The sequence below is a fragment of the Marinobacter bohaiensis genome (assembly GCF_003258515.1).
GTDB lineage: Bacteria > Pseudomonadota > Gammaproteobacteria > Pseudomonadales > Oleiphilaceae > Marinobacter_A > Marinobacter_A bohaiensis.
On sequence record NZ_QGEH01000001.1, the window covers coordinates 678,839 to 735,241 of the forward strand.

Here is a 56,403-nt window from a genome sequence, read left to right on the forward strand (position 1 = left end):
CCCGAGCCCCAACAATCCGCGTCCTCTGAGGCCGAAACCCCGCCGTTGCAATCAACGCCAGCACTCCCGTCACCCCCACCAACACCCCAAACGCCACCGAGTTCCACTGCAAATACAGCGCAAACCGAATCGCCTCAACCGCGTGGGTAAACGGGTTGATCTGGCAGATCCAGTACAGCACCGGGCTGGCGTCCTGCATCTTCCACAGCGGATACAGCGCCGAGGACAAGAAGAACATGGGGAAGATGACGAAGTTCATCACGCCGGCGAAGTTTTCCAGTTGTTTCACCCAGGTGGCGATGATGAGGCCGAGGGCGCCGAGCATGAGGGCGGTGAGCAGCAGGGCGGGGAAGACGGCGAGGTAGCCCAGGGGCGGGGGCTCGACGTCGAAAAAGTAAGCGATAAACAGGAACACGTAGACCTGTCCGATGGACACCACGCCCATGGCCAGCAGTTTGGTAACCAGCAGGAAGGGCCGGGGCAGGGGGCTCATGAGCAGCACGCGCATGCTGCCCAGTTCCCGGTCGTACACCATGGACAGGGCGCCCTGCATGGAGTTGAACAGGATGATCATGCCGCACAGGCCAGGGGCGATGTAGGTCTCGTAGGTGATGTAGGTGGCGTAGGGCGGGATGATGGACACGCCCAGTACGGCCCGGAAGCCGGCGGCGAACACGACGAGCCACAGCAGCGGGCGCACCAGGGCGCTGGCGAAGCGGGTGCGTTGCTGCCAGAAGCGCAGCCATTCGCGCACTTGAATGCCGAGGAAACAATGCCAGTACTGGGCCAGTCTCATATCAACGCGCTCTCATGGTTGGCTGGCGCCGGTGAGCGCCTGAAACGTGTCCGCCAGGGTGGGCTGGCCCTGGGCCTCGCAGATCGCGTCGCCGTGGCCGTCCGCCAGGAGCTGGCCCTGGTGCAGGATGAGGATGCGGTCGTCCCGCTCCACTTCCTCGATCAGGTGGGTGGCCCAGAGCACGGTGAGGCCGTCGTCGTCACACAGCCGGCGCACGTGGGCGTTGAGCGCCTTGCGGCTGGGGATGTCGAGGCCGGCGGTGGGCTCGTCCAGCAGCAGGATGCCGGGGCGGTGCAGCAGGGCGCGGGCGATTTCCACGCGTCGGCGGTGGCCGCCGTTGAGCTGGCGCACGGCGTCGTTGCCGCGTTCGGTCAGCTCGAAGCGGGCCAGTTCCTCGTCGCAGCGTTGGCGGGCGGTTTTACGGGAGAGGCCATGCAGCGCGGCGTGGTACATCAGGTTCTGGCGCACGGTCAGGTCCATGTCCAGCGCATTCTGCTGGAACACCACGCCGATGGCCTGCATGGCGGCGGCGGGCTGCTTGCGCAGGGAGCGGCCGCGCAGCCTGATGTCGCCGGACTGCAGGGCCAGCAGGCGGGTGATCAGGCCGAACAGGGTGGTCTTGCCCGCGCCGTTGGGCCCGAGCATGGCGTGGAAGGCGCCGGGCGTGAGGTCGAAGCTGACCTCGCGTAACACCGGCCGGCGCCCGTACTGGAAACTGACGCGATCCACTTCGATGGTCATGCTTCCGGCGCGTCTCCTTCCGCTTCGGGGGTGACCACCACGCCCCAGGGGTAGCGGCCCACCTTGATGGATTTGACGACCTTGAGGTCGGCCACGTCGATCACCGACACGTCCCCGGTGACGCCGTTGGTGGTCAGCAGCAGGGACTCGTCGGCGCTTAGGTCCATGTGCCAGACGCGCCCGCCCACCAGCAGGTAGTCGAGGATCTCGAAGGTCTGGGCGTCCACCACCGCCACGTGGTTGGCCGGGCCCAGGGCGACGAAAGCGTAGCGGCCGTCACTCGTGAGTTTGACGCCCACCGGCTGCACCTTGTCCGGATGCACGCCGCGAATCTCGAAGGTCAGGGTCTTGAGGATGTCGCGGCTGGCGACGTCCACCACGGTGACGGTGCCGCCGATCTCCGACGAGGCCCACACGCGGCTACCGTTGTCGGTGAACTCCACGTGCCGGGGGCGCTGGTCGACCATGGTGTTGTCGGCCAGCTGCATGGTCTCGGTGTCGATCCAGTGCAGCATGTTGGAGGTCTCGGTGGTGTTGATCGCCCACTTGCCATCCGGGCTGACCGCCATGCCTTCCGGTTCCACGCCCACCTCGATCTGCGCCAGCACTTCCTTGGTCTGCACGTCGACGATGGTGACGATGGCGTCGTCTTCATTGGAGATATAAAGATGGCGGTTGTTGGGATGCAGCGCAAACTGCTCCGGGTCCTCGCCGGAGGGCAGGGTGTCGATGATCTTGCGGGTGGCCAGGTCCAGCACCTGCACCGTGTCGTCGTCGCTGGCGCAGATGTACAGCAGCGTGCGGTCTTTAGACATGAGGATGCCCCGTGGGCGCTGGCCCACGTCGATGGTCTCCACCACTTCCAGGCTGGTCATGTCGATCACCGACAGGGTGTTGTCCTTCTCGTTGGAGACGTAGGCCAGGTCCGCGAGGGCGGCGGGGGCCAGCAAGGCGGCGGTCAGGCCGAGGGTGAGTTCCAGCAGGCGTCGGGTTGGGTTCATGGTGGTGTACCTCTTGTTGTTCGTGTTGGGGCGGTGTTAATCGGCGATCCGGCAGCGGCTTTCGGGCGCGTCGTAGCCGAGGGTGTCCAGTTCGGTGTTGGGGTGCAGGAAGCCTGCCTGCGGCGACAGCGACACCAGCCCGCGCGGGTGCACCAGCAGGATCGGCTGGCGCAGTTGCCCGTTCCAGCGGCGGAAGGTGAGCTTGCGACCCTTGAAGCCGCCGAGCTGGAAGTCGTCGGACAGCAGGTAGCGGCGCAGCTCGCCGGCGCTCGCCTGCTGGGTGCGGATCACGCCCTCGCCGATGGCGCGCACGGCGGCCCAGGCGGCGTAGTCGTCGCTGATCATGGAGCGGCCGGTGAGCGCCTCGAAGCGGCTCTGCAACTGGCCGGCGCCCCAGTTCTCGATGGACCGGTGCCAGGCCTCCGGGCTCATGCCCTGGGTGCCCACCACCGGGCGCGGCAGCCAGGTGTTGAAGGGCACGTACTCGCCGAAATCGCCGCGCTCGTCGGCGACCACCACCACGTCGTAGTCGTCCCCCTGGGTGAAGCGGGGCAGCTCGGCGGAGGCGGTGCGGCGCAGGTCGGCGTCGAAGGTCCAGGGCTTCTCGTCCACGATCTTCAGGCCGAAGCGTTGGGCGGCGCGCTCGAAGGCGGCGGTCCAGGCCCGGTCGGCGTCGGTGGGGCCGGGAATCACGAACACCTCGCGCCACTGGCGTTTGCTCAGCCACTGGCCCAGGGCGTCGGTGAGCATGGCGCGGCTGGGCACGGTGTGCAGCAGGTTGGCGGGGCACTCGGCGGTGCGCAGGGCGTCGTCCCGGGCGCCGGCGTTGAACACCAGGGCGTCGTCGCCGGCGGCGTCGGCCAGCGAGCGCAGCAGGTCGGCGGGCACGTTGAGCACGAACAGCCCGGTGCCGGCGGCGGCCATGTCGGCCAGGGCCTGGCGGGCCGCCTCGGGCGAGTCGGCCACCACGCTGTCCAGGGTGTAGTGCTGGTCCATGAAGCGGCCGGTGGAATTGTTGTCGGCGATGCCCAGTTCCGCGCCGCGCAGGCCGGCGTCGTCGGGGGCGTGCAGGGTGGTGGAGAGCACCGGGCCCGGGTCGGGCTGCCATTCGATGTAGCCAACCCGAACGTCCAGGGCCCAGGCCGATGCAACGGGGCCGGCCAGCAGCAAGGCCAGGATCAGCAGGGAGGTAAGCGGCCGTGTCGGGGTAGTAACGGGCATGCGGGGCTCAATCGATGTTGGGTTTGTTTCCAGAGTAGGTAAGCGCGGCGGGCCGGGAAATATTCGGAAAGTCGCAAATAGGCGGTACGAAGGTCGTAATAACGCTGCGATTTCCGCTTGGACAGACCAAAGCGCGCCGCTCTGATTACGACCAAGGAACTAGGCCAAAGCCCCCAAAGTGGCATTCGGATGGTGTGGCCGGGTTCATAGACTGGAATCAACAAGCCGGCCATCCAAACACAATTCGGGCCGGCGGCATCTGTTGATCGAGGTACGCACTATGGCTCTTTCTTTTCCTTTTACCGGCCGGGCACTCGTCGCGACGGGGCTGATCCTGGGCTCGGCGGTCGCGCTCGGCCACGGCGATGTGACGCCCCAGCCCGTGGACACCGGCCCGCTGCCCGACCTGGGCAAGGACGCCCTGGTGGAGAACCCGTTCCGCGAGGGCAACGAGTACGGCCAGCTCAATGCCGACGCGGTCCGGATCGGCAAGGCCGGCTATGCCGGTAACTGCGCGGTCTGCCACGGCATCGAGGCCATGTCCGGCGGCCTGACCCCGGACCTGCGCGAGCTGACCGAGTGGGATGACGAGTACTTCATCGGCCGGGTCATGAACGGCACCGAGCGCGGCATGCCGTCGTTCAAGTCCAACCTGGACCAGACCGCCATCTGGGCAATCAAGACCTACATCGAATCCGTGCCGCAGCCTGAGTGACGGGCATCGGCCGGGCAGCGTAAGGAGGGCGTATGGTCTGGGCGCGCATCGCGATTGCCGTGGTTGTTTGCGGGGTGGCCCTGGTCGCCCGGGCGGAATCCCCCATTGCCCAGGCGCCGGAGCGGACCTACGACAAGGTGATCGAGTCCGGCTATCTGCGGGTGGGCGTGTACGAGAATTTCCCGCCGTATTCTTACCGGCAGGACGGCGAGCCCGCCGGCGTGGACGTGGACCTGGGGCGGCGCATCGCCGAGGCGCTGGGCGTCGAGTTCCAGGTGCACTGGATCATTCCCGACGAAACCCTGGAAGACGACCTGCGCAACAACGTCTGGAAGGGCCACTACCTGGCCAAGCGCCGCATCGCCGACGTCATGCTGCGGGTGCCGTACGACACCGACTACGCCTATATGACCGAATCCACCGGGGAAATGGTCAACGAGGGCGTGGTGATGTTCGGCCCCTACCAGAAGGAGACGTGGCAGATCGCCTACGACCCGGACGACCTGGAGGGCGGCGTGCCCACGGTGGCGGTGTTCCAGTACAACCCCATCGGTGTGGAAATTGACAGCCTGCCGGACTTCTACCTCACCTCCGCCTTTGGCGGGCGCATGCGCGACCAGACCCAGCACTACCGCAACGTGGGCGCGGCCTTTGACGCCATGGTGGCCGAGGAGGTGACGGCGATCATGGGCATGCGGGGGGAAGTGGACTTCCTGCTGGCCACCGATCCCGACCACCGCTTCGCCTTGGCGGAGAACGGCTTTCCCGGCATTGCCCGGCAGCAGTGGGACATCGGCATGGCGGTGCGCCACACCCACCGGCAGCTCAAGTACGCCATCGAGGCGATCGTCGACCGCATGGTGCGCAATGGCGAGATCGCGGCGATCTACGAGCGCTACGGCCTGCGCTACAGCCAGCCGGCCTACTACGACGCCATCCTCGGCGACAGCGGAGGTTAGGCATGCGCGGCGGGATCTGTTTTCTGGCTTTGGTGATGCCCGCCCTGGCGGCGGCCTATCCCGACGATCCCTACCGGTCGCCCATGTGGGACTACAACCTGGACCGCTACCTGGGGGAAGGAGCCGAGGTGGTGCTGGACGAGCGGATCGACCTCAAGGTGCCGCCGTTCGCCGAGGACTCCGCCCAGGTGCCGCTGACGGTGGATCTGTCCGCCTTCGACCGGCCGGTGCAGACCGTCATCACCTGGGTCGATCTCAACCCCATTCCGCATCTGTTCACCGTCGAGCCGAATACGCGGGTGAGCGTGGTGTCCCTCAACTTCCGGGTGCAGCAGGCCACGACGGTGCGCGCGGCGGTGCAGGATAGCGACGGCGTCTGGCACGTCGGCAGCGCCCACGTGGATGCCGCCGGTGGGGGCTGTACGGCGCCCAGCGTGGCGTCGGCCAACCCGGACTGGGAGGCGACCTTCGGCGAGATCCGCGGCGGCGCCTTCTCGCCGGCGGACCGGTCGCGGCTGAAGGTGTCCGTCCGGCATCCGATGGATTCGGGCATGGTGGGCAATATTCCCGCCTTCCACATCGAGCGGCTGGAACTGCGGGCCGGGCGGGGCGAGGCCAACCTGCTCACCATGACCCTGTCCGAATCCGCCGCCGAGAATCCGGTGTTCGTGTTCGAACTGCCCGACGCGCCGCCGGTGTACGACGTCTGGATGCGCGACAACAACGGCAATCAGTTCGAACGCATCGTGGACAATGGAGGGGCGCGATGATCCGCCTGCTGGAGAGCCTCCTGCTGCTGTTGCTGGCTGCGCCGACGAACGCCGACTTGCGCTATCAACTGACGCCCCGGCAGATCGCACCGGACACCTGGCTGGTGGAAGGCGCCACGGAGAATTTCTCCCGCGCGAACGGCGGCGACATCGTCAACACGGCGTTTGTCGTTACGGACGCCGGGGTGGTGGTGATCGACACCGGCCCGTCGCTGCAGTACGGCGATGCCCTGCACGACGCCATTCGCGCGATCACCGACCAGCCGGTTGTCGAGGTGTGGCTGACCCATCATCACCCGGACCACACGTTCGGCAACCAGGCGTTCCCGGAAAGGGCGCTGGCGGCCTTGCCGGAGACGACGGAGATGCTGGCCGAGCAGGGCGACGCCTTCGCCGACAATATGTATCGGCTGGTGGGCGATTGGATGCGAGGCACCGAGGTGACCCTGCCCACCCGGGCGCTGGAGCCCGGTCCGCTGACCGTGGGCCATCACGACTTCCGGCTGTACCGGTTCACCGGCCACACCGGCGCCGATCTGGTGATTCTCGATGAGACCACCGGCACGCTGTTTGCCGGCGATATGGTGTTCTTCAAGCGTGCGCTGACCACACCCCAGACGCCCGGGCTCACGGTCTGGCAGGACGAGCTGGACCGGCTGGCGGCCATCCCGTTCAGGCAACTGGTACCCGGGCACGGGCCGCCCGTCTCCGACCACCGCGCGTTCGACCAGATGCACGCCTACATTGACTGGCTCGACGACCTGCTCCGCGACAGCGCCGCCCAGGGCCGAACGGCCAATGAGGTCATGACCACGCCGGTTCCCGAGCGTTTTGCCGACGTGGACGAGGCCGCCTACGAGCTGATCCGCACGACGACGCACCTGTATCCCCGCTATGAGCAGGCGGCGTTGCGTCTGTTGCCGGGGGAGTAGCTAAAGCGGTGTCCTGTGGTCCGCCCTGATTCCGCAGGACACCCGTTGAGGCGGGGGCCCGTCACGTTATACCCGGCTATCATCGTCGGGCTTTTTTGCTCAGAGCTGCCGACTACATTGGGACCGCTTACCCAAGAGGCGTTCAGCCGGGTCTTACTACCAAGTGATGAGACAACCGGCACTGCCGGTCAATTGTTGCTCTGTACCTCGCAACCAAGAATGTGGAAAGAGGCGGGAAACGATCCCGGTTCGCCGCAGAAACTGACAACAAGAGACTTGGAGAGCGCAACATGAATGCAACACGACTGGGGAAACGGTTTGCGGCCAGTGCGCTGGCCCTGGCGGTTTCCATGAGCGCCTACGCGGTTAACGACGACGATATTCTCAACGATCAGGACACCGTCGATGACGTGGTGACCTACGGTATGGGCGTCCAGGGCCAGCGCTTCAGCCCGATGAACGACCTCAACACCGACAACGTCAAATCCCTGCAGCCCGTCTGGGCTTTCTCCTTCGGCGGCGAGAAGCAGCGCGGCCAGGAATCCCAGCCGCTGGTGAAGGACGGCGTGATGTACGTGTCCGCGTCCTATTCCCGCGTCTACGCCATCGACGTCACCAACGGCGAGGAACTCTGGCAGTACGACGCGCGCCTGCCCGACGGCATCATGCCCTGCTGTGACGTTGTCAACCGGGGCGTGGCCCTGTACGGCGACAAGGTCATCTTCGGCACCCTGGACGCCAAGCTGGTGGCCCTCAACAAGGACACCGGCAAGGTCCAGTGGATCAAGAAAGTGGCCGACTACCAGGCCGGCTACGCCATCACCGCCGCGCCGATTGTGGTCAAAGGCAAGGTGATCACCGGCGTTTCCGGCGGTGAATTCGGCATCGTCGGCAAGGTGGAAGCCTACGACGCCAACACCGGCGAAATCGTCTGGACGCGCCCGACCGTGGAAGGCCACATGGGCTACGTCTACGAGGACGGCAAGAAGGTCGAGGCGGGTATCTCCGGCGGCGAAGCCGGCCAGACCTGGCCCGGCGACATGTGGAAGAACGGCGGCGCCGCCACTTGGCTGGGCGGCACCTACGATCCTGAGACCGACAGCCTGTTCTTCGGCACCGGTAACCCCGCCCCGTGGAACTCCCATCTGCGCCCCGGCGATAACCTGTTCTCTTCCTCCCGTCTGGCCATCGACCCGGACGACGGCCGCATCAAGTGGCATTTCCAGACCACCCCGCACGACGGCTGGGACTACGATGGCGTCAACGAGCTGATTTCCTTCGACCTGAACGAGAATGGCGAGACCGTCAAAGCCGCCGCCACGGCGGATCGCAACGGTTTCATGTACGTACTGAACCGGGAGAGCGGCGAGTTCATCCGTGGCTTCCCGTTCGTGGACAAGATCACCTGGGCTGAGGGGCTGGACGACAACGGCCGGCCGATCTTCACTGACGGTGGCCGCCCGGGTAACCCGGCAGACATGAGCGGCGACAAGGGCGATGTGGTGGTGGCCCAGCCGGCCTTCCTGGGCGGCAAGAACTGGATGCCCATGGCCTACAACCCGGAGACCGAGTTGTTCTACGTGCCCTCCAACGAGTGGTCCATGGACATCTGGAACGAGCCGGTGTCCTACAAGAAGGGCGCGGCCTATCTGGGCGCGGGCTTCACCATCAAGCCGGCGAACGAGGATTACATCGGCGTACTGCGGGCGATGGACCCCAAAACCGGCGAGGAAGTCTGGCGCTACGAGAACACCGCGCCGCTGTGGGGCGGGGTGATGACCACCGCCGGCAACCTGGTGTTCACCGGCACGCCGGAAGGCTACCTGAAGGCGTTCGACGCCCGGACCGGCGAGGAGCTGTACCGCTTCAACACCGGCACGGGCATCGTCGGTACGCCGATCACCTGGAAGATGGGCGGTGAGCAGTACGTTTCGATCAGCACCGGCTGGGGCGGTGCGGTGCCGCTCTGGGGCGGTGAAGTGGCCAAGGTGGTGAAAGATTTCAATCAGGGCGGAACTGTTTGGACCTTCAAGCTGCCTAACGGCAACGTCGCCAGCCGTTGAGTGTCGGCAACGACCCGGAAAGGGCCGCGCGGCGGCCCTTTTCCGTTTCTGAAATCCATTCTTGGAACAGGTCGCTCGGCGCTTGCGTAACGGTGGTTTTTCACCTACTACCAAATGACGAGACGGACGCATCGAAGGGACCATTTTTAAGCCAACAGGTGGTCGCTAGAGTGAAATCGTAAAGGCAGTTACCGCGCCCGTCGCGGTCCAATAACGCCGTCGCGGTCAATAACAAGAGAGGTCACTATCATGATTTACGCACAACCCGGCAAGGAAGGCTCCGTCGTCTCCTTCAAACCCCGCTATGAAAACTACATCGGTGGCGAATGGGTCGCCCCGGTGAAAGGTCAGTACTTCGACAACATCACCCCGATTACCGGCGATGTGATCTGTGAAATCCCGCGCTCCACCGCCGAAGACGTCGACGTCGCGCTGGACGCCGCCCACAAGGCCGCGCCGGCCTGGGGCCAGACCTCCGCCACCGAGCGCTCCAACATCCTGCTGAAGATCGCCGATCGCATCGAGCAGAACCTGGAGCTGCTGGCCGTGGCCGAGACCTGGGACAACGGCAAGGCGGTGCGCGAGACCCTGAACGCCGACATCCCGCTGGCGGTGGACCATTTCCGCTACTTCGCCGGCTGCATCCGCGCCCAGGAAGGCCATCTGGGTGAGATCGACGGCAACACCATCGCCTACCACTTCCACGAGCCGCTGGGTGTGGTGGGGCAGATCATTCCCTGGAATTTCCCGATCCTGATGGCCGCCTGGAAGCTCGCGCCGTGCCTGGCCGCCGGCAACTGCACCGTGCTCAAGCCGGCCGAGCAGACCCCGGCGTCCATCCTGCTGGTCATGGAGCTGATCGGTGACCTGCTGCCCCCGGGCGTGATCAACATCGTCAACGGTTACGGCAGCGAAGCCGGCCAGGCCCTGGCCAGCAGCAAGCGTATTGCCAAGATCGCCTTCACCGGCTCCACCCCGGTGGGCTCGCACATCATGAAGTGCGCCGCCGAGAACATCATCCCGTCCACCGTGGAGCTGGGCGGCAAGTCCCCCAACATCTACTTCTCCGACATCATGCAGGGCGAACCGGAGTTCATCGACAAGTGTGTCGAGGGCCTGGTGCTGGCGTTCTTCAACCAGGGCGAAGTCTGCACCTGCCCGTCCCGGGCGCTGGTGCAGGAGGACATCTACGACGAGTTCATGGCCAAGGTGGTCGAGCGCACCAAGACCATCAAGCGCGGCAACCCGCTGGACACCGACGTGCAGGTGGGCGCCCAGGCCAGTAAGGAACAGTTCGACAAGATCATGTCCTACCTGGAAATCGGCAAGCAGGAAGGCGCCGAAGTGCTGACCGGTGGCGGCAAGGAAGAGCTGGATATGGAGTTCAACAACGGCTTCTACATCCAGCCGACCCTGTTCAAGGGCGACAACAAGATGCGCGTCTTCCAGGAAGAGATCTTCGGCCCGGTGGTGGGTGTCACCACCTTCAAGGACGAAGCCGAAGCCCTGGCCATCGCCAACGACACCGAGTTTGGTCTCGGCGCCGGCGTCTGGACCCGCGACACAAACCGCCAGTACCGCATGGGCCGCGCCATCCAGGCCGGTCGGGTGTGGATGAACTGCTATCACGCCTATCCGGCGCACGCCGCCTTCGGCGGTTACAAGAAATCCGGTGTCGGCCGCGAGACCCACAAGCTGGCGCTCGAACACTATCAGCAGACCAAGAACATGCTGATCAGTTACGACACCAACCCGCTGGGCTTCTTCTGAGGCCCGGCAAGCCCCGAATCTGGCTGAGAAGTCAGTAGACGAGGCGAGGTGACACAGGGACGTGTCGGCCCTGACGCCCGGAAGAGTCGCCGGGCGATGTCAGGTTGCGTCTGTGTCCTCCTGCCATTTTAGCGGCCCCTCCGGGCCGCTTTTTTGTGGGTGTCGAAAAGTGCTGTCGCCGGAGGTATCCCGGAAAATGTAGCCGAAGCTTCAGCTTCGGAGCAGGGGCCAACCTGCCGGTACACCTCGGGAATTGAGGGAATCAGGGCGCCTGACGGCGCCTCCGAAGCTGAAGCGTCGGCTACGTGCCCGAGTTGACGGCTAACTGCGCGTCTCCCTGTCGTTCTTTGCGGTCCCTGCAGGCTGCTTTTCAAGGGTGCTGTAGCCGAAGGTATCCCGGAAAATGTAGCCGAAGCTTCAGCTTCGGAGCAGGCGTCAGCCTGCCGATACACCCGGGGAATTGAGGGAATCAGGGCGCCTGACGGCGCCTCCGAAGCTGAAACGTCGGCTACACGAGCGTGCCAACGCCTCGGTCCCTACGATTCCTGAAACTTCGCATACATGTGCCAGGCCCGGTTGAGGTGCTGGTGCATCATGGTTCGCGCGGCTTCGCCATCGCGGGCGAGGATGGCGTCGAGAATGGCCGCGTGCTCATCCTCGACGCGGCTCAGGTACTTGTCGGTGGCCGAGGTGTTGATCTCGATGCTCATCAGCTTGGCTCGGGGAATAACGCTCTGGCTGAGCTGCTCGTAGAGCGACTTGAAAAACGGGTTGTGGGTCGCGGAAGCGATGGCGTGGTGGAACTCGTAGTCCTCGGTGCGCGCCTGGGAATGCTCGGCGCGGGCCCGGATGAAGGCTTCGTGCCTGTCGCGCAGGATGCGCCGGTCCTCGTCATTATGACGCAACGCCGCCAGCTCGGCGGCGGCCGGTTCCAGGTTCAGGCGCAATTCGAGCACATGCAGGATGTCCTCCACGGTGGTCGGGCAGATCCGGTTGGCAGGCATGGCCTCGAGGGCGGTATTGCGCAACACGGTAGTGCCCACGCCCCGCCGCGTGGCAACCAGCCCCAGTGACTTGAGGTGGGTTATCGCCTCGCGGATGACCGTCCGGCTGACCCCGAAGGAGTCGCACAGCCCGCTTTCCGTGGGCAGCTTCTCGCCGACGGGGATCTCGCCGTTGACGATCAGCGCTTCCAACTGGTCCGCCACGTGTATCGATAGGCTGCCTGGTCGCGAGACGCTTTGTACGTTCAGCGCCCACAAGCCATTTGTCACGTCACTCTTGCCTGTCATATCGGACTCCACCAAGCCACGGTGCGATGTGCATTCAGCTCATTCCCGGGTATCGGCGAGGTCCGCCGATCGGCCCAGGCCATCAGTTCTCCCGACCTTCCAGAAGCCGGAGTAAGTCGTCGTGAAGCGCCTTGGGAATCGTAACGCCCTCCGCCAGGCTGCGCCTTCTGGCCGCATGGCGACGTTGGGACGGCAAGCGGGCACCCTGGTCGAGGACACCGGCAAACAGTGTCTCGGCCCGTTGCAGGTGGGCCTCGGTATCCGCTCCGAGAAAGGCGTGCGGGTCCAGCGCCAGAATGAATTCCCCGTGCTGCGGCTTGCCGTCGCCATTGGCATTCGCTGGCTGCGTCTGGTGCCCCAGGCGGTCGCCGATGAGCGGGCCGGCCAACAGCTCGATCATGATCGACAGGACGGTGCCCTTGTGCCCGCCGAAAGGCAGCAGCGCCCCGGCCAGGGCGGCCGTCGGATCGGTTGTGGGCTGGCCGGCCTCATCGAGTGCCCAGCCTTCGGTGAGCGGTTTCCCGGCCCGACGATGCAGTTCGATCTCGCCACGCGCGACGGCACTGGTGGCGAAATCGAACACGAACGGCAGGCCGTCCGGCCGGGGCCAGGCGAACGCGATGGGGTTGGTGCCCAGCAGCGGCGAATGCCCGCCGGCCGGTGCCACATACGCGTGACTCGGCGTCATCGCCAGCGCCGCCAGCCCCTGTTCCGCCAGGGATTCCACTTCGGGCCACAGTGCCGAGAAGTGAAAGGCGTTGTTGATGGCCAGCACCGCCACACCCTGGCTGCGGGCCTTATCGACCAGTGCCTGGCGCGCCGTCTCGAAAGCCAGCAGCGAGCAGCCGCCGGCGGCGTCGACGTTGACCACCCCGGGGGCCCGGTCGGATACCTGTGGCACCGCCCGGGGATCAACGCCTCCGTGACGGACCGTGCGCACGCAGTCCAGCAACCGGTAAAGCCCGTGCGAATGGCACTCGTCGCGTTGGGCCGCCACCATGCTCCGGGCGATCGCAGCGGCGTGTTCGTTCGAGAAGCCATGATGCTCAAGGACCTCAACGCTCAACTGCCAGGCTTCATCGAGCGACAGTCTGGTGTGTTCCGTCATGGAGATCGCTCCTGTGCCGGGACGTGTTGCCTGACTTAGCCGTTGTCGTCCGGATGACCGGCCGCAACGAACTTGCCGCCCTGGTAGACGACTGCCGGGTCGCGCGGGTCGATGTCGTTGTCCTGCGCCTCGACTTCCGCCCGCCAGGGCTCGGAGCTGTCCTGCGGGACCCAGCCGAGGAAGGCCGACTTGCTGTTGTCCCACCACAGCTCTGTATTGGCGGAGGCACCATAGATGACGGTGTAGCCGAGTTTGGGCGCCACGAAGGCTCGCTTCATCAGGCGCATGAAGTCCTCCACACTCAGCCAGGTGGCCATCATTCGCGTGTCTTTCGGCTGGGGAAAACAGGAGCCAATGCGCACGCTGAGGGTCTCCATGCCGAACTTGTCGTGATACAGGCTTGCCAGATCCTCGCCGAAGCATTTGGACAGGCCGTACAGGGAGTCCGGCCGGCGCGGCACCTCGGTATCGATGCGCGTGGTGCGCGGGTAATAGCCGATGGTGTGGTTGGAGCTGGCGAACACGATGCGCGGCTTGCCCAGGTGACGGGCCGCTTCATACAGGTTGTAGGCGCCGATGATGTTGGCCTGGAGGATGCTGTTCCAGGGCTGCTCCACCGACACACCGCCCAGGTGGATGATGCCGTCGCAGTCCCTGACCAGTTCACGGACGGCCTGGGCATCGGCGAGGTCACAGGGGACCAGTTCTTCATGGGCGGCGGCTTCGCCGAGATCGGCGATATCGGACAGGCGCACGGTCTCGGCCAGTTTGTTCAGGTGCGGGCGAATCGCGGAACCCACGCCACCGGCGGCGCCGGTCACCAATAAACGCTTGAGCATGGTTTTGTCTCCTTACTTTGCCGGCCAGCGTGGTTGGCACGCTGGCATCGCGTGATGGATGTCGGTTTCGACTCAGAAGCCGTAAAGCCTCGCCGGGTTGTCGACCAGAATCTTCTGTTGCTGCTCCGGAGTCGCCCAGTCGAGCAGCACGTCGAGCTGGTCGGCGTCGCTGGGGTAGTTGTCCCGGGAAACGCCGACGTGGGGCCAGTTGGTGCCCCAGATGATGCGCTCGGGCGCATGGGCGATGACGCGCCTCGCAATCGCTCCGACATCGGCGTATTCGGGGGCGCTGGTCAGGCTGGCTTCATAGCCGGCGCAGATCTTGAACCAGGCGTTGCCGCGATCGAGCAGCCGCAGGATGTCGTCGACCCGGGCATCGTCCGCCGGCACCGGGGGCATGAATTTGCCGATGTGGTCGATGATGTATTCGCTTTCGAGGCGCTGCAGGTTGTCGATATAGTCGTTCAGCTGGCAGCCGTTGAACTGCACCATCAGGTGCCAGCCCAGCGGGCGGATGCGCTTCTCGACGGCAAGCATGTCCGCATGGGTGACCGCACCGCCAGGCAGGTTCATGATCCGCGCCCCGCGAATGCCTCTGTCGTGCCAGGCCTGCAGGTCGCGGTCCGGTGTGTCGGGCGTCACCGCCGCCACACCGCGGGCGGTGTCGGGGCCCAGCTGTTCCAGGGCTGCAAGCAGGGCGCGGTTGTCCCGCTGGTAGGCGTTGGGCTGGGTGACCACGACACGCTCGAGCGACAGCCATTGCTGGAGCTTGCGATAGTCCTCGACCGTGGCCAGCTCGGGAATCTTCGGTCCGCCGGGTTGGGCCTCGTAGCCCGGCAGGTACAGGTGAATGTGGCAGTCGGTGGCTCCGGCCGGCGCCTTGAGTCTGGGCGCCGGACCTTCGAGCGGGCGGGTGTTGGCGGGAATCTCTGACACGCTTATGCCTCCTTCAAAGCGAACTGGCGCAGGGCATCGCGGTTGATCTCGATGCCCAGGCCGGGACCGTCCGGGATCGGCACCACGCCCTGGCTGTGTTCGATGGGCGTTTGCACGACAGCCTGACGGAAGGGGTTCTTGGTGCGATCGAATTCCATGATCGGCTCGATCGGGTTGCGCCGGGGCGGGTTGGGCGGCAGCGCCGCCATAACTTGCAGGCTGGCTGCCAGACAGACCGCCGTGCCCCACACGTGCGGTACCAGGCGCACTCCGAATAGGGCCGCCATGTCGACCACCCGGCGCATTTCCGAGAACCCGCCTACGCCACAGACATCGGGCTGGACGATATCCACCGCGCGGGTCGAGAGCGGTTCGAGCATGGCGTAGCGACCGTGCCAGTTCTCGCCACTGGCCACCGGTAAGGGCTGGCCATCGCGGACCGCACGGTAGGTGGCTATCTGCTCGGGCAGGACCGGTTCCTCGAACCAGTCGATCCGGTAGCGCTCGGCGCGTTTGCCGACCTCGAGCGCCTCCAGCAGGTCGTAACCGTGGTTGGCGTCGATCATCAGGCGCCGCTCGGGGCCGATGGCGTCGCGCGCGGCGGCGATGGCGCGCAGGTCTTCCTCGACGTCGAAGCCGATCTTGATCTTGACGCCGTGGAAGCCTTCGCGGGCGTAGCCGGCTACTTCATCGGCGACATCCTGCACCCGGTCGACGCCTTCGCGGCGGAACGAGCCCGTGGCATAGGCCCGTACGCTGTCCCGGAAGCGCCCGCCCAACAGCTCGCTGACCGGCGCACCGTAGTGCTTGCCCTTGATGTCCCACAGCGCGATATCGATCCCGCTCAGGGCGGTGACGGTCAGCCCGCGCTGGCCCTGGTCGCGCAGGCGGTTGTAGAGGTCGAGCCAGAGTTTTTCGGTTTCCAGCGGATTGCGGCCGATCAGGGCGGCGGCGTAGGTGTCGACGACGGCGGCGTTGGGTTTCGCTGGGCCCAGGCACTCGCCCCAGCCCACCGTGCCGTCGTCGCAGACCACTTCCACCAGACAGTGCTGGCGTCTTTCGAAGCGCATCGACGCGCTTTCGAAGGCCTGCTCGAGTTTGTAGTCGAGAATGTGCGTGTGTATGCGTTCAATCTTCATGTCGGTTAGCCCATGAACGAATAGAGGAAACTCACTGCTCGAGGAAGCCGGGCAGCGTCAGCGAGATCGCCGGTACGTAGGTCACCAGCATCAGCACCGCGAACAGCGCCAGGTAGAACGGCCAGATGGTGCGCACCGCCTGCTCGATCTTGATCTTGCCGATCACACTGCCAACGAACAGGCAGGAGCCGACCGGCGGTGTGCACAGGCCCAGGCCAAGGTTCATCATCATGATGATGCCGAACTGGATCGGGTCCATGCCGAACTGCGCGGCCACGGGCAGGAAGATCGGCGTGCAGATCAGGATCAGCGCCGCCATGTCCATGATCATCCCCAGCCCCAGCAGCAACAGGTTGAGCATCAGCAGGATGACGTAAGGGTTGTCGGAGATGCCCAGCAGGGTGTCCGTCAGCAGTTCCGGCACGCTGTACAGCGCCAGCAGGTAGGAAAACGCCGAGGCGCAACCCACCAGGATCATCACCAGCGACGTGGTGCGTACCGCCTGGTAGACCGCCCGCTTGAAGGATTCCCAGCGCAGCTCGCGGTAGACCAGCCCGGTCACCACGATGGCGTAGATGGCTCCGAAGGCGCCGGACTCGGTCACGGTCAGGACGCCCGACAGCACCCCGCCGACGATGATCACCGCGGTCATCAGCCCGGGAATCGCCGCCGCGAAGCTGATAATCAGCGCCGACCAACCGGGGAACGGCTCGCCCTGATAGCCCCGCTTCACCGCGACCACGTAAGCGGCCACCGCCAACGCCAGACACATCAGGATGCCCGGTACGATGCCGGCGATGAACAGCTGGGTGATCGAGATGCCGCCGCCCGCCGCCACCGCATAGAGAATCATGTTGTGGCTGGGCGGAATCACCACCCCGGCGACCGACGAGGTGACGGTTACGTTGACCGAGTAGTCGGCGTCATAGCCTTTTTCTTTCATCACCGGAATGAGCAGCGAGCCCAGCGCCGAAGTGTCGGCCACCGCCGAACCCGAGATGCCGCCGAACAGCATGGACGAGCTGACATTGACCATGCCCAGCCCTCCGCGCACGCGACCCACCGCCGCCGACGCCAGACGTACCAGACGCGTGGAAATACCGCCGTGCAGCATCAGCTCGCCGGCGAAGATGAAGAAGGGAATGGCCAGCAGCGAAAACACGGAAATGCCGGAGAGAATCCGCTGGAACCCGACGAACAGAGGCAGCCCCTCGTAGAGAAACGTCCCCACTGCGGCCATGCCGACCGCAAAGGCCACCGGCGCGCCGACCACGAGACCCAGGAAAAACAGACCGAACAGGATCATCAGTCCCATGGCGTCAAACCTCCCTCAACTTGAACAGGCGCTGGACGATGTTCACGCCCGAGAACAGCACCATCAGCGCGCCACAGATCACCAGTGGCGCCGCCCGCCAGCTTTCGGAGATACCGATCATGGGCACCGGGCGGTCCAGGTTTTCCAGGACCAGGTAGCCGCCCTGCCAGGCCATAAAAACGCCGAAGCAGGCGACGAACAGATCCGACAGGTAACGCATGATGGTGCGGGGAACGCGTGGTAACGCTTCGCGCACGAAGTCGATGCTCAGGTGGCTGTTGTTGCGGACGCCCGCCGCCGCCCCGAGGCAAGTGATGTAGACGACGATCACCAGGGAGGACTGCTCCACCCAGGTGGGCGTGTCGTTGAGCACATAGCGGCCGAACACCAGCCAGCCGAACGTCATGATCAGGAAGACCATCAGCACGCCCGCCACGATGATGCAGAGATGGGCGAGCCCATCCAGCGAGCGATCGAGCAGCGCCTTGCGCCCGGTGTCGGCCATCGGCGTTTCGGCCACCGGCTCGTTGAGTTGATCGGAGTAGGAATTCACGGTAGCTCACCCTTCCTCAACGCTCCGGTGCACTGCCGGGCCGGAGCGTTGAGGGACTGTTGTGATGATGGTGCCAGGGGTTACTGCGCCGCCTGAATGTCTTTGACGAGCGATTCAAGCTGCGGGTTCTGGGCGATGAAGTCATCGTAGATGGGCTGCATCTTGTCCTGGAAGGCGGACTTGTCGGCCACGTCGTTGATCTTCACGCCCGCATCCAGGACGGTCTGCCGACTCTTCTCGACGCGCTCCGCCCAGAGCTGCCGCTGCGTTTTAGCGGCGTTCTCGGCGGCCTGGCGAACCGCCTGCTGGTCCTCCGCGCTGAGTTCCTCCCAACTGGATTTGGCGATGCACAGGCACTCCGGCAGGATCAGGTGCTCGGTCAGCGAGTAGTACTGGGCGACTTCGTAGTGGCCGCTGGTTTCGTAGGACGGGTAGTTGTTCTCCGCGCCGTCGATGACGCCGGTCTTCAGCGACTGGTAGACCTCGCTGTAGGCCATCGGCGTGGCGTTGCCGCCCAGGTTGTCGATCATGTCCACGTACAGGTCGTTGTTCATGACCCGCACCTTGATGCCCTGGACGTCAGCCGGCGTATTGACCGCATGGTCGGTGTTGTACAGGCTGCGAGCCCCGGAGCCGAACCAGGACAGGGCGATCAGGTTCTTCTCGGCGAGGGCATCGGCAAAGCGCTGGCCGATCTCGCCGTCCATGATCCGGTACATATCGTCGACGCTGTTGAAGATGAACGGCAGGGACAGCACGTTGGTCGCCGGCACGATCGGGCCCATCGGCCCCATGTTGAAGTTGGCGAAATCCAGTGCGCCGCTGCGGGTCTGCTCGATGGCGTCGGGCTGATCGCCCAGCACCGCGTTGTGATAGACCTTGGGCTCGACGCGCCCGTCGGTTTTCTCGGCGACTTCCTCAGCGAAGCTTTCCAGGGCCTCGCTGTTCGGGTAGCCCGGCGGGTGGATGTTCCAGCCGCGCCACTGTTCAGCCTGGACCGGCAGGGTCATGGCGCTGAGGGCGCCTGCCATCGCCGTGATTTTCAGACAACCGGTGACAGAAAAGCGCTTTGTTGTAGGCATGATATGGCTCCTGTTGAGTTGTTTGTTTTGTCGTTACAGGTGTTGGGCGGTATCGATCAGTCCCTTGAGTTGTTGCCGCTCGTCCGCGGTTGGCATCACCAGCGGCGGGCGGACGTGTCCGGCGGGTTTGCCGATGAGGGCGGCGCCTTCCTTGATCAGGCTGACCGCATAGCCCTTCCGGTTTTCTCGCAGTTCGACGAAGGGAATGAAGAACCGCCGGGTTATCTCGCCGACCACCTCTCGGTTGCCGTTCCTGAGGGCCCGGTAGAACGTCAGCGCCATGTCCGGCACGACGTTGAAGACCGCCGAGGAATAGGTGGTCACGCCGATGGAGAGATAGGCTTCGGCGAGGATCTCCGCCGTGGGAACACCGCCAATGTAGATCAGCCGGTCGCCGACGGTCTTGATGATCCGGTTGAGCGCCTGGATATCGCCGTTGCCATCTTTCAGGCCGATCAGGTTGGGGCAGGTTTCGGCCAGGTGTTTGACCGACGCGGCGTTGAGGATGCCGTTGCCGCGGTTGTAGTAGATCACGTTGATGGAGGTGGCCTCGCAAATCTGCCGGGCGTACTCCACCAGGCCGTCCTGCGGGCACTCGGTGAGGTAGGGCGGCATCAGCAGAATGCCGTCGGCGCCGGCCTCTTCGGCGGCCCGGGCATACGCCTGACCGGCCCGGACGCTCAGCCCGGCGCTGGCAATCACCGGCACCCGGCCGCCCACCGTATCAACGGCCAGGGCAACGATCTGGCGGTACTCGTCCAGTGTCAGGCTGAAGAACTCACCGGTTCCGCCGGCCACGAATACCGCGGAGATATCGTGACTGACAAACCATTCCAGGCGTTGGCGGTAGCTTTCGGCGTCGAACTGGCCGTTGGCGTCGAAGTCGGTAACGGGAAACGAAAGCAGGCCGTCCCCGACCGCGTTAATGACATCGCGTTGAGATAAGTTCACTGGTCATCCTTGTTCCGGTTTCTTGTTTTTGACGTTATCGCGGCATGACGTTGGTGACTGACTCAGGACAACCGTGTCGAATCCTGCGAGGTGGCTGTCTGTTGTCATACATCATACATATGTGAGGCTAGAAGCCGTTTGCGGAGCTGGCAATGTCGACATTGGTCGATAAGACTAAAGGCTAAGTCATTTGACCGACACCAAGGCGTTTTTAATTTTAAGCCAATGAAATATAAGACTTTAATCTGGAGTGGCGTGTTCGGATTTCCTGTCGATGATGGCCGGGACGGTGATTGACCGGTCGCTGGCGAGTCCGTGGACGGAGAGGCGGTGACCGCCGCTTGCCCCGGTATCATCTGATGCTCCGGCAGCTCCGTAAATACCGAAAGAAACCCCGTTAATCCGGGCGTTCGACGTCGTGCGGGCATGCGGTGGTGGCGTATTCGGTGTATTATGTTAGCAAGCAAACGATATAGTCGGCCCGCCGGGTCCGGCGCCGTCTTGCTTCCTGGAATGACACCCATTGCACGCAAGGAGGGAACGATCCCTACGAAGTTCGTTCCAAAGTATCATGTTGACCCTGCGCGATTCCTTCTAGGATCGAAGAGTGGCATTCATTCACCCGCAACAGGTAAGAGGTAACGTCTATGTGGACCAAGCCCGCGTTTGAAGACATGCGCATCGGTTTCGAAGTCACTATGTACTTCGCCAACCGTTGAAGTTTCAGCTGCGTAAGCAGATTGATTGAACGGCCGGCTCCCACAGCCGGCCGTTTGCGTTCCGGAGATCCCCCATGCAGATTCATGTTCTCGGTTCCGCTGCCGGTGGGGGCTTCCCCCAGTGGAACTGCAATTGCACCAACTGCCAGGGCCTGCGCGACGGCACCCTCAATGCCCGTGCGCGCACCCAGTCGTCGATCGTGATCAGCGAAGACGGCGAGCGCTGGATCCTGTGCAATGCCTCCCCCGATATCCGCGCCCAGCTGGCGGCGTTTGCCCCCTTGCAGCCGGCCCGCGCCGTGCGTGACACGGGTATCGATGCGGTGCTGTTGATGGACAGCCAGATCGACCACACCACCGGCCTGCTGACCCTGCGTGAGGGCTGCCCGCTGGACGTCTGGTGCACGCCCCAGGTCCATGAGGACCTGTCCACCGGTTTCCCGCTGTTCACCATGCTGGAGCACTGGAACGGCGGCCTGAACTGGCACGATATGCCCTATGGCGACGAGACCGTGTTCACGATGCCCGCCGCGCCGTCCCTGCGCCTGACGGCCCTGCCGCTGCTGAGCAACGCGCCGCCGTATTCACCACGGCGCGGCAAGACCATCCCGGGGGACAACGTGGGCCTGTTCATCGAGGACACCCGCAGCGGCACCACGGTGCTTTACGCGCCGGGCTTGGGCCGGCCGGACGACCGTCTGAAAGCCTGGATGCGCCGCGCCGACATCTTGCTGGTGGACGGCACCGTGTGGGACGACGATGAAATGAAACGCCGCGGCGTGGGCACCAAGACCGGTCAGGAGATGGGACACCTGGCCCAGAATGGCCCGGGCGGCATGATCGAGCTGCTCGATACGATGCCCGCGCGGCGCAAGATCCTGATTCACATCAACAACACCAACCCGATCCTGGACGAGGATTCCCCGGAGCGCGCGATCCTCGACCGCCACGGCATCGAAGTGGCCTGGGACGGGATGCATCTGGACCTGGAACGGGAGGGGGGAGCCGAATGAGCCGCATTGAACAGCCGCTGGACCGGGCCGCCTTTGAGCAGGCCCTGCGCGACAAAGGCCAGTACTACCATATCCACCACCCATACCACCGGGCCATGTACGCCGGGGAATGCACCCGCGAACAGATCCAGGGCTGGGTGGCGAACCGCTACTACTACCAGGTGAACATCCCGCGCAAGGATGCCGCCATCATGGCCAACTGCCCGGATGCCTCAGTGCGGCGCCAGTGGCTGCAGCGGGTGCTCGATCACGACGGCGCCGAAGGCGAGGACGGCGGCATCGAAGCCTGGCTGGGGCTGGCCGAAGCGGTCGGCCTGAGCCGGGACGAGGTGATTGATCAGCGCCACGTGCTGCCCGGAGTGCGCTTTGCGGTGGACGCCTACTACCACTTCGCGCGGCGGGCGACCTGGCAGGAGGCGGCCTGCTCGTCACTGACCGAGCTGTTCGCGCCGGAGATCCACCAGTCGCGGCTGGACAGCTGGCCGCAGCACTACCCCTGGATCGAGGACAACGGCTACGGCTACTTCCGCAAGCGCCTGGGCGAGGCCCGCCGCGACGTGGAACACGGCCTGACCATCACCCTGGATCATTTCACCACGGCGGAACAGCAGCAGCGGGCGCTGGACATCCTGCAGTTCAAACTGGACATCCTCTGGAGCCTGCTCGACGCGCTGACCATGGCCTACGTCCACAAGACGCCGCCGTACCATACCGTGACGGATGCCCAGGTCTGGCATCGGGGACTCGATCGATGAAAACGCAAACGCCGAAACTGCGCCCGGGTTTCCGCTACCAGTGGGAACCGGCCCAGGAGGCCTACGTGCTGCTGTACCCGGAGGGCATGGTCAAGCTCAACGGGAGCGCCGGTGCTATTCTTGGGGAAGTGAATGGTGAGCAAACCGTCGGCCAGATCATCGACAGCCTGCAGGCCCGATTCCCCGACGCCGGTGACCTGTCCGAGGACATCTGCCAGTTCCTGGAGGAAGCCCGTGAGCGACACTGGATCATCCTTGAGTAACCCCCGGCCGGGACCGCCGTTCTGGCTGCTGGCGGAACTGACCTACCGCTGTCCGCTGCAGTGTCCGTACTGCTCCAACCCGCTGGATTTCGCCCAGCAGGGGCAGGAGCTGGACACCGAGGCCTGGATCCGCGTGTTGCGCGAAGCCCGGGCCATGGGCGCGGCCCAACTGGGTTTCTCCGGCGGTGAGCCGCTGGTGCGCCCGGACCTGCCCGAGCTGATCGCCGAAGCGCGCCAGCTGGGCTTCTACACCAATCTCATCACCTCCGGCATCGGCCTGACCGAAGGCAAGGTCAAACAGTTCCGCGAGGCGGGGCTGGACCACATCCAGGTCAGTTTCCAGGCCTCCGACCCGGAACTGAACAACGCCGTCGCGGGCTCGCGCAAAGCGTTCGACAGCAAGCTGGCCATGGCCCGGGCAGTGCACGCCGAGGGCTATCCGATGGTCCTCAACTTCGTCATCCATCGCCACAACATCCACCAGATGGACGACATCATCCGCCTGTGTGAAGAGCTGGGCGCGGACTACGTCGAACTGGCCACCTGCCAGTACTACGGCTGGGCTTTCGAGAACCGCGAGGGGCTGATGCCGTCGGCGGCGCAACTGGCCACCGCCGAGAAGACGGTCAACGAACACCGCGAGCGACTGCAGGCGGCCGGCTCGGCCATGCAGCTGATCTTCGTCACCCCGGACTATTACGAAGAGCGCCCCAAGGCCTGCATGAACGGCTGGGGCAGCATCTTCCTGACCGTCACGCCGGACGGTACCGCGCTGCCGTGCCACAGCGCCCGCATCTTGCCGATCGAGTTTCCCAACGTGCAGGAATACGCCCTGCAGTCGATCTGGTATGACAGCCCCGGCTTCAACCATTACCGCGGCGACGCCTGGATGCCCGAGCCCTGCCGCTCCTGCGACGAGAAGCACAAGGACTTCGGCGGCTGCCGCTGCCAGGCCTACCTGCTGACCGGCGACGCCGACAACGCGGACCCGGTGTGCGACAAGTCGCCCCATCACGAACGCGTGCTGGCGGCCCGGCGCGCGGCGGACCACGCCACCGCCGGCCTGGCGGACCTGACCTACCGCAACGCCCGCAATTCGCGGGTGATCGTCAAGGCCTGACTCTCTGGTGGCCGCTCTTTCCGCGCACGCCGCCGTGGGTGCCTACGCCCAGCGCGACAACCTGCGCTGCGCCGAGGGCGGCGTGTTCTGGCTGGAGAGCGATCCGGCCACCGGGCTGGTGGGTCTGCACGCCTGGCGTGACGGCGAAGCCCGCCGGCTGACGCCCCGCGAGTTCGGCGTGCGCAGCCAGGTCAACGGCTACGGGGGCGGCGCGTTCTGCGTGCTGCAGGGCGCCGTTTACCTGGTCAGCGGCGGCGACCAGCAAATTTATCGCTTCGACCTGGACAGCGGCGCGCTCGGCGCCGTGAGCGACCAACCAGAGTGTCGTTTTGGCGGTTTGGTGGCGGACCCGCGCCGCGGCCGCATCCTGGCGGTGTGCGAACACCTGGACGACGGCTTCGGGGTGGGGCAGAGCTTGGTGGCGCTGGACGTGGAGACCGGTGCCCTGCTGACGCTGGCCGGGGCCGAGCGCGGGCCGATCAATATGGGCTGCCCCACGCTGTCGGCCGACGGCCGCCTGCTGGCCTGGGTCGAGTGGACCTTGCCGGCGATGCCCTGGGAGCAGACCCGGCTGCGGCGGGCAGTACTGGACCGTTCCGGCCAGGTGGCGGCGGTGGAAGACTGCTCCGCCCCGGCACCGGCGTCGATCCAGCAGCCGCGCTATGTCGGCGATGCCCTCTACGCGCTGTCGGACCACGGTGGCTGGTGGCAGCCTTACCGGGTGGATGACGGCAACGGCTGGCGGATACTGTCGCGGGATCGCTGCGATCACGCCAACGCCCCCTGGCAGTTGGATGAGCGCCATGACGCCTGGCTGGACGGCGAGCGCTGGGCGCGCGTCCAGTACCAGTCCGGCCTGGGCTCACTGGTGCTGGTGGACGAGCAGGGGCGGCGGCAGCAGCGGCTGGCGGAGGCGTACACCGATTTCCGCCACCTGCAGGTGATGGATCGGCGGATCCATGCGATTGCCCGCAGCCCTTACCGGCTCGACAGCATCGTGCGCATCGACCCGGAAACCGGCGACTGTGAGACGTTGGCGGGCGGTGAGCAGACGCCCGCCTGCCAGGAAATGGCGCCGCCGGAGCCCTTCAGCTTCGATGCCCGCGACGGTCAGCCGGTGCACGGCTTCCTGTACCGGCCGATGGTGGAGGCGAGCCAACCGCCGCCGGTGGTCATGCGTGTCCACGGCGGGCCCACGTCCGCCGCCTATCCGGTGTTCGATCCGCAGGTGGCCTTCTGGACATCCCACGGCTTTGCGGTGGCGGACGTCAATCACCGCGGCAGCACCGGCTACGGCCGGGCGTTCCGCATGGCGCTGCAGGGCCGTTGGGGGGCGTCCGATCACGAGGACATCTGCGACGGCGTCAGCCACCTGGCGCGGGAACAGCTGGTGGACGGCGAGCGGGCCTTCATCATGGGGCGCAGCGCCGGTGGGTTTACGGTGCTCAATGCGCTGATCCATAGCCCGGTGTTCCGCGCCGGCGCCAGCCTGTTCGGGGTGAGCGACCCGGAGTCCCTGCGCCACATGACCCATCGCTTTGAATCCGGTTACCTGGACTGGTTGCTGGGCGATCCGGACACCGAGCGGGTGACCTGGCAGCAGCGTACGCCGCTGTTCTGGGCCGACCGCATCACCTGCCCGGTGATTTTCTTCCAGGGCGAGCAGGACGCGGTGGTGGTGCCGGAGCAGACCGAGTCCATGGCCCACGTGCTGCGTCGCTGCGGCGTGCCGGTGGAGGTGGTGCGTTTCGCCGACGAGGGCCACGGCTTCCGTCATGCGGAGAATCAGGTCACGGTGATGGAGCGGACGTTACGCTTCTTCCGACAGGCGCTGGAGGAGGGCTGACCGACCGCCCGAGGTCGATCCGGAATAGGGCGGAACCGTCGGTCTTCCGTTAAACTGGGTAAGCGCTCAAGCGCATTCGACACGACACAATAATAATGAGATCGACCATGGCTCACGACGTCACGAACCTGCGCAAGTTCGTTGCTCCCGAAATCGTCTTTGGCGCCGGATCCCGCAAGGCGGTCGCCAACTTTGCCAGCCACTTCGGCGCGCGCCGGGTGCTGCTGGTGTCCGACGCCGGCGTGGCCGCCGCCGGCTGGGTCTCCGAGGTCGAGGCCCTGCTGCTGGAAGCGGGTTTCGCCGTCACCGTCTTTACCGGCGTGTCCCCCAATCCCCGGGTTGCGGAGGTGATGCACGGCGCGGAACTCTACAGGTCGGCGGGCTGTGACGTGATCGTCGCTATCGGCGGCGGCAGCCCGATGGATTGCGCCAAGGGCATCGGCATCGTCAGCGCCCATGGGCGCAGCATTCTCGACTTCGAGGGCGTCGACACCATCACCCTGCCGTCGCCGCCGCTGATCCTGATTCCGACCACCGCCGGCACCTCGGCGGACGTGTCCCAGTTCGCGATCATTTCCGACCCGGACCGGCGCTTCAAGTTTTCCATCATTTCCAAGGCGGTGGTGCCCGACGTGGCGCTGATCGACCCGGAAGTGACCCAGACCATGGACGTGTTCCTGACCGCCTGCACCGGCGTGGACGCCTTGGTGCACGCCGTCGAGGCGTTCGTCTCCACCGGCAGCGGCCCGCTGACCGACTCCCACGCGCTGGAGGCGATCCACCTGATCAACACCCACCTGGAGCCGCTGGTGGCCAACCCGTCCGACGCCCACCTGCGCGAGCAGGTGATGCTGGGCTCAATGCAGGCCGGTCTGGCGTTTTCCAACGCCATCCTGGGGGCGGTGCACGCCATGTCTCACAGTCTGGGCGGCTTCCTGGACCTGCCCCATGGCCTGTGCAACGCGATGCTGCTGGACCACGTGGTGGCCTACAACTACAGCGCCTGCGAGGACCGCTTCAAGCGCATTGCCGAGACGCTGGGCATCGACACCCGGGGTATGACCACGGCCACCGTGCGCCAGCGCCTGCTGGGCCGGATCGCCGAACTCAAACGCAACGTGGGGCTGGAGAAACGCCTCGGCGAGCTGGGCGTGCGCGTGGACGACATTCCGTCCCTGTCCGGTTTCGCCCTGCAGGACCCGTGCATCCTGACCAACCCGCGCAAGTCGTCCCGGCGGGACGTTGAAGTGGTGTATGAAGAAGCCCTCTGATACCCCCGGTCGCGATGACGGCGGTGCCGGCGACTACAACGTCGAAGACCTGCTCGGCCTGGGCAGCCATTCGGCGCGCAAGAGCTATTACCCGGCGCTGCTGGAGCGGATCGCCGACCTGGAAGCCGAGCGCAACCGCTACAAGTGGCTGTTCGACAACGCCCTGCACGGCATTTTCCAGGGCAACCTGCGCGGCGGCCTGATTTCCTGCAACCCGGCGATGGCGGACATTTGCGGCTACGCATCACCGGCTGCGCTGACCGGGGCCATCGTGCGCCTGCGTGAGCAGCTGTTTGCCAGCGTGCGGGATTTCGACCACGTGCGCCTGACGCTGCTGTCCGACGGCCAGGTGCGTGCCCGCGAGCTGCGCCTGATGCGCCGCGACGGCGGGCAGGTGGACGCGGCGCTGACCCTGCTGTGGCGCCCGGATCTGGGGCCCGAAGTGGTGGAGGCGTTCGTGGCGGACATCACCGAGCGCCAGCAGGCCCGGGCGCGGCTGGAACAGGTCAACAGCGAACTGGAGCTGCGGGTCAAGGAACGCACCGCTGCGCTGCGCGACGCCAACAGCGGCCTGCGCCGGGAGATTGGCGAGCGCGAGAAAATCGAGGCGGAGCTGGTGGTGGCGATCCAGGCCGCCGAGGAAGCCAACCGCAGCAAGGACAAGTACCTGGCGGCGGCCAGTCACGACCTGATGCAGCCGCTCAACGCCGCCCGGTTGCTGGTCTCGACGCTGCAGGACCGGGCCCTGCCGAACGCCGAGGCGCAACTGGTCGATCGTGTGCACCGGGCGCTGGAAGGCGCCGAAGACCTGCTGGCGGACCTGCTGGACATCTCCAAGCTGGACCAGCAGGCGATCCAGCCCGACCGCACCTACCTGGACATCGACGACCTCATCCAGGCCCTGGCCGGCGAGTTCGAACCGGTGGCGGAAAACGCCCACCTGCGGCTGAAAGTCCGGTCCCGGCCGGGCATCGTCCACACCGACGCCCGCATGATGACCCGCATCCTGCGTAACCTGCTCACCAACGCGTTCCGTTACACCCAGGAGGGCGGCGTGCTGCTGAACGTTCGCCGCCGCACGGACGACCTGCATATCGAAGTCTGGGATACGGGCGTGGGCATTCCCGACGACCGGCTGGAGGATATCTTCCGTGAGTTCCATCAGCTCAGCGCCCCCCACACGGGCGGACGTAAGGGGGTGGGGCTGGGGTTGGCCATTGTCGACCGCATGGTGCGCATGCTGGACCATCGCATCGAGGTGCACTCCCGCCCCGGCGTCGGTTCGCGCTTCAGTGTGATCCTGCCGCTGGCACATCCCCGGCCGGCGGCCGCAGGGGCCGGCCAGGCGATGCCGGAGCCGCATTCCCTGGCGGGGCGGCGTATCCTGGTGATCGACAACGAGCCGGACATCCTGGCGAGCATGGAGGCCCTGCTGGCACAGTGGGGCTGCGAGGTGTCCTGCGTCGCCGACGCGCAGGTCGCGCTGCGGGGCCTTGAAAACGGGACAGTAACCGTGCCCGAAGCGATCCTGGCGGATTACCACCTGGACGAGGGGCGTACCGGCTGCGAGGCGATCTACGCCATCCGGCGGGCTGTGGGGCGGGATATTCCCGCCGCCATCATCACCGCCGACCGCAGCGACGCCTGCCGGCGTTTCCTGAAAACCCAGTATTTCCCGGTGCTTAACAAGCCCGTCAAACCCAACCGCCTGCGCGCCCTGCTGACCAGCCTGTTTGCCTGAGTCCGGACCGGCCAGCCCTCCGAACGTCCTACATCGTCGCCGGCAAACCTGACTACACTTCTGGAATGGACGTCACCGTCTGGAAGGGGAGTGCCCGGCGAGCCCGCCGGGTTCCGGGAATCGGTTGAAAGCGAGGTGAAAACAATGCAAACCACCGAAAACGCTCTGACCAACCACGAAGTGACCGTGTGTCTCAGCGGCGGCGCGGTCCTGGGGCCGTTTAATGCCACCTGGTCGCAGGACTCCGGAGGCGACGTGCGTGAACTGGTCCGGGAATACGATGCGTATCTCCAGGGCGAGCCGCAGAAACGGTTCAAGTTTCACCTGCACGACACGTACACCAACACGGTCCACACCCTGATCCTGAACTTTTCTCAAGTGACCGGGGTCTGTGATCATGTGAGGCTCAGGCATAATCCAGAGGGCTGATGGCCGGTTGGGCCAGGCTCAGGTCGTGTCGTCAGCGCTCTGTCACGCCACTCTCTTACGCCACTCTTTCATGCCATAGTCATAGGCTTCATGTTCAGGTAAAGGAGGCTGCCATGAGTGAATTCCGGGTCGAAAAGGATAGCCTGGGCGACGTCAAAGTGCCGGCTGACGCGCTTTGGGGCGCGCAAACCCAGCGTGCCGTCGACAATTTCCCGATCAGCGGCCGTCCCATGCCGCCGGCGTTCATTGAGGCGGTGGTGCGGGTCAAGCGTGCGGCGGCCCAGGCCAACGCCAAGCTGGGGCTGCTGCAGGATGCGCACCGGGACGCGATCCTCAAGGCCTGCGACACCTTGTTGTGGGGCGAGCACCGCGACCAGTTCCCGATCGATGTCTATCAGACCGGATCGGGCACCAGCACCAACATGAACGTCAACGAGGTGATTGCCCGCCTGGCGCGGATGGACGGCGATGACGTGCATCCCAACGACCACGTCAACATGAGCCAGAGCTCCAACGACGTGATACCCACCGCCATCCACGTCAGTGCCGTCACCCAGGCCCAGGCGGTGCTGGTCCCGGCGCTGTCGCACCTGCAGGGGGCCATCTACGAGCGCGAAGCGGAACTGGCGGAGACCGTCAAGACCGGGCGCACCCACCTGATGGACGCCATGCCGGTCACCCTGGGGCAGGAACTGCAGACCTGGCGCGAGCAACTGGCCGCCGCCCAGAAGCGGGTGGAGTGGGCCTGCGACGACCTGCTGGGGCTGCCCCAGGGCGGCACCGCCGTGGGCACTGGCGTGAACGCACACAGCCAGTTCGCCGAGCGTTTCATCGCCGCGCTGAACGACGATACCGGCCTGCACTTCCGGTCCCTGGATCACAAGTTCGTCGGTCAGAGTGCGGTGGACGCTCCGGTGAATTTCTCCGCCCAGCTGCGTGGCGTGGCGGTGGTGCTGATGAAGATCGCCAACGATCTGCGCTGGATGAACAGCGGTCCCATCCACGGCCTGGCCGAGATCAGTCTGCCGGCCCTGCAGCCGGGCAGCAGCATCATGCCGGGTAAGGTGAACCCGGTGATTCCCGAATCCACCGCCATGGTGGCGGTGCAGGTGATGGGACTCGACAGCACCGTCGCCATGGCCGGGCAGTCCGGCAACTTCCAGCTCAACGTCATGCTGCCGCTGGTGGGCGCCAACCTGGTGGACATGCTGCAGTTGCTGAGCAATGCCTCCCGGGGGCTGGCGGATAAGGCCATCGCCGGCTTTACCGTCAACGCCGACCACCTGGCCGAAGCGGTGGGGCGCAATCCGGTGCTGGTCACCGCCCTCAACCCGGAAATCGGCTACAGCCGGGCGGCGGAGATCGCCAAGGAAGCCTACGCCAGCGGCCGCTCGATCCTGGACGTGGCGGAGGAACGCACGGATCTGTCCCGCAGCCAACTGGAGGCCATTCTCGATCCCCTGAAACTGACCCACGGGGGGCTGGAAAGCTGACCCGTGTCGTTTGAACTGACCGTCCAGCTGTTGCTGCTCCTGCTGGCGGCCAACGGGTCGCCGGTGCTGGGGCGTTACCTGCTGGGGCGCCACGGCGCGCAGCCGGTCGACGGCGGCCGGCTATGGCGCGATGGCGAACGCCTGCTGGGGGACAGCAAGACCTGGCGTGGCCTCATCATCGGCGTTACGGCCTGCACGGTGGTGAGCCTGTTGTTGGGGCTGGGTGGTCCGTTCGGCGTGATGTTTGGCGCGCTGGCGTTGCTGGGGGATCTGTTCAGCAGCTTCATCAAGCGCCGCCGGCATCTGCGCTCCAGCTCCCGCGCCACCGGGCTGGATCAGCTTCCCGAAGCGATCCTGCCGGTGGGCATGGGGGCATTCTGGCTGGACTACAACTGGCAGGAGGTGGCCGTCACCGTGCTGCTGTTCATGCTGGCGGACATGCTGCTCTCGCCGCTGCTGTATCGGCTGGGCATCCGCCGGCAGCCGCATTGAGGGGGCGGTTGCGGATCTTGAGGTTTGCGGCGGGCCACCTGCGGCGACCTCGGAAGCTAAAGCTTCCGCTACATTTTCGCGGTTTCCCAGGCCCCATGTAGCCGAAGCTTCAGCTTCGGAGCAGCTCGCCGGGCGGCCGAGGTTAACGGGCATATTGTTCGAATCCATGAGAGGGGGGCGGGTGCTTCGGAAGCGAGAGCGTCCGCCACATCCAGCGGGTACCCGGGGCTCATGTAGCCGAAGCTCCAGCTTCGGAGCAGCCCGCCGGGCGGCCAAGGTTAACGGGCATATTGTTCGAATCCATGAGAGGGGCCCGGGTGCTTCGGAAGCGAGAGCGTCCGCCACATTCTGCGAGTACCCGGGGCTCATGTAGCCGAAGCTTCAGCTTCGGAGCAGCCTGCCGGGCTGCCGGGGATCGCGAGGGCCCGTCCGGATTCCTAAACTTTTAGCCCGTCCCCCGCGTCAACGTATGCAGATTCACCTCCGGCGGGCAGTTCAGCCGCGCGTGAACCATGGACGTCCCCGCACCGCAGGACGTATAGCCCTGCATTCCCGCATGTTGCCACGGCCCCTTGCCGACGAAGCGCGGGCAATCCGCATCCAGTAGCACCGGAATCCCGCCCGGCAGGCAGATCTGGCCGCCGTGGGTATGGCCGCACAGGAACAGGTCGTAGCCGGCGTGGGCCGCCTGCCGCCAGATTTCGGGAGTGTGACTGAGCAACAGGGTGGCCTTGCCGTTGGGGATGCCCTCGGCGGCGCGCTGCAGGTTGTCCACCTTGTAGAAGTGAGCGTCGTCCACGCCGGCCACGTAGAGATGGCTGCCGTCGCGCTCGATGGCGGTGTGCTCGTTGAGCAGCACCTGGTAGCCCATGTCCTCGAGCGGCGGCAGCATGCGGATGCTGTCGTGGTTGCCCAGTACCGCCAGGGGCGTGCCGCGCAGCACGCGGCGCAGGCGTCGCATGCCTTCCAGGCTGGCCTCGATCGGACCCCAGGTGAGCTTGCGGTAGTCACCGGTCAGCACGCACAGGTCGTAGTCGATGCCCTCGACGTGCTTGATGATGGCCTCCAGCATGGGCGCGTCCATGTCCACGTGCAGGTCGGTCAGGTGCAGGATGCGGAAGCCTTCGAAGGCTTCGGGCAGGTGGGGGACCACAAAGCGATGCTCGACCGTGCGCATGCGCCGGGCGTTGTTCTGGGCGCGTCCGAGCAGACCGCTCAGGCGCAGGCAGCCGCGAATCAGGCCGTGCAGGGAATACCACTTTTCCACATGGCAGAAATGACCGCCGGGGTCGACCAGGCGGGATTCGAACTCGCGTTCGATCCCCAATCGCTGGCGGGCGTGGACCGGGCCCAGGCGCAGGGCGAGCCGGTATTCAAGCAATTCATCGTCGTGTTGCGGTTTCGGTGCAACATGGGTCATTGTCCGCTCCTTGCATCCTGCCGCTTCTGGGATGGCGCATGGACGCGATGGACACGCTGAAAGGTGACGGGATTCTGCTTTCAGTATGGCCCCAAGCCGATGGGTCGTAAACGTGGAACCGTTACCGACGGCTCATGTCGGATGCAGGACACGAGGCAATGGGTGACATCCGCGATTGGTAAATGCCTGTGGATATCGACAAAATGAGAGTTTACGAAGGGTAATGCGACCTCAGGAGGAATCATGAGCCAGTCCTGTGACCTGCCGGGCATGAGCGTGCCCCGCAGCCGGTTCCCGGCACCGGACAACGACCTGGAGCTGCCCGCCGACGCCGGCGAGCAGCGCGCGGTACTCGGTGGCGGCTGTTTCTGGTGCACCGAAGCCGTCTATCTGGCGCTGGATGGCGTTACCGCCGTGACCTCCGGCTATGCCGGCGGCAGTGCGGACACCGCCAACTACGATGCCGTCTGCACTGGCACCACCGACCACGCGGAGGTGATCGAAGTGCGTTACGACCCGGCGCGGACCAGCTACGGTGAGCTGCTGCGGATTTTCTTCTCGGTGGCCCACGACCCGACCCAACTCAACCGTCAGGGCAACGATCGTGGCACCCAGTACCGCTCCTCGGTGTTCTACGAGAACGAGGATCAGAAGCGGGTGGCCGAGGCCTATATCCGCAAGCTGGATGAAGCGGGGGTCTACGAGGCACCGGTGGTCACCACCCTGGAGCCGCTCGACGCCTTCTACCCGGCGGAAGACTACCACCAGAATTTTGCTGCGCGGAATCCGTTCCAGCCCTATGTGATGGCGGCTGCGGCGCCCAAGGTGGAAAAACTTCGGGATCAGTTCGGTGACCGACTGAAACCCGAATTCAACGATGATCAGGCATGAGGAGTAAGACCATGTCCCAATCCGAAGCGGGTTACGACCTGACCCCGCTGACTGCGGAAGAAATCGAGCAGAAGGCCGCCGGCCTGACCGAGGAAGAGCGCACCGTGCTGCTGGACCACGGCACCGAACAGCCGTTCTGCGGCACCCTGCTCGACAACAAGATGGACGGCGTCTACCACTGCCGGCTGTGCGACCTGCCGCTGTTCACGTCCGAGCACAAGTTCGACTCCGGCACCGGTTGGCCCAGCTTTTTCTCGCCGTTCGATCCGGACCACATCCGCTATCTGGAAGACACCAGCCTGGGCCGCGTGCGCACGGAAATCCGCTGTCCGCGCTGCGACAGTCACCTGGGGCACGTGTTTCCGGACGGTCCGCCGCCCACCGGCCAGCGCTACTGCCTGAACTCCGTCGCCATGGAGTTCCGCCAGAAGCAGGCCTGAGTCCCTGGAGCCCCTTAACAGGCGGAATGTTGGTTAAGGGGCACTAGCCCGGGCTGTTCCCGGCCCGGGCGATGGCGTCCGACCCGATCATTTCCAGGGCGCCGGGGCGCGACACGCTGTCGATCATGCAGGCGGCGATGTCGCGGGCCCTGACCGGTCGATAGCGGGCCGGTATCACTGAGCCCAGACGCCGGCTCAGCATCAGCCCCAGGTCCTCTCCCAGCCGCTTTTCTTCCCGACGCGCGTCGATCAACGACGGCCGTACCAGCACCAGTCGATCAAACCCCATGGTCTGCAGCGCCTGCTCCACCTCGCCTTTCGTTCGCAGGTAGAAGCTGAGGCTGCGAGCGTTCGCGCCCATCGACGAATTGAGCACCATGACCGGCGTTCCGGCATCGTGGGCGCGCTGGGCCACGGCCAGCACCAGGTCGTGGTCGATGGCGTGAAAACCGGCCTTGCCACCAGCCTGTTTCAGCGTGGTGCCCAGGCAGCAGATCAGGGCATCGGCGCGCCACCAGTCGGCATCGGGCAGCGGCGAGCGGAAATCCTGCACCGGATTGTCCAGTTTGTCGTGTGGCGCCAGAGGCCGGCGCGTGGGAGCCGTGATCCGTCGGATCCCGGGCGTATCGAGGGCCTGTTGCAGCACCTGACGGCCCACCGCACCGGTGGCACCAAACAGTAGCAGTTCCATGGGCGTGTCCTTGCGCATCGTCGTTGGCGACTGAAACGGAACCGGGAGTATGGCACAGGACGGGAACGACATTGTCATGCGACTGTCATGGGAATGACCGACACTGCTCAGTACAGCGACTGCATCGTGTTGTTGAATAGCGCGGTACCAACCGTTGTGGCCAAAACGGTAGCAGGAAGCAGGATCGCATCAGGGAGGATGCATTTTTTTCCCACCGCCGTGATGGCCAGCGCCGTTCGACGCGTTCAGATCGGCTCCGGTCACCCGGGCCACGTACTGCGCCACCGCATCGATTTCCGCCTCCGACAGACTCTCTTCGAACGCCGGCATAATCCCGACACCGTAGCGTACCGCGGTGACCACCTGTTCCGCCGTGGGTTTGAGCTGGTCCAGATCGGGGCCGATCTCGGCGCTCGAGCCGGCATCCGCGAGGGTGTGGCACAGGGCGCAGGCGGGCTGTGCCGTCTGGGTGAACACGATCCGGCCCGGATCCTGTGCAAATACCTCGGCAGCCGCCAGGCCCAGAGCTAGCAGCAGGATTCTCAGCATCGCGCGCGTCCCGTCAGCTCACCGTGACGGTGACGCCGTGGTCTTCCCAGCCGTTGTGGCCGTATCCGCGTTCGTTGTCGGGCCGTTCACGGGGCTGGCTGTTGCCCTTGGCGTCGGTGGCGCGACTGACCATTCGGTACTCGCCGGCGGACAGGTCCGCCGCGAGGACGAAGGGACGCCAGGCGAACGGGCCCAGATCGGGACCGATGAATGGCGCCGCCCGCCAGTTTTCGCCGTTATCCAGCGACACCTCGACCCCGTGCAGCGATTCAGTGCCGCCGAACGCGACGCCATGGATCAGGTTGCGCCCGGCCGGGGCGGTGTCCAGCGGGCCGGTAATCCAGGATTTCACATTCATCGCCCACATCGACGGCTGTTTCGGCGCGCCTTTCTCGCCCACCGGGCGGACGCGGTAGCCGGACGCCTGGATCTTGGCGTCGGACTGCGTCCTGGTCAGGGCGACGTGCTTGACATACTTCACGTTGTTCACGCCGTAGTAGCCCGGGATCACCATGCGCAGCGGACCGCCGTGGGTCAGTGGCAGGGGTTCGCCGTTCATCTCGTAGGCCAACAGGGCCTGTTCCATGGCATCCAGCGGCACCGAACGTTCCACCACCACGCTCTTTTCGTCCAGGCCTTCGGGCAGCTCCTCGCCACCGGTGCTGGTCAGGTACTGGGCGCCGGATTCGGGGCCGCCCAGGGCTCTGATAACCTCGCGCATGGGCACACCCGTCCAGATCACGCAGCCGGCGGCGCCGACGCTCCACTGGGAGCCGCTGGCGCCGTGGGGGAAGAAGGCGCGTCCGTTGCCTGAGCACTGCAATACGGTGGCGACGGTTTCCACGCCGAGTGTCTTGAGCTCACCCAGGGTCATCGAGCGCGGCGCGGTGACGCCGCTGAACGCCACTTCCCAGGCGTCACGGTCGGCGACGATGGTCTCGGGCGGCGTGGGCAGGTTGTTGCGCACGAACAGGATGTCACTGGGGGTCACCACGCCGGTGCCGATGGCGCCGCGACGGGTCTCCATGGTCTTGTTGCTGTGGACGATCAGGGCGTCGGTGCGTTTCCACTTGATGAAGTCCGGAATGGGGAGGGCGTCCTGGCCGCGGGCCAGCGGTGTCAGGCCCAGCAGGCTGACGGAGGCCAGGGTGCCGGCTCCGCCGATCAGGATCTGGCGTCGACTGAGAGTCGGCGCGTCACGTCGGGTAGGGTGTTGAGGCATGGTTCTTCTCCTTATTCTTGTCGCGAAGACGCGCTGTCTCGTCAGCGTGTTGTCAGGACAAACCATGTTGCTGTTTTGAATGGCGATGAGTGACGTTGCTCATGGCGACTGCATGACGCGCACCTATACATTTCCTTTAGACGGGCGGGGAGGGGTGATCAAGCTCAGGCTTAGACTGTTCCGCTATTTTTCGAAGCGCTAATATGGCGGCTTTTTGCCGGCCTGGAGCCGTGCAGCGACGAAGGAAGTAGACGTATGATCCGGCTGACGGTGAATCCGATCGTGGAGTCCGCCACGTTAATGCGGCGCGTGATGGTTGTTCTGGGCTCGATCGGGGTGACGTCGCTGTATTCCTCGCTGATCCTGGTGCGGGCCCTGCTGGGGCGGCTGACACGGGAACGGGTGGATCGCTACACGCGGGACTGGTCGGCGTTGCTGCTGCGTCTGGTGCGGGTGAACCTGAACGTGGAGGGGCGCATCCCGGATTTCGAGGATGGCCGGCGCTACCTCATCCTATGCAGCCACGCCAGTCACTATGACATTCCCCTGAGTTTCGTAGCGCTGCCGGGTTCGATCCGCATGCTGGCCAAGAAAGAGCTGTTCCGGATCCCGCTGCTGGGCCCGGCCATGCGGGCGGGGGAATTTCCCTCGATCGATCGCTCCAACCACCAGCGTGCGCTGGAGGACCTGCAGACGGCCCGCGACATGATGGAGAGCGGCATCGTGCTCTGGGCCGCACCGGAAGGCACGCGCTCGGCCGACGGCTCGCTGGGCACGTTCAAGAAGGGCTGTTTCCACCTGGCGCTGGATACGCAGGCGGTGATCGTGCCGGTAGGCATTCGCGGCAACGAGAAAGTGCTGCCGGCGCGGACCTGCCAGATCAACCTGGGACAGCCGGTGGATTTTGTGGTGGGTGAACCGCTGGACACGGCCGGCTACGGTCGTGAGCAGCTGCCGGAACTGATGGAAGCGGTGCGCGGCAGCATCGAGCGGGCCCGGGGGGAGCGCTAGCCTCCACCTCCGGGCCTGGGCTTCAGAGCAAGAAACCCAGCGCGTAGACCCCGGCGTAACCGATGGTATAGGCCACCAGTAGGAAGGCGCTGTAGCGCAGGTAGCTGGCAAAGGTGAGTCCCGGGATCTTGCTCATGGCGACGATACCGGCGGCAGAGCCGATCACCAGCAGCGAGCCGCCCACGCCGACCGCATAGGTCAGCCCCAACCACTCGCCCGGCGTCATGTCGATACCGGCCTTCAGCAGCGCGGCGGTCAGCGGCACGTTGTCGATCAGCGAGGAGAAGATGCCCATCAGGTAGTTGGCGGCGATCGGGGGCAACACCTGGTACACGTCGACAAACGCACCCAGCGCCTGGATTTCCTTGAGCATGCCCACAATCAGCAGGATGCCCAGGAAGAAGAACAGGGTGTCGAACTCGATGGTGCGCACGTACTCGATGATCGGGTCCAGGTCGGAGTCCGTACTCAGGAACCGCGAGGTCAGGAACATCATCGACAGCCCGAACAGGAAGGTGAGCACCGGCGGAATCTCGAACAGCACGTTGCACACGATCGTACCGATGATGGTGGCCAGGAACAGGCAGGCAATGACGATGTCCACCCGGCGCACCTCGTTACGGTCGTGCACCAGTTCCACCTCGCCTTTCATGCCGCGGGACAGCAGCAGCGCCAGGAAGAAGACACCACAGGCGGCGGGTACCGAGAGGGCCAGCAGCGTGAGGATTTCCACCTTGTCGGCAAGGAAGATCATCAACGTGGTGACATCACCGGTGATCAGCGACACCCCGCCGGAGTTGACCGCGAACACCACCAGCGTGATGAACCGCACCTGTTTCTTGCGCTCCAGGTGCAGCGACAGGATCAGCGCGCAGGACACCAGGGTGGCGGTGATGTTGTCGGCCAGGGACGAGAAGATGAAGCAGAACAGCCCCACCAGCAGTAACAGCTGGTTTTCCCTGATGCGTTTGGGCATGACCAGGTAGATCAGGTTCTCGATCATGCCTTTCTTGTTCAGGTAGGCCACGAAGGTCATTGCCGCCACCAGGAACAGCCACAAAGAAGCGATCTCGGAAATGCTGTCTTCCAGGCCTTGCTGCACCAGCTCGGTATGAGAGCGGGAACCGCTGGTCACGAACAGCAGGATCCAGGAAAGGGTGCCGAAGAAGAGCGTGACCTTGGCTTTGTTGACGTGTGTGACTTCTTCGAAGATGACGCCGAGCAACGCGAGCACGGCAAACGAGATCAGGACAATATCCAACCAGTGCATATAGGACAAACCACCCGCGGGCTGTTTTTGTATCGGACGTTATTTGTTGCTGTTATTGGTGGCCGCGGGCGAAGCAATAGGGGCGCTACGTGCGGCAAAGCGGCGATTTTACGCGTACCGGCGTTGATCGACCACCGGTTTCATTGCCCTGATCATGCTAGATTCGTACCTATTGCCTTATTCAATTTCATATTGCGGCAAAAAAACGGATAATCACCCCCTCATAAAAACTATGAATCGTTTCGATCACATCAGATTGAAGGTAGCAAGCTAATGACTGCAAGACAGGCAGATGTCGTGCTAGTCGGCGGTGGCGTCATGAGCGCCACGCTCGGCATGATGCTCAGGCAGCTTGATCCGTCCCTGGACATCGTCATGGTGGAACGTCTTGATCACGTGGCCCATGAAAGCACCGACGGATGGAATAACGCAGGTACCGGTCACGCCGGCTACTGCGAGCTGAACTACACGCCGGAAACCGCTGACGGCGGGATTCAGATTCAACGGGCTCTGAACATCAACGCGGCTTTCGAACTCTCCCTCCAGTTCTGGTCCCATCTCGTGGAGCAGGGCATCCTCCCCGAACCCCAGAAGTTCATCAACGCGACACCGCACCAGAGCTTTGTCTGGGGCGAGGAGAACGTGGCCTTCCTGCGCAAGCGTCACGAACTGCTCAGCCAGCACCATCTGTTCAAGGAGATGGAGTTTACCGACTCGCCGGAGGTGCTCCGCGACTGGATGCCGCTGATCATGAGCAGCCGGGACACCAGCCAGCCGGTGGCGGCGACCCGTGTGACCCACGGCTCCGACGTGGATTTCGGCTCGCTCACCCGCAACATGATCGATTACCTGGCCAAGCAGCCCAACTTCGAGTTGCTGCTGAACCACCCGGTGAAAACCCTGGCCCAGCGCGACAACGGTCGCTGGAAAGTGCGTGTGCGCGACGAGAAAACCGGCGAGACCAAGAAGATCGAAGCCGGTTTCGTGTTCCTCGGCGCCGGTGGCGGGGCGTTGCCGCTGCTGCAGAAGTCCGAGATCGAGGAAAGCAAGGGCTACGGCGGTTTCCCGGTCAGCGGGCAGTGGCTGGTGTGCCAGAAGCCCGACGTGGTCAAGCGTCACCACTCGAAGGTCTACGGCAAGGCACCGATGGGCGCGCCGCCCATGTCCGTACCCCACCTGGACACGCGCATCATCAACGGCGAACCGGCGCTGCTGTTCGGTCCGTTTGCCGGGTTCACCACCAAGTTCCTGAAGCAGGGTTCGGTATTCGACCTGTTCTCGTCTGTGCGCGGTGGCAACATCATGCCGATGATGCAGGTGGGCAAGGGCAACATGGACCTGACCCGCTACCTGATCAAGGAAGTGTTCCAGTCCCATCAGGCCCGGATCGAGTCGCTGCGTGACTTCTTCCCGGATGCCCAGGAGCAGAACTGGAAGCTGCAGAATGCCGGCCAGCGGGTGCAGATCATCAAGAAATCCGCTGATGGTCGTGGCAAGCTGGAATTCGGCACTGAAATCGTGGCAGCAAAAGACGGCTCCCTGGCCGCCCTGTTGGGCGCGTCACCGGGGGCGTCGACCGCCGTCAGCGCGATGGTTGATGTCCTGGAGCGTTGCTTCGCCGACCGGGTCAAGTCGCCGGAGTGGCAGGCCCGCATCCGCGAACTGATCCCATCTTACGGCCAGTCCCTGGTGGACGACGCCGAGCTGCTGGAGCAGGTGCGCAACCGCACCCTGTCCACGCTGCAGCTGGACAAGACCCGCGAGCCGTCCTGATCGCTCGCGGCCGTCCGGCCGGTCCGGTTACGCCTGGCGCGTGGCCGGACGCCTCTCCTCCTCAAGTGCATCCAGCATTTCTGTCTTCCGGTGTGTCGCAAAACGCATCATTACGCCCCGCTATCAGTGAGTTCCTCCTGTCGTCTACGCCGTGAATTGGCGGCGCATGGCTGTTGCCCCCGTGAGGCCTGCATCTGACATTGGTCACGGACACCCGGATTCCGCTGAATCTGTGGTGGGTGTTCTCCCAACAAAGACAACAAGCGCCTCCCTTCGGAGGTCGGCAAGGAGATAACAATGCAACACGCCAAATACGGGCTGCCATGGCTGGCGGCCGCTCTGCTGTTTTTCGGTGCGCAATCCCAGGCCCAGGCCGGGGTCTTCGTGCATCTGTTCGAATGGTCCTGGGACGATGTCGCCCAGGAATGCGAAAACTTCCTCGGCCCGAAGGGCTTTTCCGCGGTCCAGGTCTCGCCGCCCCAGGAACACATCCAGGGCAGTGAATGGTGGACCCGCTACCAGCCGGTCAGTTACACGCTGAACAGCCGCAGTGGTGATGCCGCCGCCTTCGCCAACATGGTGTCCCGTTGTAATGCGGTGGGCGTGGACGTCTACGCCGACGCGGTCATCAACCACATGGCCAACGGCTCGGGCACCGGCACCGCTGGCTCTTCCTACGACAGCTCAAGCATGAGCTACCCCATCTACAGCAGTAACGATTTCCACAGCGTCTGCACGATCAACAGCGGTGATTACAGCAGCGATGCCGGGCGCGTGCGTAACTGCCAGCTGGTGGGGTTGCCGGACCTGGATACCTCCGCTGAGTATGTCCAGCAGACCATTGCCGACTACATCAACGGCATGATCAACCTGGGCGTGAAGGGCATGCGGGTGGATGCCGCCAAGCACATGGCACCATCCGACATCGCCGGCATCCTGGGGCGCATCAACGGCGATTTCTACACGTTCCAGGAAGTGATCGACCTGGGCGGTGAGGCCATCAGCTCGACCGAGTATACCGGGCAGGGCGATGTCACCGAGTTCAAGTACAGCGCCAACATCGGCGATGTGTTCAAGAACCAGCAGCTCAGTTACCTGAGCAACTTCGGCGAGGACTGGGGCTTTATCGGCGGCACCAACGCCGTGGTCTTCACCGATAACCACGACAACCAGCGCGGCCACGGCGCCGGCGGCAGCAACGTGCTGACCTACCAGGATGGCTCCCTGTACAACCTGGCCAATGTGTTCATGCTGGCCTGGCCCTACGGCTATCCCAAGGTGATGTCGAGCTACGCCTTTTCCGACAGCGACCAGGGCCCGCCCTCCAGTGCCGTCTACCAGAACGGCGAGGCCCAGTGCGGCAGCGACTGGATCTGCGAGCATCGCTGGTCGTCCATCGCCAACATGGTGGCTTTCCGCAACGAAACCGACGGCACCGGCGTTAACAACTGGTGGGACAACGGCAACAATCAGATCGCCTTCGGTCGCGGCGCCAAGGGTTTTGTGGTGATCAACCGGGAAGGCGCTGCCCTGAGCCGCACGTTCAGCACCAACCTGCCGGACGGCAGCTACCGCAATGTGGCGGGCGACAGCAGCTGTGCGACCGTCTCCGGCGGCCAGGTGACCCTGGATGTGGCCGCCATGGAGGCCGCCGCGCTGCACACCGCCGCGCCCTGTGACGGCAGCGGCGACGACGATTCCGGCTCCGGCGGCGACACCGGCACTGACGTGACCGTGACCTTCGAATGCCAGAACGGCACCACCGTCAGCGGCCAGAGCGTCTACGTGACCGGCAGCGTTGCCGCGCTGGGCAACTGGGATCCGGCCTCGGCGGTGATCCTGTCGCCGGACAATTACCCCACCTGGCAGGGTGACGTGGCGATTCCCGCCGATACCGCCGTTGAGTGGAAGTGCATCAAGCGGGATGAAACCGATCCGACCGCCGATCTGGTCTGGCAAAGCGGCAGCAACAACGCGCTGGCGGGGCAGAGCGCCGGGTCGTCGGTAACGGCGACGGCGAGTTTTTAAATCGAAGACTTGGGCGTATAGCTCAAAGCAAACGCCAAAAAAAGGGGCCTCCGCGGAGGCCCCTTTTCCGTTTCATGGCGTCCAGCCGATCAATGCGACTCGGCCGGTTCTCCTCCCGCTTTGGCCGCCTCGTCCTGGCTGGCGTTGTGGTCCTTGGCCAACAACACGTAGAACGCCGGCAGCACGAACAGCGTGAAGAAGGTGCCGATGCCCAGGCCGGTGGCGATGGTCAGGCCGATGGCAAAGCGGCTCTGCGCCCCCGGGCCGACGGCGATCAGCAACGGCACCATGGCCACGATCAGGGCCAGGGAGGTCATGATGATCGGCCGCAGGCGGATGGCCGAGGCCTCGATCACCGCGTCCAGCTTGTTCAGTCCCTTTTCGTGCTGGAGCTGGTTGGCGAACTCCACGATCAGGATACCGTTCTTCGACACCACGCCGATCAGAGTGATCAGCCCCACCTGGGTGTAGATGTTCATGGTGGTGAAGCCGGTCACCATGAACGCCATGGCCCCGGCCACCGACATGGGGACCGACACCAGGATGATCAGCGGGTCACGCCAGCTTTCGAACTGGGCGGCCAGCACCAGGTAGATCACCAGCAGCGACAGGAAGAAAGTCACCGCCAGGGCGCTACCCTGCTGCACGTACTGGCGCGAGTCCCCCATGAAGTCGTAGGTGAAGCCCTGCGGGAACAGTTCGTCCGCCGTCTGGGTGATGAAGTTGATGGCTTCGCCCTGAGGTACCAGCGGGATCCCCTGAATGGTCAGTGAATTCTGCTGGTTGAACTGGGTTCGCTGGGATGGCTCCACCGCGTGGCTGAAGCTTACGACGCTGCTCAGCGGTACCAGCTCGCCGGAGTCGGCCCGGATGTAGTAGTCGTTCAGCGCCTCGACGTTCTTGCGGGCGTAGCGCTCCACCTGCGGGATGACCTGGTAGGACCGGCCTTCCATATTGAAGCGGTTGATGTAGCCGCCACCCAGCATACTCGACATGGCCTGCCCGACGTCCTGCATGGACAGCCCCAGGTCGGCGACCCGGTCCCGGTCCACATGGATCGTGGAGATGGGGCGGTCGATCTCGATGGACTTCTGCAGGAACATGAAGTTGCCGCTCTGCTGCGCCTTGGCCATCAGGTCGTCGGCCACGGCGTTGAGCTCTTCGTAGCTGTTGCCGGTGGTGATGACGAACTGGAACGGCAGACCGCCGCTGGAGCCGGGCAGGGACGGAATGGCGAACACCGCCGTCTGCAAGCCGGTGATGCCGGCCATGCGCTGCTGCAGGATCGGCTGGACCTCGAACTGGGAAATGTCCCGCTCACTCCAGGACTTCATCTTGAAGCCGCCAAACGCCTCGTTGGGGTTGGTAATCCCCAGCAGCATGAAGCTCTGGTCGTAGCCCGGTACCTGCTCGAATTCCTCCTGCATCTGGGCGCCGTATTTCTGCAGGTAGTCCAGGGTCGAGGTCTGCGGTCCCTTGCCCTGGAACAACAGGATGCCCTGGTCTTCCTCCGGCGCCAGCTCGCTCTGGCTCAGCATCACCATGCCGCCGATGGACAGCAGGACGATCAGCGCGAAGAAAATGGTCACCGACTTGGTTTCCAGGGAGGAGGCCAGCCCACGGCTGTAAAGGCTGGACAGCCCATTGAAGAAGTTCTCCACCTTGGTTTCGAACCTGGTGGGTTTGCCGTGGGGCTTGAGCACCTTGCCGGACAGCATCGGTGACAGGGTCAGGGCCACGATCCCGGAAATCACCACCGTACCGGCCAGGGTGAAGGCGAACTCCGTGAACAGCGCGCCGACAAGGCCGCCCATAAAGCCGATCGGCGCGTACACGGCCACCAGGGTGGTGGTCATGGCAATGATCGGGGTGGCCATCTCCCGGGCGCCGTTGAGGGCGGCGTTGAACTTCGTTTCCCCTTCCTCGATGTGCCGGTGCACGTTCTCCACCACGATGATGGCGTCATCCACCACCAACCCGATGGCCAGCACCAGCGACAGCAGCGTCAGCAGGTTCAGCGAGTAGCCCAGCGCCAGCATGATGAAGGCGCCGCCGATGATCGACAGCGGCACCGCCACCGACGGCACGATCGCCGCCCGCAGTGAGCCCAGGCACAGGAAGACCACCACCAGGACGATCAGAACCGCTTCCCAGAGGGTCTGGATGACCTCGTCGATGGAGTCCTCGATGAACTCGGAGGCGTCGTAGGGCAGGTCCACTTTCAGCTCGGACGGCAGCTGCGCCTCAATGCCCGGCAGCTCGTCCTTGACCAGCTCGGCCACGGTCAGCGGGTTGGCGCCGGGAGACATCTCGATGGCCACGTAGGTGGAGGGCTTGCCCTTGTACAGGGCCAGGTTTTCGTAGCTTTCCGAACCCAGTTCGACCCGCGCGATGTCCTGCAGGCGGATCAGCGAGCCTTCGTACTCCTTGATGACCAGGTCCCGGAACTGGTTGGGATCGCCCACGTCGGTATCGCTGGTCAGGCTGATCTTGACCAGGTCGCCCTTGGTGTTGCCGACTGCGGCCTGGTAGTTGTTCTGGACCAGTACCTGCACCACCTCGGTGGGTGTCATGTCGATCGCGGCGAGACGCTCCGGATCCAGCCAGACCCGCAGGGCAAAGGTCCGCCCCAGCAGGTCCGCCTTGCCCACGCCGGACAGGGCCTGGAGCTTGGGCTGAACGACCCGTGTCAGGTAGTCGGTGATCTGCGGCACCGGCATGGTGTCGCTGTAGAAGGCGATGTACATCAGCGCCGTGCTGTCACCGGTGGTAGAGGTGATGACCGGATCTTCCGAGTCCTGGGGCAGCACGTTGCGCTGGCTCGCCACCTTGGCCTGGATTTCCGCCAGCGCCGCGTTGGCGTCGTAGTTCAGCTCCATGTGGGCTTCGATGGTGGAGGTGCCCTGGGTGCTGGTGGAGGTCAGGTAGTCGATGCCGTTGGCCTCGGCGATGGCCTGCTGCAACGGCGTGGTGATAAAGCCTTTGACCAGGTCGGAGCTGGCGCCGGGGTAGGCGGTGGTGACGGTCACCGTGGTGCTTTCCAGCAATGGATATTCCCGCACCTCCATTTCCATGGCCGAGCGTACGCCCAGCAGCAGGATCAGCAGGCTGACGACCGTCGACAGGACCGGCCTGTGAACGAATATGTCGGTGAAGCGCATTATTCGCCGGCCTCCGTGCCGCTGGTGGTGTCCGCCGTATCCGCGGAGTCAGACGACTGGGATGGATCCTCGATCTGGACTCGCTGGCCGGCGCGCAGCCTCAGCAACCCGGTGGCGACGATCCGCTCACCGACGTCCAGGTTACTGGTCACTTCCACCAGACCGTCGCGGCTGGAGCCGGTCTCGACCGTGCGGCGTTCGGTCACCAGTTCACCGTCATCGTTTTCGGTGATGACATAGACGAAATCGCCGTAGGTGTTGAACGAGATCGACGTGCGCGGCACCGCGACGACGTCGCGCTGGTCCGGACGCAGGGTGTGGACGGTGGCGAACATCCCCGGTCGCAGTTCCCGCTCGGGGTTCCGCAGGGTGGCGCGCACACGCACGGTCCGGCTCTCCGGGTTGACCGAGCTGTTGATGGCGCTGATCTGCCCTTCGAACTCTTTATCCGGGATCGCCGCCACGGTGACCCGGACCCGGTGGCCCACGTCGATGCTGGCCAGCTCTTTCTCGGACACGGTGTAATCCACGTAGATCGGGTCGAGCATGTTGATTTCAACAATGGAGGTGCCGGCCGCCAGATACTGGCCCTGATCCACCAGACGCAGACCCAGGGTGCCGGCGAAAGGCGCCTTGAGGACCTTCTTCTCCAGCGTCGCCTGGGCCTCGTTGGTGCGGGCGTTGGCCGCTTCCAGGTTGGCCTGGGCTTCGTCGTATTCCGCCTGGGAGATGGCCTTGCGCGGCAGCAGGTCGGCGGTGCGCTTGAACTGCTGTTCCGCCAGCTTGGCTTCGGCGCGCTGGGTGCGCAGGGCGGCCTCGTCGGTCGCGCTGTCCAGGCGTAGCAGGATGTCGCCCCGTTCCACCCGGTCACCGGATTCGAAGCGCAGTTCCTCGATCACCCCGGCGACCTCGTTGGCGATTTCGATGCCGTTGACGGCGGTCACGCTGCCCACGGCCTTGATTGACTGCGTCCAGGACGCCTGCTCGGCGGTTGTCGCCTCGATGATGGCTGGCGGCTGCGGTTGCGAAAACTGCTTCTGCATTTCGCCGAAGCGATAGAAGGTATAGCCAAAAATGCCGCCGAGTACGACCAGCAGGGCAATAATGACAACGGCAAAGCGTGAGGCGGTGCGCATGAGAAAGTCCTGATTTTCAACACATGGTCACGGGTTTAGTCCACCAGACCAGCGTCACGACATGATGACACTGCCCCGCAGGCATTGTCGTACAGGCATGGTCGCGACGCTGTTGGTGGACCGCTCGGGCCTTCCTGATCGATGGCCGGCTGCGAGGCATCGTCGCCCTCATGGACCGTCCCGGCGAAGCGGGTTGGGCGAGGGAATGTTAATGGTCACAATCGGGCACCATCCAAGACGATACGGGTGGTTGATTTTGCCACCCACTAGGATAGGCAAAAAGGTGCATTGCGATCAATTTGTTACGCTTTTGCGACCGATCCGGACGCCATTCCGTGCCGCAGGGAAGCGTGACGCTTGGTAGGGGCTCTTCTAGTATGAAGGAATAATAAAGAACGAACGTCTAAAAATAACAGTGCGCTGGAATGGCTGGAGGGGACAAGGTGCAGACGGGGCGTCGATTCACGTGTGCGCTACTGGTGGGTGTGGTGCTGATGTCAGCCGGTCTGGCTGGGGCTGAAGAGGTCGAGCAGGAAGGGATTGAAGTGCATCATCCCTGGGCCCGACCCACGCCGCCGGTATCGCCCATCAACGGAGCTGTCTATTTTTCGGTGACCAACCATCGCGATGAGCCCATTCGGCTGGAGGCGGTTCAGGCACCCTGGACGGCTCACGCCAGCCTGCACCAGAGCCGCCAGAAAGGTGGCACCGTCCGTATGGAAGTCGTGGATGGTGGGGTTCTGATCGGGCCCGGTGAAACCATGCGGTTCGAGCCCAACGGCTATCACGTCATGCTGATGGATTTGACCGATCCCCTGAAAGAGGGGGACCGCTTCCCCATGACGCTCGAATTCCGCGGTGAGAGCGTTGATATCGAGGTCCAGGTCCGGCAGGTGCCCGCTCGCGAATCCGAAGCGGACGAGCCGTCTCAAAACTGACGGTGGCCGACCCCGTCTCAGAACCAGTCCTCGTTCAGCATCAGCACCAGGCTGCCGCCCCGCAGCACGCTGCCATAATTGAAATTGATGCCAATGCCGATGTTGTCGAGGAAAGGCACGCGGCTGCCGGTCCGCAGCAGCCACGCCAGACCCGCTTCGTAGTAATGATCGTTGCCCAACTGATCGCCGATATCGCCGCCTACGTCCACCCGCGCCAGTCGGAACCAGATGTTCTGCCCCGGTAGCCAGCGCGAGAACAGGGGGTCGCGAATCTTGAAGCCGTTGAACCAGTACCAGGCTTCCGGCTTGGCCTCGTGGGCGTTGCGATCGGTGTTGATGGTGGTGCCGAACAGGTAGTGGTAATCGCTGAAGAAATGCCAGCGGGCGCCCAGCATGGGCAGTGTGTGGGTCACCTGCAGTCGCGGCTCGGCGAGCACGGCGTCGACCTTGATGTTGGTCAGCAGGCCGTCCAGCTCGGACTGCACCTCGCGGGAAGCTTCTGTACGGTAGTTCGTATCGTTCCGGTAGCGCACCCAGCTCAGCGAGGATCCAACGGTTACATCCGTCCGGTCGCCTATGTGGTGGCGAAAGCCGGCACCAACGCCTGCGAATAGCAGGGTTTCCTCCAGCTTGTCGGTACCGGACTCGTCGGACACGACCAGTTTCACATCTTGGGACTGGGAGATGTACGCCAGGTGCGCCGAAAGCAGGATCTGGTCGTCCGTATCGCGAAACGGGTAGGTCCAGTTAAAGGGCAGGCTGGCGGTGGCGATGCTCTGTCGCAGTTGGGCGGAGTCGGTGTTGCCGAACTCGTCGTTATCCAGCTCGAAGACGTCGTTGGGATTGAAGTCCCAGAAGCCGAAACGGACGGCTTCGCCGTTGGTCAGCAGGGCGCCCAGGGTATAGTTGGCAGACAGAACGTTCTGGGTGGCTCGGTCGATGTCGCTGTCGGCATGGGCATGACTGCTGAGGCAGAAGAGCGCCACCATCGGCCAGCAGAAACGGATCGCCCTCGGCATGCAAGAAATCTCCCGTTTGATGGTCGACACGTGCAGTTTAGCCAACTCCGGGTGGCGTGTTGGCGGCGGGTAGTTTTTTGTAGTCGGCTTTACCGAAAGTAATGGCCGGGAATCAATGGCAACCTGCCGGGCTGGCGATGAGACGATACACGCAATGTTTCATCGTGGGCATGGAGTTGATTGCTCACGTAATTTTATGGAAATGTCGAGAAAACAATCAGCTACGAAAGTACAAAATGTGAAATCCAGAAAACAATTGCATTTCAAAACGCTACACTATCGCTTATGGCGGCATGGCACACTGGCTTTATAACGGTGACATCAACACTGGGAGGGCCGAATGCCGGTTACCGTGCTGAAGAACGAAGATGGCTACAAGCTGATGAAGGTGTCCCACAGCGGTGAGGACGGAAGCGTCATCCGCGAGCATCACGTCATTGTGGACCCGGACGGTGAGCTGGTGCAGGTGGGCATGACCCGCCCCCAGGCCGACGCACTGCTGCGCGCTCTGACCGTCGACATCGAGGCGCGCCAGATGGGGGCATCGCCGGTGGCGGTTGGGCAGTGATGTGTTAAGTTCGAAGACATAAAAAAAGCCGCTCGATTGAGCGGCTTTTTTCTGGGTGTTTGGTGGAGACGGCGGGGATCGAACCCGCGTCCGCCAGCACTCAGCCTTGAGATCTACATGCTTAGTTTCCTTCTATTCGTTTAACCTCAAACGACCCGAAGGTCAGGGTGTAAGAGGCGAGCTCTTTATATCTTAGCTATCAGCCAGTGAGCTCTGACGGATAGAGCGTCCTACTAATGATGACGTCCTGAGGTGTTGCTTCTGGGTAGTAGGCACCCCAGTCAGGACGACTGGAACGGCTTACGCCGCCAGTGCGTAGTTTTCGTCGTTTGCGACTATTTTAAAGCAGCTTTGGATTAACGAGATTGGCTGCCATCTCGACATGCACCCAAGGGTTCGTCACCGGCGTCGAAGCCATATCGTCCCCTTGCACAACAAGTATATGGGGCCGGTCCCGGTGACTTCAAGGATTATCGACCGGGCCGGCATGGTTATTTCTGCTTAGAACGAGGACGCCTTGCGGCGCTCCACCGCGCGTCGTTCCACTTGTGGATACGTGCCGGGTGTGCCGGCCACCTCGGCCAGGTCGTAGAAGCTCGTCTCGAAGGCGTCCATCACCCGCTGCGGATCCACCGCCAGCTTCTTGTCCACAATGATCCCGAACAGCACCCGGTCGGCATAGCTGAAGATGCTCATGCCGATGCCGATGCCGCCCGTCTGGGGCACCCAGAACATGGGCGTCGACAGACGGGCGCCGGCCAGGTACACCGGGCGCCGCGGGCCGGGCACGTTGGTCAGCACCGCAGAGGCCTTGCGGCTGAGCAGTCGCAGGGCGCGGCGTTCGAGAATATCGGGGCCGCGTCCGAAGAGATCCAGCAGGCTGTAGGTGACTTGCGCCTGCCAGCTTCGCTTGAGGCGGTTCATGTGGTTCTGCACCTGGCGGAAGCGCATGCGCGGGCAGTCCACGTCCACCGGCAGCGGCACCAGCACCAGGCCGAACTGGTTGCCCAGGGTTTCGATGGGCTGCTGCAACGGACGCAGGTTAAATGGCACGGCCACGCGGATGCCGCAGTCGGGCGGGGTTTCCTGTTGATCGGTCAGGTACTGATGGATGGCACCGGTGGCAGCGGTCATCAAGACGTCGTTGACCGTGCCCTTGAGGGCCCGTGCGGTGGTCTTGACGTCCTTGAGGGGCAGGTTGGCCCAGGCCACCTGTTTGCGGCCGCCCAGGTCGCCCTTGAGCAGGGTGGGTGGGTCGGATGGTGTCAGTCCCAGTTTGAGGCACTCCAGGCCCACCTCCCCGCCGGTGCGCATCAGTTCGAGCGGGTAGGTGGGTTTTTTCCAGACGTTGTGGCCGAAGTGGCGCAGTTGCTCGATGCCGGCGCCGGCGCTGTGCTTGAGTTCCCTGGCCTTGCGCCCCAAGCGCTCCCAGCGCGACTCATCGTAGCGTGGGGTGGCCGGGACGGTATGCAGGTGTCGGTGCGGCTTGTTGTCGGTCAGTGCCAGCAGGACGCGCACCAGTGAAATGCCGTCAGCGATGCAGTGGTGGATGCGGGCGATGAGCGCGCTGCCGCCCTGATAGTTCTCGATGTAATGCACCTGCCACAGTGGTCTGCTGGGGCTCAGGGGCGTGCTGTTGAGGTCGCTGGCCAGGTCCTGCAGGGCATCCTGGCCAGCGCCGCCGGGCAGGGCGACAACGTGCAGGTGGTTGTCCAGGTCGAAGGTGGGGTCGTCCCGCCAGTAGGTTTTGTCGCCGCGGTGTTCGACGATCTGCCGGAAGCGGCGGAAACGGAGGAAGCGTTCTTCCAGGACCTGCCGAAAGCGCGTCAGATCGAGCGCCTCGTCAAAAATCAGTACGGCCCCGATCATCATCGGGCTTTCCTGGGATTCCATGCGCAGCCACGCGCGGTCAACGGCTGTCATGGGCGTTCGAGTGCGAGTCATTGAGAGCCTCTCTTCTGTCCGTGTGGAGAGGATGGGGATGTCGCCGGCTTTGCTGCGACGGCGATTCCACCCGGACAAGTCAGTATAGACCCAGATTTTGTCCGCTCGGAAGAACGTAAAAATTAAGAAGGATTAAACGTCAGCCCTGATTGACTTCACGCAAGATCCGCTGCTTTTGACGGTTCCAGTCGCGCTCTTTTTCAGTCTGGCGTTTGTCGTACTGCTTCTTGCCTTTCACCAGCGCGATTTCGCATTTGACCATGTTCTTCTTCCAGTACAGGGCCAGCGGGATGCAGGTGTGGCCCTGTTGCTGGGTGACGCCGATCAGTTTGGCGATTTCCTTGGCGTGCAGCAGCAGCTTGCGGGTCCGTATCGGGTCGCAGATAACGTGGGTGGACGCGGTGTTGAGCGGGGTGATGTGCGCGCCCAGCAGGAAGGCTTCACCGCCCTTGAGCAGGACGTACGCATCCACCAGCTGTGCCTTGCCCGCACGCAGGGATTTGACCTCCCAGCCCTGTAACGCGAGCCCGGCCTCGAAGCGTTCCTCGATGTGGTATTCGTGTTTGGCCTTCTTGTTCAGCGCGATGGTGCTGCTGGTCGGTTTGCCCGGTTTCTTCTTGCTCATGGATGCGTGGTTTGTCCTCGAAAAAGCCTTGGTGGAGCGTTGGCGCCGTCCGGTCTGTCCAGTTGCGGCAGCCGATGCCCGCCCCGGCGAAACGACGCATTGTAGCCCAGTAATGTCAAACGGGTCACGGGGCAGTCCGGCGCAGGTGAATGGTTTTGCGGGTTTCCGCTACAATGCCGCCCAGCAATGGACGCCTGGAAGCCCTGGGGACTGGATGGTTTGGGACGGCTTCGTCGGCATTGGAATTCAGGGGCGGCATGTCGTTCCCCTGGTCTTAACTGAGGAACGAGTCAGAGGCTCCTTGAATGCGGGGACGTTATCAAACACCAGTCGGTTCCTGGACCCACCGAACCACTTTCTTTTGGGCCACCACCGGGGCGACCGTCGGGCTGAGCGACATCTGGACCTTTCCGGCGATGGCGGGTGACAACGGCGGCGGAGTTTTCATCCTGGTCTACCTGTTTTGCCTGTTGGGGCTGATTGTTCCCCTGATGCTGACCGAGTCGGTGATCGGGCGCGGAGCCCGGCATGGGGTGGTGTTGTCCATCGATGCCCTGCGACGTGAGGCCGGAGCGCCGACCCGCTGGGTCTGGAGTGGGCGGTTGAGTGTGCTGGCCGGTTTTCTGGTCCTGTCCTTCTACGCCGTGATCGGCGGTATCTGCCTGGCCTATGTGTTTTACGCGGCCTACGGTCAGCTCACCGATGCGGCGCCGGCGGCGCTGGCGTCCAACCTGAGTTCGCTGGTCCAGCAGGCCGATGGGTACCGGGCGTTCATGGGGTGGCATGCGGCTTTCCTGGTGATGGTTCTGGTGGTCTCCGGACAGGGGGTCGTCAACGGCCTGGAGCGGGCGATGCGCGTGGTGCTGCCGTTGTTCATGGTGCTGCTGTTGGCACTGCTTTATTACAGCGCCGTCTTCGGCAACCTGCCGGCCGCTGTGGATTTCCTGCTGCGCATGCGTCCCGAGGACGTCACCCTGGATGGGGTGCGCATGGCGTTGACCCATGCGTTCTACACCCTTTCGCTGGGAACCGGCATCCTGATCGTTTTCGGTGCCTATTCGGCACCCACGACGCCGATCAAGCGCTCCGTGTTTGCGGTCGCGTTGGTGGACACTCTCATTGCCATGCTGGCGGGTCTGGTCATCTATGCCCTGGTTTTTTCCGGAACCGCCAGCCTGCCGGGGGCTGTGCAGGGCTTCAGTCTGGTGTTCCTGTCCCTGCCGGAAAGCCTGTCCATGCTGCCCGGTGGTCAGTTCGTGGCGACCGCGTTCTTTGTGTTGATCGTGCTGGTGGCGTGGAGCTCGTCGCTGGCGTTGCTGGAGCCGGCGGTGAGTTGGTTGCAGGAGCGGCTGGCGGCGCCGCGGGGCTGGAGTGTGCTGCTGGTCGGCGTAGCGGCCTGGCTTGTCGGTCTGCTGAGCCTGTTTTCGTTCAACATCTGGTCCGAGGCGAGCATCCTCGGCGGGACCGCCTATCGCTGGATCGAATTGCTGACCAGCACGGTCCTGATCCCGGTGGTCAGTCTGCTGCTGGCGTTCTTCGTTGGCTGGGCGCTGCCGGAAGTCGTGACCGACAGGCTGATCGGCAGAGCGCCCCGACTGTTCAAGGGGCTCTGGCTGTGGACCATCCGTCTGGTTCTGCCGGTGATCATCCTGTACGTGGGCATCCATTACGCCATGCAGTCCGGTTCTTCACTGTGTTCCGGGAACCACAAGCTGTTCTGGTGCGCGCCGGCTGCCGGGCCTGATGCAATGCCCGCTGAGGGCGCCGGGGAGCCGGCCTCGCCGGCACGCTCCGATACTCCCTCGCTGGAACCGACATCGGAGCCGGAGGTCTTGCCGGACGCGTCCGGCGAAGGCGAGGCCGGTTTGAGACCGCTGGAGCAGGCGGCTCCTTCCGGGGCGGGGCAGGAGGCGGCCCCATCGAGCGATGATTTGCTTTATCATAGTGTCTGACGCCGTTGGCAGGTCGCCCGCGTCCTGCTTCGCAGGTCCTTTTTTGTTCAACCGGAAAGTTGTAGTTCACGCATGGCTCAAGTGATCGAGAAATCAGCACTGGTCTGGCATTCCGCCGAGCAGATGTACGCCCTGGTCAATGATATTGATCGTTACCCGGAATTCCTGCCCTGGTGTGCCGGCACGGAGATCCACCAGGCGGACGATCAGGAAATCGTGGCGTCCATCGAGGTGGCCAAGTCCGGTGTGCGCCATCGGCTGACCACCCGCAACAGCCTTGAGGCGCCCCGTGCGATCCATATGTCCCTGGTGGAAGGGCCATTCAGCAACCTCGGCGGATCCTGGGAGTTCATCGCCCTGGAGGACAGGGCCTGTAAAGTGGTGCTGCGACTGCAATTCGAGCCCAATAGCTCGCTGGCTCGCATGACCCTGAACGCCATTGTCAGCCAGGCCGCCAATACCATGGTGGATGCGTTCTGTCAGCGGGCCCTGGCTGTGTATGGGGAGGCGACGGCGTGAGCTCGTTGATTCGCGTGGAAGTGGCTTATGCCACGCCGGAGCGTCAGGAAATTCGTCCGGTGGACGTGCCGGAGGGGACGTCTGCGTTCGACGCGGTGATGGCATCGGACATCCAGACCGTGTTTCCGGAGATTGATGCGGAAAGCGCCGACATGGGGATTTTCGGCAAGGTCATCAAAGCGCCCAGGAGCCATCCGTTGCGGGCGGGCGACCGGGTGGAGATCTACCGGCCGCTGCAGATCGATCCCAAGCAGGCCCGGCTGAACCGGGCACGCAAAAAAAGTTAAATATCCTCGATTAAGAGGTTCAATATGCGGGGGTTTCTTCGAGCATCTGAGCTTCGAAGTGATCGTACGAATCCCCCTCGTAATAGACGATCACCCGCTGCTCCTGAATGTCCCCTCCAGCCTCCTGGAAGGTGTACAGGTAGTACTCCCTCGAATCGTCCACCGCGTTAAGCATGATGGGGGTTCCGAGGATGGCGTGGACCTGGTTTCGGGGCATCCCTTTTTCCAGTTGAGCCAGGGATTCGTCGTCCACGATGTTGCCCTGCTGGACGTTGATTTTATACACGCCAGGGAACGCACAGCCGGCACTCAGAATGGCTGTCAGGACAAGGGAGAGTAAGGCGGCGGGCTTTTGCATCAGGGGGTGAAATCCTCTATCTTGAGATGCTTACAGGGGCGGCCCTGGAAATGGCCGGTAACCGTCTGGCTGGCTATCATAACGGAAGCAGACACATCACCAAAGAGCGAAACACCAGCATGTCATCCGAAAACGCTGAATTACGCAAGGTTGGCCTCAAGGTGACCCTGCCTCGGGTCAAGATTTTCAACATCCTTGAGAAAGCATCCGATGAACATCATCTCAGTGCAGAAGATGTTTACAAGAAACTTCTCGAAGCCGGTGATGACGTCGGTCTGGCGACCGTTTATCGAGTCCTGACCCAGTTTGAGGCGGCGGGCCTCGTCCTGCGGCACAATTTCGAGGGCGGTCACGCCGTGTTCGAAATTGCGCGGGAAGATCACCACGACCATATGGTCTGTACCGAAAGTGGTGAAGTGGTCGAATTTGTTGATCAGGTCATCGAGGAACGGCAGCGCAAGATCGCCGAAGAGCACGGGTACGAGCTTGTTGATCACAGTCTGATCCTGTACGTAAAACCGGCCAAGAAGAGCTGATCAGCGCTTCCGGTTTCCGTGTCAGGCATGCCAGCGCCCCTGAAGTTCCGCTTCGGGGGCGTTTTTGTTTCAGTCATCGGGACGTGCAATAAAAAAAAGAGGCAGGAAAACCTGCCTCGGAATCCGCTCGGGGTTGAGCGTGGGGGAAATGTCAGTGTGAGCGCCGTGGTGCTGCGGGCGCCACAGTGCCGCTATCAGTTCCTGTTTGGGTCAAGCCGTTCCGTTCAGTGGTGAACGGCCTGCCCCTTCTGGAACATCTCCTGGGCGTGGGCCAGGGTCTGGTCGGTCATGTCCACGCCACCCAGCATGCGGGCGACCTCACGGACGCGACCGTCGTCGTTGAGTGTTTCAATACGTGAGAAGGTGGCGTCCCGCTCGCTGAACTTGCTGACGAACAGGTGCTGGTGAGCCTGTGCGGCCACCTGGGGCAAGTGGGTCACGCACAGGACCTGGCCGTTGGTGCCGAGCTGTCGCAGCAGGAGGCCTACCACTTCGGCGGTGCCGCCGCCGATACCCACGTCGACTTCGTCGAAGACCAGGGTGGGGATTGTTGAGGTCTGGGCCACGACGACCTGGATGGCCAGGCTGATCCGGGACAGTTCGCCGCCCGAGGCCACCTTGCTCAGTGACCGTGCGGGCTGCCCCGGGTTGGCGCTGATCAGGAATTCGATGTCCTCGTTGCCAACCGCGGCTGGGGTGTCCGATTCCTGGCGCGCGAGCCGGGTGACGAACTGCACCGA

General features: G+C 64.0%; 53 protein-coding genes and 1 other RNA gene (2 of these 54 only partly in view). 28 read left to right on the forward strand and 26 right to left on the reverse strand.

The genetic code is table 11. The features are described from left to right. The 4 genes in view from DKK67_RS03015 to DKK67_RS03030 are tightly spaced (at most 36 nt apart) and all read right to left on the reverse strand, a layout consistent with a single transcriptional unit that may run on beyond the window. Positions 1 to 796: the 5' portion of an ABC transporter permease gene (locus tag DKK67_RS03015; protein ID WP_111494264.1), read on the reverse strand. It extends 11 nt beyond the left edge of the window; only the first 796 of its 807 coding nucleotides appear in the window; it begins with the start codon at positions 794 to 796; the stop codon falls past the left edge of the window. Between the two features lie 12 nt (positions 797 to 808). After that, positions 809 to 1,537: an ABC transporter ATP-binding protein gene (locus DKK67_RS03020; RefSeq protein WP_111494266.1), complete on the reverse strand. Its 729-nt coding sequence runs from the start codon at positions 1,535 to 1,537 to the stop codon at positions 809 to 811. Continuing rightward, on the reverse strand, positions 1,534 to 2,538 hold the full coding sequence (locus tag DKK67_RS03025; protein WP_111494267.1) for a YVTN family beta-propeller repeat protein: 1,005 nt from the start codon (positions 2,536 to 2,538) through the stop codon (positions 1,534 to 1,536). Before DKK67_RS03025 ends, DKK67_RS03020 begins: the two co-directional genes overlap by 4 nt. Positions 2,539 to 2,574: 36 nt before the next feature. After that, positions 2,575 to 3,759 (reverse strand): ABC transporter substrate-binding protein, encoded by a 1,185-nt coding sequence (locus DKK67_RS03030; RefSeq protein WP_111494269.1) that lies wholly within the window; start codon positions 3,757 to 3,759, stop codon positions 2,575 to 2,577. Between the two features lie 280 nt (positions 3,760 to 4,039). On the opposite strand from DKK67_RS03030, the gene pedF reads away from it, so the two are divergent. The 6 genes from pedF to exaC all read left to right on the forward strand — a co-directional run bounded on the left by pedF (position 4,040) and on the right by exaC (position 10,968). Continuing rightward, the gene (gene pedF, locus DKK67_RS03035) at positions 4,040 to 4,474 is read left to right on the forward strand and encodes a cytochrome c-550 PedF (protein ID WP_111494271.1); all 435 of its coding nucleotides are present in this window, start codon (positions 4,040 to 4,042) and stop codon (positions 4,472 to 4,474) included. Positions 4,475 to 4,506: 32 nt separating this feature from the next. Then, positions 4,507 to 5,433: a substrate-binding periplasmic protein gene (locus tag DKK67_RS03040; RefSeq protein WP_111494273.1), complete on the forward strand. Its 927-nt coding sequence runs from the start codon at positions 4,507 to 4,509 to the stop codon at positions 5,431 to 5,433. Positions 5,434 to 5,435: 2 nt separating this feature from the next. Continuing rightward, complete coding sequence (locus DKK67_RS03045) at positions 5,436 to 6,203, forward strand: quinoprotein dehydrogenase-associated SoxYZ-like carrier (RefSeq protein ID WP_111494275.1); 768 nt, start codon at positions 5,436 to 5,438, stop codon at positions 6,201 to 6,203. Beyond that, positions 6,200 to 7,135, forward strand: a complete 936-nt coding sequence (locus DKK67_RS03050) for a quinoprotein relay system zinc metallohydrolase 1 (protein ID WP_204355718.1) — start codon at positions 6,200 to 6,202, stop codon at positions 7,133 to 7,135. The genes DKK67_RS03045 and DKK67_RS03050 overlap by 4 nt, the downstream gene beginning before the upstream one ends. Before the next feature lie 290 nt (positions 7,136 to 7,425). Next, complete coding sequence (locus tag DKK67_RS03055) at positions 7,426 to 9,198, forward strand: PQQ-dependent methanol/ethanol family dehydrogenase (protein ID WP_111494277.1); 1,773 nt, start codon at positions 7,426 to 7,428, stop codon at positions 9,196 to 9,198. A 249-nt stretch (positions 9,199 to 9,447) separates the two neighbouring features. After that, entirely contained in the window at positions 9,448 to 10,968 is a 1,521-nt protein-coding gene (gene exaC / locus DKK67_RS03060) for an acetaldehyde dehydrogenase ExaC (protein WP_111494279.1), read from the forward strand. 536 nt (positions 10,969 to 11,504) lie between these two features. Here exaC and DKK67_RS03065 read toward each other — a convergent pair. The 9 genes from DKK67_RS03065 to kdgD form a co-directional block, all read right to left on the reverse strand. After that, positions 11,505 to 12,260: a FadR/GntR family transcriptional regulator gene (locus DKK67_RS03065; protein WP_111496743.1), complete on the reverse strand. Its 756-nt coding sequence runs from the start codon at positions 12,258 to 12,260 to the stop codon at positions 11,505 to 11,507. Positions 12,261 to 12,342: 82 nt separating this feature from the next. Beyond that, complete coding sequence (locus DKK67_RS03070; RefSeq protein WP_111494281.1) at positions 12,343 to 13,368, reverse strand: Ldh family oxidoreductase; 1,026 nt, start codon at positions 13,366 to 13,368, stop codon at positions 12,343 to 12,345. Between the two features lie 35 nt (positions 13,369 to 13,403). After that, the gene (locus DKK67_RS03075) at positions 13,404 to 14,207 is read right to left on the reverse strand and encodes an NAD-dependent epimerase/dehydratase family protein (RefSeq protein ID WP_111494283.1); all 804 of its coding nucleotides are present in this window, start codon (positions 14,205 to 14,207) and stop codon (positions 13,404 to 13,406) included. 72 nt (positions 14,208 to 14,279) lie between these two features. Then, positions 14,280 to 15,143, reverse strand: a complete 864-nt coding sequence (locus tag DKK67_RS03080) for an amidohydrolase family protein (protein WP_111494285.1) — start codon at positions 15,141 to 15,143, stop codon at positions 14,280 to 14,282. A 2-nt stretch (positions 15,144 to 15,145) separates the two neighbouring features. Next, a complete protein-coding gene (locus DKK67_RS03085) occupies positions 15,146 to 16,282 on the reverse strand; it encodes a mandelate racemase/muconate lactonizing enzyme family protein (protein ID WP_111494287.1) in 1,137 nt (378 codons plus the stop codon). 31 nt (positions 16,283 to 16,313) lie between these two features. Then, a complete protein-coding gene (locus tag DKK67_RS03090; RefSeq protein WP_111494289.1) occupies positions 16,314 to 17,597 on the reverse strand; it encodes a TRAP transporter large permease in 1,284 nt (427 codons plus the stop codon). 4 nt (positions 17,598 to 17,601) lie between these two features. Next, entirely contained in the window at positions 17,602 to 18,150 is a 549-nt protein-coding gene (locus DKK67_RS03095; protein WP_111494291.1) for a TRAP transporter small permease, read from the reverse strand. A gap of 80 nt (positions 18,151 to 18,230) precedes the next feature. After that, positions 18,231 to 19,232, reverse strand: a complete 1,002-nt coding sequence (locus tag DKK67_RS03100; protein ID WP_111494293.1) for a TRAP transporter substrate-binding protein — start codon at positions 19,230 to 19,232, stop codon at positions 18,231 to 18,233. 33 nt (positions 19,233 to 19,265) lie between these two features. Further along, positions 19,266 to 20,183: a 5-dehydro-4-deoxyglucarate dehydratase gene (gene kdgD / locus DKK67_RS03105; RefSeq protein WP_111494295.1), complete on the reverse strand. Its 918-nt coding sequence runs from the start codon at positions 20,181 to 20,183 to the stop codon at positions 19,266 to 19,268. Between the two features lie 647 nt (positions 20,184 to 20,830). On the opposite strand from kdgD, the gene pqqA reads away from it, so the two are divergent. The 11 genes from pqqA (at position 20,831) to DKK67_RS03160 (ending at position 31,325) form a co-directional block, all read left to right on the forward strand. Next, the gene (pqqA, locus tag DKK67_RS03110) at positions 20,831 to 20,902 is read left to right on the forward strand and encodes a pyrroloquinoline quinone precursor peptide PqqA (RefSeq protein WP_111496744.1); all 72 of its coding nucleotides are present in this window, start codon (positions 20,831 to 20,833) and stop codon (positions 20,900 to 20,902) included. 74 nt (positions 20,903 to 20,976) lie between these two features. Continuing rightward, on the forward strand, positions 20,977 to 21,915 hold the full coding sequence (gene pqqB, locus DKK67_RS03115) for a pyrroloquinoline quinone biosynthesis protein PqqB (RefSeq protein WP_111494297.1): 939 nt from the start codon (positions 20,977 to 20,979) through the stop codon (positions 21,913 to 21,915). Next, positions 21,912 to 22,670, forward strand: a complete 759-nt coding sequence (pqqC, locus tag DKK67_RS03120; protein ID WP_111494299.1) for a pyrroloquinoline-quinone synthase PqqC — start codon at positions 21,912 to 21,914, stop codon at positions 22,668 to 22,670. The genes pqqB and pqqC overlap by 4 nt, the downstream gene beginning before the upstream one ends. Further along, positions 22,667 to 22,933, forward strand: a complete 267-nt coding sequence (gene pqqD / locus DKK67_RS21770) for a pyrroloquinoline quinone biosynthesis peptide chaperone PqqD (protein WP_162628728.1) — start codon at positions 22,667 to 22,669, stop codon at positions 22,931 to 22,933. Before pqqC ends, pqqD begins: the two co-directional genes overlap by 4 nt. Beyond that, positions 22,926 to 24,053 (forward strand): pyrroloquinoline quinone biosynthesis protein PqqE, encoded by a 1,128-nt coding sequence (gene pqqE, locus DKK67_RS03130; RefSeq protein WP_407657808.1) that lies wholly within the window; start codon positions 22,926 to 22,928, stop codon positions 24,051 to 24,053. The genes pqqD and pqqE overlap by 8 nt, the downstream gene beginning before the upstream one ends. Positions 24,054 to 24,060: 7 nt before the next feature. Beyond that, complete coding sequence (locus DKK67_RS03135; RefSeq protein ID WP_111494303.1) at positions 24,061 to 25,899, forward strand: S9 family peptidase; 1,839 nt, start codon at positions 24,061 to 24,063, stop codon at positions 25,897 to 25,899. A 107-nt stretch (positions 25,900 to 26,006) separates the two neighbouring features. After that, positions 26,007 to 27,170, forward strand: a complete 1,164-nt coding sequence (ercA, locus tag DKK67_RS03140; RefSeq protein WP_111494305.1) for an alcohol dehydrogenase-like regulatory protein ErcA — start codon at positions 26,007 to 26,009, stop codon at positions 27,168 to 27,170. Continuing rightward, complete coding sequence (locus tag DKK67_RS03145; protein WP_111494307.1) at positions 27,154 to 28,911, forward strand: hybrid sensor histidine kinase/response regulator; 1,758 nt, start codon at positions 27,154 to 27,156, stop codon at positions 28,909 to 28,911. Before ercA ends, DKK67_RS03145 begins: the two co-directional genes overlap by 17 nt. A 144-nt stretch (positions 28,912 to 29,055) precedes the next feature. Continuing rightward, on the forward strand, positions 29,056 to 29,340 hold the full coding sequence (locus tag DKK67_RS03150) for a hypothetical protein (protein WP_111496745.1): 285 nt from the start codon (positions 29,056 to 29,058) through the stop codon (positions 29,338 to 29,340). 113 nt (positions 29,341 to 29,453) lie between these two features. Then, positions 29,454 to 30,833, forward strand: coding sequence for a class II fumarate hydratase (locus tag DKK67_RS03155; protein WP_111494309.1), 1,380 nt, complete (start codon positions 29,454 to 29,456; stop codon positions 30,831 to 30,833). A 3-nt stretch (positions 30,834 to 30,836) separates the two neighbouring features. Then, positions 30,837 to 31,325, forward strand: a complete 489-nt coding sequence (locus DKK67_RS03160; RefSeq protein WP_228160497.1) for a CDP-archaeol synthase — start codon at positions 30,837 to 30,839, stop codon at positions 31,323 to 31,325. A gap of 445 nt (positions 31,326 to 31,770) precedes the next feature. Here the strand turns inward: DKK67_RS03160 and DKK67_RS03165 are convergent, their stop codons facing one another. Continuing rightward, positions 31,771 to 32,745: a metallophosphoesterase gene (locus DKK67_RS03165; RefSeq protein WP_111494311.1), complete on the reverse strand. Its 975-nt coding sequence runs from the start codon at positions 32,743 to 32,745 to the stop codon at positions 31,771 to 31,773. A gap of 243 nt (positions 32,746 to 32,988) precedes the next feature. Between DKK67_RS03165 and msrA the strand changes: the two genes are divergently transcribed. After that, complete coding sequence (msrA, locus tag DKK67_RS03170; protein ID WP_111494313.1) at positions 32,989 to 33,636, forward strand: peptide-methionine (S)-S-oxide reductase MsrA; 648 nt, start codon at positions 32,989 to 32,991, stop codon at positions 33,634 to 33,636. 11 nt (positions 33,637 to 33,647) lie between these two features. Continuing rightward, on the forward strand, positions 33,648 to 34,076 hold the full coding sequence (gene msrB, locus DKK67_RS03175) for a peptide-methionine (R)-S-oxide reductase MsrB (protein WP_111494315.1): 429 nt from the start codon (positions 33,648 to 33,650) through the stop codon (positions 34,074 to 34,076). Between the two features lie 43 nt (positions 34,077 to 34,119). On the opposite strand, the gene DKK67_RS03180 is transcribed toward msrB, so the two are convergent. The 3 genes from DKK67_RS03180 to sorT form a co-directional block, all read right to left on the reverse strand. After that, positions 34,120 to 34,767 (reverse strand): Rossmann-fold NAD(P)-binding domain-containing protein, encoded by a 648-nt coding sequence (locus DKK67_RS03180; protein WP_111494317.1) that lies wholly within the window; start codon positions 34,765 to 34,767, stop codon positions 34,120 to 34,122. Between the two features lie 189 nt (positions 34,768 to 34,956). Next, entirely contained in the window at positions 34,957 to 35,316 is a 360-nt protein-coding gene (gene sorU, locus DKK67_RS03185; RefSeq protein WP_111494319.1) for a SorU family sulfite dehydrogenase c-type cytochrome subunit, read from the reverse strand. A gap of 13 nt (positions 35,317 to 35,329) precedes the next feature. Continuing rightward, positions 35,330 to 36,538, reverse strand: a complete 1,209-nt coding sequence (gene sorT, locus DKK67_RS03190; RefSeq protein ID WP_111494321.1) for a SorT family sulfite dehydrogenase catalytic subunit — start codon at positions 36,536 to 36,538, stop codon at positions 35,330 to 35,332. Between the two features lie 255 nt (positions 36,539 to 36,793). Here sorT and DKK67_RS03195 point away from each other — a divergent pair, with 255 nt between their 5' ends. After that, positions 36,794 to 37,549, forward strand: a complete 756-nt coding sequence (locus tag DKK67_RS03195; protein ID WP_111494323.1) for a lysophospholipid acyltransferase family protein — start codon at positions 36,794 to 36,796, stop codon at positions 37,547 to 37,549. A 22-nt stretch (positions 37,550 to 37,571) separates the two neighbouring features. Here the strand turns inward: DKK67_RS03195 and nhaD are convergent, their stop codons facing one another. Then, the gene (gene nhaD / locus DKK67_RS03200; protein WP_111494325.1) at positions 37,572 to 38,819 is read right to left on the reverse strand and encodes a sodium:proton antiporter NhaD; all 1,248 of its coding nucleotides are present in this window, start codon (positions 38,817 to 38,819) and stop codon (positions 37,572 to 37,574) included. A gap of 273 nt (positions 38,820 to 39,092) precedes the next feature. Between nhaD and mqo the strand changes: the two genes are divergently transcribed. Together mqo and DKK67_RS03210 are read left to right on the forward strand one after the other, a co-directional pair. Next, complete coding sequence (gene mqo / locus DKK67_RS03205; RefSeq protein ID WP_111494327.1) at positions 39,093 to 40,592, forward strand: malate dehydrogenase (quinone); 1,500 nt, start codon at positions 39,093 to 39,095, stop codon at positions 40,590 to 40,592. A gap of 297 nt (positions 40,593 to 40,889) precedes the next feature. After that, positions 40,890 to 42,620 carry a carbohydrate-binding module family 20 domain-containing protein gene (locus DKK67_RS03210; RefSeq protein ID WP_111494329.1) on the forward strand — a complete coding sequence of 577 codons (1,731 nt, stop codon included), beginning with the start codon at positions 40,890 to 40,892 and terminating at the stop codon, positions 42,618 to 42,620. A gap of 89 nt (positions 42,621 to 42,709) precedes the next feature. Here the strand turns inward: DKK67_RS03210 and DKK67_RS03215 are convergent, their stop codons facing one another. Both DKK67_RS03215 and DKK67_RS03220 read right to left on the reverse strand, forming a co-directional pair. Next, a complete protein-coding gene (locus tag DKK67_RS03215; protein WP_111494331.1) occupies positions 42,710 to 45,781 on the reverse strand; it encodes an efflux RND transporter permease subunit in 3,072 nt (1,023 codons plus the stop codon). Then, positions 45,781 to 46,917: an efflux RND transporter periplasmic adaptor subunit gene (locus DKK67_RS03220; protein ID WP_111494333.1), complete on the reverse strand. Its 1,137-nt coding sequence runs from the start codon at positions 46,915 to 46,917 to the stop codon at positions 45,781 to 45,783. The genes DKK67_RS03215 and DKK67_RS03220 overlap by 1 nt, the downstream gene beginning before the upstream one ends. Positions 46,918 to 47,342: 425 nt before the next feature. Here DKK67_RS03220 and DKK67_RS03225 point away from each other — a divergent pair, with 425 nt between their 5' ends. Next, entirely contained in the window at positions 47,343 to 47,855 is a 513-nt protein-coding gene (locus DKK67_RS03225) for a copper chaperone PCu(A)C (RefSeq protein ID WP_111494335.1), read from the forward strand. Positions 47,856 to 47,872: 17 nt separating this feature from the next. Here DKK67_RS03225 and DKK67_RS03230 read toward each other — a convergent pair whose 3' ends face one another. Then, positions 47,873 to 48,874 carry a Solitary outer membrane autotransporter beta-barrel domain gene (locus tag DKK67_RS03230; protein ID WP_111494337.1) on the reverse strand — a complete coding sequence of 334 codons (1,002 nt, stop codon included), beginning with the start codon at positions 48,872 to 48,874 and terminating at the stop codon, positions 47,873 to 47,875. A gap of 340 nt (positions 48,875 to 49,214) precedes the next feature. Between DKK67_RS03230 and DKK67_RS03235 the strand changes: the two genes are divergently transcribed. Next, positions 49,215 to 49,442, forward strand: a complete 228-nt coding sequence (locus tag DKK67_RS03235) for a hypothetical protein (RefSeq protein WP_111494339.1) — start codon at positions 49,215 to 49,217, stop codon at positions 49,440 to 49,442. A 60-nt stretch (positions 49,443 to 49,502) separates the two neighbouring features. Here the strand turns inward: DKK67_RS03235 and ssrA are convergent. From ssrA to smpB, 3 genes are all read right to left on the reverse strand, one after another. After that, positions 49,503 to 49,869: a transfer-messenger RNA gene (gene ssrA / locus DKK67_RS03240) on the reverse strand. Positions 49,870 to 49,943: 74 nt separating this feature from the next. Then, entirely contained in the window at positions 49,944 to 51,386 is a 1,443-nt protein-coding gene (locus DKK67_RS03245; protein ID WP_111494341.1) for a wax ester/triacylglycerol synthase family O-acyltransferase, read from the reverse strand. 139 nt (positions 51,387 to 51,525) lie between these two features. Then, the gene (gene smpB / locus DKK67_RS03250) at positions 51,526 to 52,011 is read right to left on the reverse strand and encodes an SsrA-binding protein SmpB (protein WP_111494343.1); all 486 of its coding nucleotides are present in this window, start codon (positions 52,009 to 52,011) and stop codon (positions 51,526 to 51,528) included. Positions 52,012 to 52,316: 305 nt separating this feature from the next. Here smpB and DKK67_RS03255 point away from each other — a divergent pair, with 305 nt between their 5' ends. From DKK67_RS03255 to DKK67_RS03265, 3 genes are all read left to right on the forward strand, one after another. Further along, positions 52,317 to 53,963: a sodium-dependent transporter gene (locus DKK67_RS03255; protein ID WP_111494345.1), complete on the forward strand. Its 1,647-nt coding sequence runs from the start codon at positions 52,317 to 52,319 to the stop codon at positions 53,961 to 53,963. Positions 53,964 to 54,035: 72 nt separating this feature from the next. After that, entirely contained in the window at positions 54,036 to 54,482 is a 447-nt protein-coding gene (locus DKK67_RS03260; protein ID WP_111494347.1) for a type II toxin-antitoxin system RatA family toxin, read from the forward strand. 5 nt (positions 54,483 to 54,487) lie between these two features. Next, entirely contained in the window at positions 54,488 to 54,769 is a 282-nt protein-coding gene (locus DKK67_RS03265; protein WP_228160602.1) for an RnfH family protein, read from the forward strand. A 19-nt stretch (positions 54,770 to 54,788) separates the two neighbouring features. Here DKK67_RS03265 and DKK67_RS03270 read toward each other — a convergent pair whose 3' ends face one another. Beyond that, positions 54,789 to 55,127 (reverse strand): outer membrane protein assembly factor BamE, encoded by a 339-nt coding sequence (locus DKK67_RS03270; protein WP_111494349.1) that lies wholly within the window; start codon positions 55,125 to 55,127, stop codon positions 54,789 to 54,791. 119 nt (positions 55,128 to 55,246) lie between these two features. Here DKK67_RS03270 and fur point away from each other — a divergent pair, with 119 nt between their 5' ends. Beyond that, complete coding sequence (gene fur, locus DKK67_RS03275) at positions 55,247 to 55,663, forward strand: ferric iron uptake transcriptional regulator (protein WP_111496748.1); 417 nt, start codon at positions 55,247 to 55,249, stop codon at positions 55,661 to 55,663. 224 nt (positions 55,664 to 55,887) lie between these two features. Here fur and recN read toward each other — a convergent pair whose 3' ends face one another. Beyond that, a protein-coding gene (gene recN, locus DKK67_RS03280; protein WP_111494351.1) for a DNA repair protein RecN crosses the window boundary here: on the reverse strand, positions 55,888 to 56,403 show its end. It continues 1,164 nt past the right edge of the window; only the last 516 of its 1,680 coding nucleotides appear in the window; the start codon falls outside the window, past its right edge; it ends in the stop codon at positions 55,888 to 55,890.

What these genes read in the sequence shown, in the direction of transcription:
- DKK67_RS03020 (WP_111494266.1), bottom strand. Translation starts at nt 1,537, where the DNA reads ATGACCATCGAAGTGGATCGCGTCAGTTTCCAGTACGGGCGCCGGCCG.
- DKK67_RS03025 (WP_111494267.1), bottom strand. Translation starts at nt 2,538, where the DNA reads ATGAACCCAACCCGACGCCTGCTGGAACTCACCCTCGGCCTGACCGCC.
- DKK67_RS03030 (WP_111494269.1), bottom strand. Translation starts at nt 3,759, where the DNA reads ATGCCCGTTACTACCCCGACACGGCCGCTTACCTCCCTGCTGATCCTG.
- pedF (WP_111494271.1), top strand. Translation starts at nt 4,040, where the DNA reads ATGGCTCTTTCTTTTCCTTTTACCGGCCGGGCACTCGTCGCGACGGGG.
- DKK67_RS03040 (WP_111494273.1), top strand. Translation starts at nt 4,507, where the DNA reads ATGGTCTGGGCGCGCATCGCGATTGCCGTGGTTGTTTGCGGGGTGGCC.
- DKK67_RS03045 (WP_111494275.1), top strand. Translation starts at nt 5,436, where the DNA reads ATGCGCGGCGGGATCTGTTTTCTGGCTTTGGTGATGCCCGCCCTGGCG.
- DKK67_RS03050 (WP_204355718.1), top strand. Translation starts at nt 6,200, where the DNA reads ATGATCCGCCTGCTGGAGAGCCTCCTGCTGCTGTTGCTGGCTGCGCCG.
- DKK67_RS03055 (WP_111494277.1), top strand. Translation starts at nt 7,426, where the DNA reads ATGAATGCAACACGACTGGGGAAACGGTTTGCGGCCAGTGCGCTGGCC.
- exaC (WP_111494279.1), top strand. Translation starts at nt 9,448, where the DNA reads ATGATTTACGCACAACCCGGCAAGGAAGGCTCCGTCGTCTCCTTCAAA.
- DKK67_RS03065 (WP_111496743.1), bottom strand. Translation starts at nt 12,260, where the DNA reads ATGACAGGCAAGAGTGACGTGACAAATGGCTTGTGGGCGCTGAACGTA.
- DKK67_RS03070 (WP_111494281.1), bottom strand. Translation starts at nt 13,368, where the DNA reads ATGACGGAACACACCAGACTGTCGCTCGATGAAGCCTGGCAGTTGAGC.
- DKK67_RS03075 (WP_111494283.1), bottom strand. Translation starts at nt 14,207, where the DNA reads ATGCTCAAGCGTTTATTGGTGACCGGCGCCGCCGGTGGCGTGGGTTCC.
- DKK67_RS03085 (WP_111494287.1), bottom strand. Translation starts at nt 16,282, where the DNA reads ATGAAGATTGAACGCATACACACGCACATTCTCGACTACAAACTCGAG.
- DKK67_RS03090 (WP_111494289.1), bottom strand. Translation starts at nt 17,597, where the DNA reads ATGGGACTGATGATCCTGTTCGGTCTGTTTTTCCTGGGTCTCGTGGTC.
- DKK67_RS03100 (WP_111494293.1), bottom strand. Translation starts at nt 19,232, where the DNA reads ATGCCTACAACAAAGCGCTTTTCTGTCACCGGTTGTCTGAAAATCACG.
- pqqB (WP_111494297.1), top strand. Translation starts at nt 20,977, where the DNA reads ATGCAGATTCATGTTCTCGGTTCCGCTGCCGGTGGGGGCTTCCCCCAG.
- pqqC (WP_111494299.1), top strand. Translation starts at nt 21,912, where the DNA reads ATGAGCCGCATTGAACAGCCGCTGGACCGGGCCGCCTTTGAGCAGGCC.
- pqqD (WP_162628728.1), top strand. Translation starts at nt 22,667, where the DNA reads ATGAAAACGCAAACGCCGAAACTGCGCCCGGGTTTCCGCTACCAGTGG.
- ercA (WP_111494305.1), top strand. Translation starts at nt 26,007, where the DNA reads ATGGCTCACGACGTCACGAACCTGCGCAAGTTCGTTGCTCCCGAAATC.
- DKK67_RS03145 (WP_111494307.1), top strand. Translation starts at nt 27,154, where the DNA reads ATGAAGAAGCCCTCTGATACCCCCGGTCGCGATGACGGCGGTGCCGGC.
- DKK67_RS03150 (WP_111496745.1), top strand. Translation starts at nt 29,056, where the DNA reads ATGCAAACCACCGAAAACGCTCTGACCAACCACGAAGTGACCGTGTGT.
- DKK67_RS03155 (WP_111494309.1), top strand. Translation starts at nt 29,454, where the DNA reads ATGAGTGAATTCCGGGTCGAAAAGGATAGCCTGGGCGACGTCAAAGTG.
- DKK67_RS03165 (WP_111494311.1), bottom strand. Translation starts at nt 32,745, where the DNA reads ATGACCCATGTTGCACCGAAACCGCAACACGACGATGAATTGCTTGAA.
- msrA (WP_111494313.1), top strand. Translation starts at nt 32,989, where the DNA reads ATGAGCCAGTCCTGTGACCTGCCGGGCATGAGCGTGCCCCGCAGCCGG.
- msrB (WP_111494315.1), top strand. Translation starts at nt 33,648, where the DNA reads ATGTCCCAATCCGAAGCGGGTTACGACCTGACCCCGCTGACTGCGGAA.
- DKK67_RS03180 (WP_111494317.1), bottom strand. Translation starts at nt 34,767, where the DNA reads ATGGAACTGCTACTGTTTGGTGCCACCGGTGCGGTGGGCCGTCAGGTG.
- sorU (WP_111494319.1), bottom strand. Translation starts at nt 35,316, where the DNA reads ATGCTGAGAATCCTGCTGCTAGCTCTGGGCCTGGCGGCTGCCGAGGTA.
- sorT (WP_111494321.1), bottom strand. Translation starts at nt 36,538, where the DNA reads ATGCCTCAACACCCTACCCGACGTGACGCGCCGACTCTCAGTCGACGC.
- DKK67_RS03195 (WP_111494323.1), top strand. Translation starts at nt 36,794, where the DNA reads ATGATCCGGCTGACGGTGAATCCGATCGTGGAGTCCGCCACGTTAATG.
- nhaD (WP_111494325.1), bottom strand. Translation starts at nt 38,819, where the DNA reads ATGCACTGGTTGGATATTGTCCTGATCTCGTTTGCCGTGCTCGCGTTG.
- mqo (WP_111494327.1), top strand. Translation starts at nt 39,093, where the DNA reads ATGACTGCAAGACAGGCAGATGTCGTGCTAGTCGGCGGTGGCGTCATG.
- DKK67_RS03210 (WP_111494329.1), top strand. Translation starts at nt 40,890, where the DNA reads ATGCAACACGCCAAATACGGGCTGCCATGGCTGGCGGCCGCTCTGCTG.
- DKK67_RS03215 (WP_111494331.1), bottom strand. Translation starts at nt 45,781, where the DNA reads ATGCGCTTCACCGACATATTCGTTCACAGGCCGGTCCTGTCGACGGTC.
- DKK67_RS03220 (WP_111494333.1), bottom strand. Translation starts at nt 46,917, where the DNA reads ATGCGCACCGCCTCACGCTTTGCCGTTGTCATTATTGCCCTGCTGGTC.
- DKK67_RS03225 (WP_111494335.1), top strand. Translation starts at nt 47,343, where the DNA reads ATGGCTGGAGGGGACAAGGTGCAGACGGGGCGTCGATTCACGTGTGCG.
- DKK67_RS03230 (WP_111494337.1), bottom strand. Translation starts at nt 48,874, where the DNA reads ATGCCGAGGGCGATCCGTTTCTGCTGGCCGATGGTGGCGCTCTTCTGC.
- DKK67_RS03235 (WP_111494339.1), top strand. Translation starts at nt 49,215, where the DNA reads ATGCCGGTTACCGTGCTGAAGAACGAAGATGGCTACAAGCTGATGAAG.
- DKK67_RS03245 (WP_111494341.1), bottom strand. Translation starts at nt 51,386, where the DNA reads ATGACTCGCACTCGAACGCCCATGACAGCCGTTGACCGCGCGTGGCTG.
- smpB (WP_111494343.1), bottom strand. Translation starts at nt 52,011, where the DNA reads ATGAGCAAGAAGAAACCGGGCAAACCGACCAGCAGCACCATCGCGCTG.
- DKK67_RS03255 (WP_111494345.1), top strand. Translation starts at nt 52,317, where the DNA reads ATGCGGGGACGTTATCAAACACCAGTCGGTTCCTGGACCCACCGAACC.
- DKK67_RS03260 (WP_111494347.1), top strand. Translation starts at nt 54,036, where the DNA reads ATGGCTCAAGTGATCGAGAAATCAGCACTGGTCTGGCATTCCGCCGAG.
- DKK67_RS03270 (WP_111494349.1), bottom strand. Translation starts at nt 55,127, where the DNA reads ATGCAAAAGCCCGCCGCCTTACTCTCCCTTGTCCTGACAGCCATTCTG.
- fur (WP_111496748.1), top strand. Translation starts at nt 55,247, where the DNA reads ATGTCATCCGAAAACGCTGAATTACGCAAGGTTGGCCTCAAGGTGACC.